General features: G+C 70.2%; 53 protein-coding genes, 1 pseudogene and 1 riboswitch (2 of these 55 running past the window's edge). Of the genes and pseudogenes, 22 read left to right on the top strand and 32 right to left on the bottom strand.

The features are described from left to right. On the bottom strand, positions 1-190 hold the 5' portion of the coding sequence (locus tag ACFC06_RS23080; RefSeq protein WP_375934724.1) for a fructosamine kinase family protein. It extends 821 nt beyond the left edge of the window; 190 of the gene's 1,011 nt are visible here — the first part of the coding sequence; the start codon lies at positions 188-190; the stop codon falls past the left edge of the window. A gap of 182 nt (positions 191-372) precedes the next feature. On the opposite strand from ACFC06_RS23080, the gene ACFC06_RS23075 reads away from it, so the two are divergent. The 3 genes from ACFC06_RS23075 to ACFC06_RS23065 all read left to right on the top strand — a co-directional run bounded on the left by ACFC06_RS23075 (position 373) and on the right by ACFC06_RS23065 (position 3,608). Then, positions 373-1,602: a cytochrome P450 gene (locus tag ACFC06_RS23075; RefSeq protein ID WP_375934721.1), complete on the top strand. Its 1,230-nt coding sequence runs from the start codon at positions 373-375 to the stop codon at positions 1,600-1,602. Between the two features lie 28 nt (positions 1,603-1,630). Continuing rightward, positions 1,631-2,365, top strand: coding sequence for a TetR/AcrR family transcriptional regulator (locus tag ACFC06_RS23070; RefSeq protein WP_375934718.1), 735 nt, complete (start codon positions 1,631-1,633; stop codon positions 2,363-2,365). Positions 2,366-2,438: 73 nt separating this feature from the next. Further along, positions 2,439-3,608 (top strand): hypothetical protein, encoded by a 1,170-nt coding sequence (locus ACFC06_RS23065; protein ID WP_375934715.1) that lies wholly within the window; start codon positions 2,439-2,441, stop codon positions 3,606-3,608. A gap of 8 nt (positions 3,609-3,616) precedes the next feature. On the opposite strand, the gene radC is transcribed toward ACFC06_RS23065, so the two are convergent. Continuing rightward, a complete protein-coding gene (radC, locus tag ACFC06_RS23060) occupies positions 3,617-4,288 on the bottom strand; it encodes a DNA repair protein RadC (RefSeq protein ID WP_375934712.1) in 672 nt (223 codons plus the stop codon). A 135-nt stretch (positions 4,289-4,423) separates the two neighbouring features. Continuing rightward, positions 4,424-4,609, bottom strand: a complete 186-nt coding sequence (locus ACFC06_RS23055) for a type II toxin-antitoxin system VapB family antitoxin (RefSeq protein ID WP_375934709.1) — start codon at positions 4,607-4,609, stop codon at positions 4,424-4,426. A 259-nt stretch (positions 4,610-4,868) separates the two neighbouring features. Here ACFC06_RS23055 and ACFC06_RS23050 point away from each other — a divergent pair, with 259 nt between their 5' ends. Both ACFC06_RS23050 and ACFC06_RS23045 read left to right on the top strand, forming a co-directional pair. Further along, a complete protein-coding gene (locus tag ACFC06_RS23050) occupies positions 4,869-5,765 on the top strand; it encodes a phenylalanine 4-monooxygenase (protein ID WP_375934706.1) in 897 nt (298 codons plus the stop codon). A gap of 154 nt (positions 5,766-5,919) precedes the next feature. Further along, positions 5,920-6,603, top strand: a complete 684-nt coding sequence (locus tag ACFC06_RS23045) for an ester cyclase (protein ID WP_375934703.1) — start codon at positions 5,920-5,922, stop codon at positions 6,601-6,603. On the opposite strand, the gene ACFC06_RS23040 is transcribed toward ACFC06_RS23045, so the two are convergent. Continuing rightward, complete coding sequence (locus ACFC06_RS23040) at positions 6,600-7,208, bottom strand: TetR family transcriptional regulator (RefSeq protein WP_375934700.1); 609 nt, start codon at positions 7,206-7,208, stop codon at positions 6,600-6,602. The genes ACFC06_RS23045 and ACFC06_RS23040 overlap by 4 nt on opposite strands. Continuing rightward, on the bottom strand, positions 7,198-8,706 hold the full coding sequence (locus ACFC06_RS23035) for an MFS transporter (RefSeq protein WP_375934697.1): 1,509 nt from the start codon (positions 8,704-8,706) through the stop codon (positions 7,198-7,200). The genes ACFC06_RS23040 and ACFC06_RS23035 overlap by 11 nt, the downstream gene beginning before the upstream one ends. Before the next feature lie 108 nt (positions 8,707-8,814). On the opposite strand from ACFC06_RS23035, the gene ACFC06_RS23030 reads away from it, so the two are divergent. Beyond that, on the top strand, positions 8,815-10,128 hold the full coding sequence (locus ACFC06_RS23030) for a D-alanyl-D-alanine carboxypeptidase family protein (protein ID WP_375934694.1): 1,314 nt from the start codon (positions 8,815-8,817) through the stop codon (positions 10,126-10,128). Here ACFC06_RS23030 and yhjD read toward each other — a convergent pair. Genes yhjD through ACFC06_RS23015 form a run of 3 tightly spaced genes read right to left on the bottom strand, consistent with a single transcriptional unit; the run spans position 10,125 to position 13,185 of the window. Then, the gene (gene yhjD / locus ACFC06_RS23025) at positions 10,125-11,147 is read right to left on the bottom strand and encodes an inner membrane protein YhjD (protein WP_375934692.1); all 1,023 of its coding nucleotides are present in this window, start codon (positions 11,145-11,147) and stop codon (positions 10,125-10,127) included. The genes ACFC06_RS23030 and yhjD overlap by 4 nt on opposite strands. A gap of 39 nt (positions 11,148-11,186) precedes the next feature. Beyond that, positions 11,187-12,218 (bottom strand): tryptophan--tRNA ligase, encoded by a 1,032-nt coding sequence (gene trpS, locus ACFC06_RS23020; RefSeq protein WP_375934689.1) that lies wholly within the window; start codon positions 12,216-12,218, stop codon positions 11,187-11,189. 22 nt (positions 12,219-12,240) lie between these two features. Then, positions 12,241-13,185 (bottom strand): oxygenase MpaB family protein, encoded by a 945-nt coding sequence (locus ACFC06_RS23015; RefSeq protein WP_375934686.1) that lies wholly within the window; start codon positions 13,183-13,185, stop codon positions 12,241-12,243. 103 nt (positions 13,186-13,288) lie between these two features. Between ACFC06_RS23015 and ACFC06_RS23010 the strand changes: the two genes are divergently transcribed. Continuing rightward, the gene (locus ACFC06_RS23010) at positions 13,289-13,924 is read left to right on the top strand and encodes a TetR/AcrR family transcriptional regulator (protein ID WP_375934683.1); all 636 of its coding nucleotides are present in this window, start codon (positions 13,289-13,291) and stop codon (positions 13,922-13,924) included. Between the two features lie 52 nt (positions 13,925-13,976). On the opposite strand, the gene ACFC06_RS23005 is transcribed toward ACFC06_RS23010, so the two are convergent. The 4 genes and pseudogenes from ACFC06_RS23005 to ACFC06_RS22990 form a co-directional block, all read right to left on the bottom strand. Then, a complete protein-coding gene (locus ACFC06_RS23005) occupies positions 13,977-14,459 on the bottom strand; it encodes a barstar family protein (RefSeq protein WP_375934680.1) in 483 nt (160 codons plus the stop codon). Continuing rightward, entirely contained in the window at positions 14,459-14,959 is a 501-nt protein-coding gene (locus ACFC06_RS23000; RefSeq protein ID WP_375934677.1) for a ribonuclease domain-containing protein, read from the bottom strand. The genes ACFC06_RS23005 and ACFC06_RS23000 overlap by 1 nt, the downstream gene beginning before the upstream one ends. Positions 14,960-15,162: 203 nt before the next feature. Then, positions 15,163-16,020, bottom strand: a pseudogene (locus ACFC06_RS22995) (Rpn family recombination-promoting nuclease/putative transposase); the annotation flags it as partial. A gap of 42 nt (positions 16,021-16,062) precedes the next feature. Then, a complete protein-coding gene (locus ACFC06_RS22990; RefSeq protein ID WP_375934674.1) occupies positions 16,063-16,821 on the bottom strand; it encodes an exodeoxyribonuclease III in 759 nt (252 codons plus the stop codon). Positions 16,822-16,912: 91 nt separating this feature from the next. Between ACFC06_RS22990 and ACFC06_RS22985 the strand changes: the two genes are divergently transcribed. Further along, a complete protein-coding gene (locus tag ACFC06_RS22985) occupies positions 16,913-17,767 on the top strand; it encodes an alpha/beta fold hydrolase (RefSeq protein ID WP_375934671.1) in 855 nt (284 codons plus the stop codon). Between the two features lie 39 nt (positions 17,768-17,806). On the opposite strand, the gene ACFC06_RS22980 is transcribed toward ACFC06_RS22985, so the two are convergent. The 4 genes from ACFC06_RS22980 to glpK (ACFC06_RS22965) all read right to left on the bottom strand — a co-directional run bounded on the left by ACFC06_RS22980 (position 17,807) and on the right by glpK (ACFC06_RS22965) (position 22,592). Continuing rightward, positions 17,807-18,328 (bottom strand): hypothetical protein, encoded by a 522-nt coding sequence (locus ACFC06_RS22980; protein ID WP_375934668.1) that lies wholly within the window; start codon positions 18,326-18,328, stop codon positions 17,807-17,809. A gap of 111 nt (positions 18,329-18,439) precedes the next feature. After that, positions 18,440-19,204 (bottom strand): SDR family oxidoreductase, encoded by a 765-nt coding sequence (locus tag ACFC06_RS22975; RefSeq protein WP_375934665.1) that lies wholly within the window; start codon positions 19,202-19,204, stop codon positions 18,440-18,442. A gap of 166 nt (positions 19,205-19,370) precedes the next feature. Then, a complete protein-coding gene (gene glpD / locus ACFC06_RS22970) occupies positions 19,371-21,050 on the bottom strand; it encodes a glycerol-3-phosphate dehydrogenase (protein WP_375934662.1) in 1,680 nt (559 codons plus the stop codon). Positions 21,051-21,083: 33 nt separating this feature from the next. After that, entirely contained in the window at positions 21,084-22,592 is a 1,509-nt protein-coding gene (gene glpK / locus ACFC06_RS22965; RefSeq protein ID WP_375934659.1) for a glycerol kinase GlpK, read from the bottom strand. A gap of 120 nt (positions 22,593-22,712) precedes the next feature. On the opposite strand from glpK (ACFC06_RS22965), the gene ACFC06_RS22960 reads away from it, so the two are divergent. Further along, positions 22,713-23,516 carry an IclR family transcriptional regulator gene (locus ACFC06_RS22960; RefSeq protein ID WP_375934656.1) on the top strand — a complete coding sequence of 268 codons (804 nt, stop codon included), beginning with the start codon at positions 22,713-22,715 and terminating at the stop codon, positions 23,514-23,516. Positions 23,517-23,712: 196 nt separating this feature from the next. Then, positions 23,713-25,218 (top strand): glycerol kinase GlpK, encoded by a 1,506-nt coding sequence (gene glpK / locus ACFC06_RS22955; RefSeq protein ID WP_375934653.1) that lies wholly within the window; start codon positions 23,713-23,715, stop codon positions 25,216-25,218. A 72-nt stretch (positions 25,219-25,290) separates the two neighbouring features. Here glpK (ACFC06_RS22955) and ACFC06_RS22950 read toward each other — a convergent pair whose 3' ends face one another. Next, the gene (locus ACFC06_RS22950; RefSeq protein WP_375934650.1) at positions 25,291-26,535 is read right to left on the bottom strand and encodes an MFS transporter; all 1,245 of its coding nucleotides are present in this window, start codon (positions 26,533-26,535) and stop codon (positions 25,291-25,293) included. Between the two features lie 194 nt (positions 26,536-26,729). Then, positions 26,730-27,947, bottom strand: a complete 1,218-nt coding sequence (locus ACFC06_RS22945; RefSeq protein ID WP_375934647.1) for an NADP-dependent isocitrate dehydrogenase — start codon at positions 27,945-27,947, stop codon at positions 26,730-26,732. Positions 27,948-28,216: 269 nt separating this feature from the next. Next, a riboswitch (SAM riboswitch) is annotated at positions 28,217-28,327 on the top strand. 80 nt (positions 28,328-28,407) lie between these two features. On the opposite strand from ACFC06_RS22945, the gene ACFC06_RS22940 reads away from it, so the two are divergent. Further along, positions 28,408-29,724 carry a bifunctional o-acetylhomoserine/o-acetylserine sulfhydrylase gene (locus tag ACFC06_RS22940; RefSeq protein ID WP_375934644.1) on the top strand — a complete coding sequence of 439 codons (1,317 nt, stop codon included), beginning with the start codon at positions 28,408-28,410 and terminating at the stop codon, positions 29,722-29,724. A gap of 41 nt (positions 29,725-29,765) precedes the next feature. Next, the gene (locus ACFC06_RS22935) at positions 29,766-30,866 is read left to right on the top strand and encodes a homoserine O-acetyltransferase (RefSeq protein ID WP_375935716.1); all 1,101 of its coding nucleotides are present in this window, start codon (positions 29,766-29,768) and stop codon (positions 30,864-30,866) included. 10 nt (positions 30,867-30,876) lie between these two features. On the opposite strand, the gene ACFC06_RS22930 is transcribed toward ACFC06_RS22935, so the two are convergent. Then, positions 30,877-31,521, bottom strand: coding sequence for a TetR/AcrR family transcriptional regulator (locus ACFC06_RS22930; RefSeq protein WP_375934642.1), 645 nt, complete (start codon positions 31,519-31,521; stop codon positions 30,877-30,879). Positions 31,522-31,664: 143 nt separating this feature from the next. Between ACFC06_RS22930 and ACFC06_RS22925 the strand changes: the two genes are divergently transcribed. Continuing rightward, complete coding sequence (locus ACFC06_RS22925; RefSeq protein ID WP_375934639.1) at positions 31,665-32,618, top strand: oxygenase MpaB family protein; 954 nt, start codon at positions 31,665-31,667, stop codon at positions 32,616-32,618. A gap of 39 nt (positions 32,619-32,657) precedes the next feature. Here ACFC06_RS22925 and ACFC06_RS22920 read toward each other — a convergent pair whose 3' ends face one another. Then, positions 32,658-32,903, bottom strand: coding sequence for a DUF3017 domain-containing protein (locus ACFC06_RS22920; RefSeq protein ID WP_375935713.1), 246 nt, complete (start codon positions 32,901-32,903; stop codon positions 32,658-32,660). Between the two features lie 123 nt (positions 32,904-33,026). On the opposite strand from ACFC06_RS22920, the gene ACFC06_RS22915 reads away from it, so the two are divergent. From ACFC06_RS22915 to ACFC06_RS22905, 3 genes are all read left to right on the top strand, one after another. Further along, a complete protein-coding gene (locus tag ACFC06_RS22915; protein ID WP_375934636.1) occupies positions 33,027-33,491 on the top strand; it encodes a tRNA (cytidine(34)-2'-O)-methyltransferase in 465 nt (154 codons plus the stop codon). Between the two features lie 99 nt (positions 33,492-33,590). After that, positions 33,591-33,818, top strand: a complete 228-nt coding sequence (locus ACFC06_RS22910; RefSeq protein ID WP_375934633.1) for an AbrB/MazE/SpoVT family DNA-binding domain-containing protein — start codon at positions 33,591-33,593, stop codon at positions 33,816-33,818. Beyond that, positions 33,808-34,272 (top strand): type II toxin-antitoxin system VapC family toxin, encoded by a 465-nt coding sequence (locus ACFC06_RS22905; RefSeq protein WP_375934630.1) that lies wholly within the window; start codon positions 33,808-33,810, stop codon positions 34,270-34,272. Before ACFC06_RS22910 ends, ACFC06_RS22905 begins: the two co-directional genes overlap by 11 nt. Here the strand turns inward: ACFC06_RS22905 and ACFC06_RS22900 are convergent, their stop codons facing one another. Genes ACFC06_RS22900 through ACFC06_RS22875 form a run of 6 tightly spaced genes read right to left on the bottom strand, consistent with a single transcriptional unit; the run spans position 34,273 to position 40,161 of the window. Continuing rightward, positions 34,273-34,500 (bottom strand): DUF167 domain-containing protein, encoded by a 228-nt coding sequence (locus tag ACFC06_RS22900; protein ID WP_375934627.1) that lies wholly within the window; start codon positions 34,498-34,500, stop codon positions 34,273-34,275. It abuts the gene before it with no gap. Then, positions 34,460-35,437 carry a DUF4349 domain-containing protein gene (locus ACFC06_RS22895; RefSeq protein WP_375934624.1) on the bottom strand — a complete coding sequence of 326 codons (978 nt, stop codon included), beginning with the start codon at positions 35,435-35,437 and terminating at the stop codon, positions 34,460-34,462. Before ACFC06_RS22895 ends, ACFC06_RS22900 begins: the two co-directional genes overlap by 41 nt. 43 nt (positions 35,438-35,480) lie before the next feature. Next, positions 35,481-35,915, bottom strand: coding sequence for a type II toxin-antitoxin system VapC family toxin (locus tag ACFC06_RS22890; protein ID WP_375934621.1), 435 nt, complete (start codon positions 35,913-35,915; stop codon positions 35,481-35,483). Next, entirely contained in the window at positions 35,912-36,154 is a 243-nt protein-coding gene (locus ACFC06_RS22885; RefSeq protein ID WP_375934618.1) for a ribbon-helix-helix protein, CopG family, read from the bottom strand. The genes ACFC06_RS22890 and ACFC06_RS22885 overlap by 4 nt, the downstream gene beginning before the upstream one ends. Before the next feature lie 29 nt (positions 36,155-36,183). Beyond that, positions 36,184-39,651, bottom strand: coding sequence for an error-prone DNA polymerase (locus tag ACFC06_RS22880; RefSeq protein WP_375934615.1), 3,468 nt, complete (start codon positions 39,649-39,651; stop codon positions 36,184-36,186). Positions 39,652-39,705: 54 nt separating this feature from the next. Beyond that, positions 39,706-40,161 carry a hypothetical protein gene (locus ACFC06_RS22875; protein WP_375934613.1) on the bottom strand — a complete coding sequence of 152 codons (456 nt, stop codon included), beginning with the start codon at positions 40,159-40,161 and terminating at the stop codon, positions 39,706-39,708. 121 nt (positions 40,162-40,282) lie between these two features. Here ACFC06_RS22875 and ACFC06_RS22870 point away from each other — a divergent pair, with 121 nt between their 5' ends. Then, positions 40,283-41,239 (top strand): SDR family NAD(P)-dependent oxidoreductase, encoded by a 957-nt coding sequence (locus ACFC06_RS22870; RefSeq protein ID WP_375934610.1) that lies wholly within the window; start codon positions 40,283-40,285, stop codon positions 41,237-41,239. 144 nt (positions 41,240-41,383) lie between these two features. On the opposite strand, the gene ACFC06_RS22865 is transcribed toward ACFC06_RS22870, so the two are convergent. The 3 genes from ACFC06_RS22865 to ACFC06_RS22855 form a co-directional block, all read right to left on the bottom strand. Beyond that, the gene (locus tag ACFC06_RS22865) at positions 41,384-42,319 is read right to left on the bottom strand and encodes a sucrase ferredoxin (RefSeq protein WP_375934607.1); all 936 of its coding nucleotides are present in this window, start codon (positions 42,317-42,319) and stop codon (positions 41,384-41,386) included. Between the two features lie 142 nt (positions 42,320-42,461). Continuing rightward, positions 42,462-43,964 carry a DNA polymerase Y family protein gene (locus tag ACFC06_RS22860; RefSeq protein ID WP_375935710.1) on the bottom strand — a complete coding sequence of 501 codons (1,503 nt, stop codon included), beginning with the start codon at positions 43,962-43,964 and terminating at the stop codon, positions 42,462-42,464. Positions 43,965-44,118: 154 nt separating this feature from the next. Then, on the bottom strand, positions 44,119-44,865 hold the full coding sequence (locus ACFC06_RS22855; RefSeq protein WP_375934604.1) for a hypothetical protein: 747 nt from the start codon (positions 44,863-44,865) through the stop codon (positions 44,119-44,121). Between the two features lie 245 nt (positions 44,866-45,110). On the opposite strand from ACFC06_RS22855, the gene ACFC06_RS22850 reads away from it, so the two are divergent. Beyond that, the gene (locus ACFC06_RS22850) at positions 45,111-46,247 is read left to right on the top strand and encodes a serine/threonine-protein kinase (RefSeq protein WP_375934601.1); all 1,137 of its coding nucleotides are present in this window, start codon (positions 45,111-45,113) and stop codon (positions 46,245-46,247) included. On the opposite strand, the gene ACFC06_RS22845 is transcribed toward ACFC06_RS22850, so the two are convergent. Next, a complete protein-coding gene (locus ACFC06_RS22845; RefSeq protein WP_375934598.1) occupies positions 46,248-46,925 on the bottom strand; it encodes a response regulator in 678 nt (225 codons plus the stop codon). Between the two features lie 54 nt (positions 46,926-46,979). Then, complete coding sequence (locus tag ACFC06_RS22840) at positions 46,980-48,281, bottom strand: PspC domain-containing protein (protein WP_375935707.1); 1,302 nt, start codon at positions 48,279-48,281, stop codon at positions 46,980-46,982. Between the two features lie 553 nt (positions 48,282-48,834). Between ACFC06_RS22840 and ACFC06_RS22835 the strand changes: the two genes are divergently transcribed. The 4 genes from ACFC06_RS22835 (at position 48,835) to ACFC06_RS22820 (ending at position 55,430) form a co-directional block, all read left to right on the top strand. Further along, complete coding sequence (locus ACFC06_RS22835; protein WP_375934595.1) at positions 48,835-49,461, top strand: MspA family porin; 627 nt, start codon at positions 48,835-48,837, stop codon at positions 49,459-49,461. Positions 49,462-49,545: 84 nt separating this feature from the next. Further along, positions 49,546-53,391 (top strand): hypothetical protein, encoded by a 3,846-nt coding sequence (locus ACFC06_RS22830; RefSeq protein ID WP_375934592.1) that lies wholly within the window; start codon positions 49,546-49,548, stop codon positions 53,389-53,391. 67 nt (positions 53,392-53,458) lie between these two features. Continuing rightward, positions 53,459-55,234 (top strand): PspC domain-containing protein, encoded by a 1,776-nt coding sequence (locus tag ACFC06_RS22825; protein WP_375934589.1) that lies wholly within the window; start codon positions 53,459-53,461, stop codon positions 55,232-55,234. Next, positions 55,227-55,430 (top strand): hypothetical protein, encoded by a 204-nt coding sequence (locus ACFC06_RS22820; RefSeq protein ID WP_375934586.1) that lies wholly within the window; start codon positions 55,227-55,229, stop codon positions 55,428-55,430. Before ACFC06_RS22825 ends, ACFC06_RS22820 begins: the two co-directional genes overlap by 8 nt. Positions 55,431-55,799: 369 nt before the next feature. Here ACFC06_RS22820 and guaA read toward each other — a convergent pair whose 3' ends face one another. Then, positions 55,800-56,711 carry the 3' portion of a glutamine-hydrolyzing GMP synthase gene (gene guaA / locus ACFC06_RS22815; RefSeq protein ID WP_375934583.1) on the bottom strand. 663 nt of this gene lie beyond the right edge of the window, so only the last 912 of its 1,575 coding nucleotides appear in the window; the start codon falls outside the window, past its right edge — the gene reads right to left on this strand; its stop codon occupies positions 55,800-55,802.

The raw sequence follows: 56,711 nt of genomic DNA, 5'->3' as shown, positions 1-56,711 counted from the left end.
CGGGCTCGCCGGTGGGTGCCGCCGAGACCCCACCGGGCCAGGTCTTGAGGAACAGGTGGGTGCCGTCGTCGAGGACGAGCCGCTCGGCGACGCTGATCGAGCCGCCGGCGACCGGCGTGGTGCGCAGTCGCTGATGGGCCAGGAAGGTCGGCAGCAGGTGCGGGTGCGCACGCAGGAACGGCAGGTCCACCCGGCCATCTTGCCCACAACACGGGAACACCGGCTGCGAACAGGCCGGATCACCTCGATGACCACATTGGTTAACAGGTATTACTAAACGCTGTTCACCACACGCTCGAGCGTGGTTTCATGGTCCCGGAACGTGTTCTACATCACCGGCGAGGGCCGCGTGACGGACCGGAGGAGACACCCGTGATCAGCCCGAACATCCCGGCAGGATTCGATTTCACCGATCCCGATCTGCTGGCCGCCCGACTGCCCGTCGAGGAGTTCGCCGAGCTGCGGCGCACCGCGCCGGTCTGGTGGTGCGCCCAGCCCGACCGGGCCAGCGGCTTCGACGACGGCGGCTACTGGGTCGTCTCGAAACTGGCCGACATCAAGGAGATCTCCAAGAACCCCGAGGACTTCTCCTCCCACGAGAACACCGCGATCATCCGGTTCAACGAGGAGACCACCCGCGAGCAGATCGACATGCTCGGCAACATGCTCATGCTGAATCTGGATCCGCCGCAGCACACCAAGATCCGGCGCATCGTGTCGAAGGGGTTCACTCCGCGCGCGGTGGAGAACCTGCGGGCCGCGCTCACCGAACGCGCCGAGCGGATCGTGTTCGAGGCCAAGCGGGAAGGTCGCGGGGACTTCGTCGAGCAGGTGGCCGTCGAACTGCCGTTGCAGGCGATCGCCGAACTGCTCGGGGTGCCGCAGGAGGACCGCCGCAAGATCTTCGACTGGACCAATCAGATGATCTCCTACGACGATCCGGAGTTCGAGGGCAATCACCACACCGCCACCGCCGAGGTGATGGGCTACGCCTGGAACATGGCCGAGCAGCGGCGCGGCTGCCCGGCGGCCGACATCGTCACCCAGCTGGTGAACGCCGACATCGACGGCGAGCACCTGGGCTCCGACGAGTTCGCCTTCTTCGTCATCCTGCTCGCTGTCGCGGGCAACGAGACCACCCGCAACTCGATCACCCACGGTATGAAGGCCTTCGTCGACAATCCCGAGCAGTGGGAGCTCTACAAGCAGCAGCGCCCGCGCACCGCGCCCGACGAGATCGTGCGCTGGGCCACCCCGGTGACCGCCTTCCAGCGCACCGCCACCCGCGATCTCGAGCTGGGTGGACAGCAGATCAGGAAGGGCCAGCGCGTCGGGCTGTTCTACAGCTCGGCCAATTTCGACGAAGACGCCTTCACCGACCCGTTCCGCTTCGACGTGCTGCGCAACCCCAACCCGCACGTCGGCTTCGGCGGCACCGGCACGCACTACTGTGTCGGCGCCAATCTGGCGCGCCTGGAGATCGATCTGATGTTCAATGCCATCGCCGACGCGATGCCGAACCTGCGTCAGGTCGCCGATCCGGTGCGGCTGCGCACCGGCTGGCTCAACGGCATCAAGCGCTGGGAAGTCGAATACGCTTGAGCCGCGGGTCTATCGAGGGAGGGGCGGGTTGACCGAGGAGCGAGGACGGACCAGGGGCCGGACACCGACGGTGTCCGACGCCGACATCCGGCGCGTCGCGCGGGCACTGCTGACCGCGCACGGCCCCCACGGGGTCACCCTGCGCGCCATCGCCCGCGAACTCGGCATCACCGCCCCCGCCCTCTACCGGCACTACGCCTCGCGCGACGAACTGGTCGAGCGGCTGCGCCTGGAATTCTGCGCCGAGCTGGCCGCGTTCCTGTCCGCCGAGATCGACCAGCTGCCCGACGACGGCGCGGTGCAATTCCTCGCCATCTGCCGGGGCTTCCGCCGCTGGGCGCTGGCCCATCCGCGCGAATTCACCCTTGTCTTCGCCACCCCGTCCGATCAGCGCACCATGATGCGCCGCTTCGACGAACCCTTCGGTCGCATCTTCCTCGCCGCCGCGGGCCGGCTGCTGGCAGGCTTCGAGATCGCCACCCCATCCGGCGACACCATCCCCGCCGAACTCCGCGACGACCTCATCGATTTCCAGACCGAACTGCTGGCCGTCCTCTCCGAGACCGGCCAGAAGTTCCCCGCCGAGAAACTCGACCTCGGCACCACCTACCTCATGGTCCAGACCTGGGCCCGCCTCTTCGGCCACGTCACCCTGGAAGTCTTCGGCAACTACCCCATCCCCCTGGCCTCCCCCGAGATCATGTTCGACGCCATGCTCGCCGACCTCGCCCGCACCACAGGCTTCGACCACCGCCCCGACTAGCGCGACCGGGCGAGTCTGTCGGTGGCCTGCGAGAGTATCGGACGACACCGATTCGGAATGGGGGAGCTGAGTGATGGAGCACGAGCAGTTCGGGCAGGAGGCGCTGGCCAGCGTGCGGGCGCACTGGGCCGGTGCGGCCGAGTATTCGGCGGAGGATTTCAGCGTCAGCATCGATGACGGCCGGGTCATCTATCTGGGCAACATCTTTCGCGAGTGCTCCGACCTCGGACCCAGCGAGCGCGCGGCGAGCCTCGCGGCGTTCGTCTCCGCGATGATCTTCGACGACGAGGTGCCCGTCGACTGGCGGTCGGTGCGTCCGATGCTGCGATCGGTCCTGCGGCCGGTCACACTCGGGACAGATCTGTCGAGCGCACTGTCGCGACCGGCGTTCCCGTTCGTCAACGAGTCGGTGGTCATCGATCGGCCACGGACCCGGGCCTTTGTCCACGAGAACCACGCACGCGACTGGGGAGTCGAGCCGGACGAGGTCTTCGCCGCGGCACGCGAGAACCTCGCGGCCCTCGCCCGGCCCGGTTCAGCGGAGAGATTGCAGGTCACCCGGTTCATCGACGACGGCAGTTCCTATGCCGCATCCTGGCTGCTGGTGCCCGGCTGGCTGGCCGGTCATGCCGACGGGACGCATCGGCCGGTGGTCTTCATCGCCGAGAACGATTCCCTGTTGCTCGTTCCCGATGAACCGGATCTGCTCGCGCAGACCTTCGAGATGATCGAGCAGCAGTACCGGGAGGCAGCGCGGCCGATCTCACCGCAGGGGTACACGATCGACGCAGAAGGCACTGTCGTCCCGTTCGACGAGGCGGGCGAGCACCCCTGCCGACGACTGGCGCTGCGTGCCCGCGCCGGCCTCGCCCTGACCGAGTACTCGATCCAGTCGAACCACCTCGACAAGACTTTCGAGGAGTTCCTCGAACTGCCCGACCTCGGCATCGAACCCGCCTACGTCAGCTCGGTGAACTACGAGGAATCCAACCGCGGCGCCTTCACCTCCGTGGTCTGGGGTGAGGACGTGGACTACCTGCTGCCGGAGGCCGACGTCGTCCACTTTCTGCGCCGCGACAAGAACGACGACGTGGAATCGGTCTGCACTGTCCCCTTCCCCACGGTGATCGAGATACTGGGTTTGGTGCCTGTTCCGGGCCTGTCCCCGACCCGATTCGAAGTGCGCGGCTGGCCCGATCCCGCCGCCATGACCCGTCTCCGCGCCGCCGCCATCGAGCCCTGACCACCCACCTATTCCAATGGTGGTGCGGTGGTCCAGGATTCGCCGGCGATGACGATGTGGTCGAGGTAGCGCAGGCCGACGGTGGTGGCGGCCTGGTGGAGCAGGGTGCTGGCGCGGCGGTCGTCGGGGCTGGGTTCGGGGTCGCCGGAGGGGTGGTTGTGGACGACGGCGAAGGCGCGGCCGTCGTGGCGCAGGACGGTGTTGAGTATTTCGCGGACGGGGACGGCGACGTGGTCGATGGCGCCCTCGGCGACGAAGGCGCGGTGGCGCAGCCGGTGCTGGGTGTCGCAGATCAGCACGAGCAGGCGTTCGACGCGGGCGCCGGCGAACAGCGGGATGGCCACACGGGCGACGTCCTCCGGCGTGCTCAGGCGGGGCACGGTGTCGGTGCTCGTACGCGAGCGGGTGCCCAGGTGGAAGGCGGCGATGACGGTGGCGGCCTTGGCGGGGCCGATGCCCGCCCTGCGCGCGAGTTCCTCCGGCCTGGCCGCGGACAGCTCGGCGAGGCCCCCGTATTCACCGAGCAGTTGCGCGGCGAGTTCGAGCGCGGACAGTCCGCGCGTGCCCTGACCGAGCAGCAGCGCGAGCAGTTCGCTGTCGCTGAGCGCGTGCGGGCCGAGCATGAGCAGCCGCTCGCGTGGACGCTGGGCGACGGGCAGATCGGCGATCGGTACCGACATCGGTTCCCCCCTGCGGATCGGTGACGCCACCGATACTCCCAGCACCCACCGACAGATTCGAGCTATCCCCCAGCCACCGGGCTAGGCGGTGGGCTCCGAGGTGAAGATGGAATCGGGATCAAGGGGACTGCATCGTCAGGTAGACGGCTCCGAGGTGAAGATGGAATCTGCCATCAACCGCTCCAGATTGCGTAGCTGGCGTTCGTGCACCACGATCCGGCGCAACGCCTCGTTGACAGTCGCGTTGCTGTCACCTGTGCCCATGATGTCGGCAGCAGCGGCCAGCAGACGCTGGTCCAGATCTATCCGCAGAGTTCGCACACATCCTCCTCGCCTACGAACGCAATCTTGCGTGATGGACCGCCCGTGCGTGCGGAGATTCACCGCGTCGTTACCGAATCCGGTATTCGCAACGGCACACAGCAAACCGGCCGCACCCACCGTGACCGCTGCGGAAAGACGACCCGAATTCGCTGGTGATCGCCGGAATCGGGGCAGCCAGCGCGTCGGAACTGTGCAGTTTGCGCAGTTGTGCGCGTCGCTGTTGTCGCCGACCGAGCAGCGGTGCTTGCCTTGAGTCATGTTCACCGAGGCACAGCTGTACTCGCCGGTGACGCGCGAGCGTGACGGCGATGTGACGGTGCACCTGAGCGCCGACCATCCCGGGGTCGGCGACCAGGACTACCGCGCGCGCCGCAATGCCATCGCCGCGCTCGCCCTCGACTACCACCAGGACGGGCCCACCCCGCATATCGACTACACCGACGACGAGCAGCGGGTGTGGCGCATCGCCTCGGCCGAACTGTCCGCCAAGCACGCCGTCTACGCGTGCGCGGAGGTGCGCGAGGCGGCCGCGCGGCTCGCCCTGCCGCGCGATCACATCCCGCAGCTCGACGAGGTCTCCCGGCTGCTCGCCCCGCTGACCGGCTTCCGCTACGTGCCCGCCGCCGGACTGGTGCCGCTGCGCGAGTTCTTCGGCTCCTTCGCCGAGCGCACCTTCCATTCCACCCAGTACATCCGCCACCATTCGGCGCCGCTGTACACCCCCGAGCCCGACGCGATCCACGAGATCATCGGCCACGCCAGCCAGATCGCCAGCCCGCGCTTCGCGGCGCTCTACGAAACCGTCGGCGCCGCGGTGGCGCGCCTGCGCACCGACACCGCGCTGAAATTCCTGGCCGATGTGTTCTGGTTCTCGCTGGAATTCGGTGTGGTGCGCGAGGCCGGGGAAATTCGCTGCTACGGCGCGGGACTGCTGTCCTCCTACGGCGAGATCGACGAATTCCGGCACGCGCAGCTACGCCCGCTCGACGTCGCCGCGATGGGCACCATCAGCTACGACATCACCCATTACCAGCCGGTGCTGTTCTGCGCGGATTCGGTGGATCAGCTGGTCGACGTGCTGGGCGAATTCTTCGCGACAATGGACGACGACACTCCGGCCCGGCTCGGCCACCATCCGCACCCGGTGTCATAGCAAACTCCGAATACCTTGGTACAGAACACAGTTCATCATTTTTCGTTTCTCACATGATGAGACCCGACAGGCAGAACGGGCCGCTCGGCTGTTACTTTCGACCGGTTCTTCAAGCTTTGCGAAAGGGTCGGGTAGACCGAAAATGACTGTGGACGTGACCGATACGCATGCCTCCGAGCCTGCCCCGGAGCCCGAGGCTCCGCTGTGGCTGCAGGGCCGGGAAGCGGTGATCGCCGCGGCGACACCGGACCAGTGGCGCGGCAACGTTCCCGACTACGAACTCAGCCACGAGGTGATTCCGCGCGAGCGCGTCGCCCAGCACGCGCCCGGGTCGCTCGAGGCCATCGTCGAGGATCTGGTGAAGGTCTTCGAGATGGAGGTCTCGCACAAGGCCGACCCGGCCACCTGGCTCTCGGTGGTGGCCGAGCAGTACCGCGGCCGGGTCAACGGCGGGGTGTGGCAGGACGCCGAGGAGTTCGCCCGGATCGGCAGCTACAACATCCTCATCGGCGACAACCCCTACTACGAGTCGGCCAACGAGACCTTCGAGTCCTCGCACAAGATCTTCCACACCGCCTTCCCCGGCGGGTTCTTCTGGGAGGTGCTCGAGGTGCTGTCGGGCCCGCCGACGGTGAGCTTCCGGTGGCGGCACTGGGGCAAGTACGACGGCGAGTACAAGGGCCACCAGCCCACCGGCGAGCAGATCGAGATGTTCGGCGTGACGATCGCGCGCGTCAGCGAGGACCTGCGCATCGTCGAGCTCGAGCACTTCTACGACAACAACCAGCTGCTCGGCCCGCTGGCCCACGGCTGCCCCGTGCAGCACGGCAAGAACTAGCCGCCCGCGCCGTTCGGTGCCTCTCCGGAGGTGCCGAACGGCAGGCCCGCGTGCAGCAGCTCGAGCGCCCGGGCGACATTGTCGGCATTGACCGGCGTGGTGGTGGCGATCGACAGCATGGCCCCGATCATCGCCCCCGCCGCGACCCGCACCTCGAACTCGTCGGCCGGACGGCCGGTGTAGTCGGCCAGCAGCCCGGCCGCCAGTTCGATACTGCGCTGGAACTCCCGGCCGATCGCCGAGCGCAGCTCCGGCACGTGATAGAGCAGGGCCTGACGTTCCTGTTCGAAGGCCATCTCCTCCGGCGACAGCCCGGTGAAGACCTGCTCGGCCGCCTTGCGGAAGGCGGTGAGCGGATGCTGACCGCGCGGCTGCGCCGCCAGCGCCTCGATCATCAGCGGGTCCTGATCGTCGGCGAGGACCAGCTGTTCCTTGGTCGGGAAATACCGGAAGAAGGTGCTCGGCGACACCTCGGCGGCCGCGGCGATCTGTTCCACGGTGGTCTCGGTGTAGCCCTGTTCACGGAAGAGCCGGAACGCCTCGAGCCGGAGCGTACGGCGGGTGCGTTCCTTCTTCCGCGCGCGAAGTGACATGTCAACCGGCATGCATCGATTCTGCCGCATCCTCGGCGATCGCCGGTGCGCTCGTGCCGCGCCCGATCACGAACACCGCGCCCAGCGCCGCGGCCACACACAGCACCGCGCACACCCCCAGCATGGTGTCCATCCCCGCGACGAACGCGTGCTGCACCTGGGCGAGCCGCACCGGGTCGCCCTGGGTGGCCGCCACCCCGGCATTGACCCCGTCGGCGATCGGCGCGTGCTCGAGCGGACCGAGCTCGGCGCGGTACCGGGTGGCCAGCACGGTGCCGAGCACCGCGACGCCGATGGTGCCGCCCGCCTGCCGAAGCGCTTGCAGCAGAGCAGAACCCGCGCCCGCCCGGTTCGCCGCCAGCTCCCCCATCGCCAGACCCATGGCGGCGGGCATGACCAGGCCCATCCCCGTGCCGAGCACGGTGGTCCACAGGGCGGTGAGTCCGTAGCCGGAGTCGACGGAGGTCAGTGCACCCAGGCCCAGTCCGGCGGCCAGGACCAGGAACCCGCCCACCAGCACCGCGCGCACACCGATCCGGGGCAGCAGCAGGTCGACGAGCCTGCTGCCGAGCACCACGCCGCCGATCATCGGCAGCAGCCGCAGCCCGCTGCCCAGCGCGTCGACACCGAGCACGGCCTGGAAGTACTGCGGCACGGTGAAGAACATGCCGAACATCGCGAAGTTCACCAGAATGGAAAAAACTGTCCCCCAGCGGAATCCGGGCGCGGCGAACAGCCCGACGTCGATCAGCGGATGCGTGACCCGTCGCTGCCAGGCCAGGAACGCCGCCAGCAAGGCCACTCCCGCGCCCACACACAGCCACGCGAGCGGTTCGCCCCAGCCCTGCTCACCGATCCGGATGAAGCCGTAGGTGAGGCCGAGCATGCCCGCGGCCGAGAGCGCCGCGCCGGCGACATCGATGCGGAACCCGGTGTCGCCGTGGGATTCCGGGACCAGGGTGGCGACGGCGAGCGCGCCGACGACCACCAGCGGCACATTGATCAGGAACACCGAGCCCCACCAGTAGTGCTCGAGCAGCCAGCCGCCCACGATCGGCCCCAGCGGCAGGCCGATGGCGGTCGAGGTGACCCAGATCGTCAGCGCGCGTTGCCGTTGCACGGGATCGGTGAACAGCACCGGCAGCACCGCCATCGACAGCGGCATCATCGCGGCGGCCGCGACGCCGAGCACCACCCGGCCCGCGATGAGCTGACCCGACGACCCCGCGAACGCGCAGGCCACCGAGGCCACACCGAACAGCACCAGCGCGCCGAGCAGCACCTTCTTGCGCCCGTACCGGTCACCGAGCGCGCCCGCGGGCAGCATGAGCGCGGCCAGAGCGAGCGTGTACGCGCCGGTGAACCATTGCAGCGCAGCGGTATTCGCGTGCAGGTCGACCGCCAGCGTCGGCAGGGCCACGGTCAGCACGGTGACGTCGAGCCCGATGGTGAGCATCGCCAAGGCGAGCGCGCCGAGCGCGAGCCAGCGACGGGTGTCCTCGGTCCGCATTTCTCCTCCAAAATAAGAGCTACTACTTTTTGATAGTAGCTCTCATTTGCGATGATGTGTCAATACCCCGCGTTGCCGCGACGCGCGGGCTCGCTAGGCTGCGAGGTGATGAAGATCCGTGAACTCGGCGTGCGCGCCGCCAGCACGCTCGGCGCGTTCGCCTCGGTCGCCGCCCTCGCCGCGGCTCCCGCCCTCGCCATCCCGCCCGTCGAGCCCTACGACCCACCCACCACCGGGTCGAGCACGACCACCACACCCCCGTTCACCACCCCGAACACCGACAGCTGCCCGCAGCGCACGCTGCCGCCCGCGCCGATCGACACCTCCGAGGTGCCCGCGCCGGGCGAGTCGGCGCCGAGCCCGCTGCCGGTGCCCTCCCCCACCATCGGTGGCGAACGGCTCGGCGAATGCGGCGTGGTGCTGCCGCAGGGCGCGCCCGCGCTGCCCGCCGACATCTCCGCGACCTCGTGGATGGTCTCCGACCTCGATACCGGGCGCGTGCTCGCGGCCAAGGACCCGCACGGCCGCTACCGCCCCGCCTCCACCATCAAGGTGGCCCTGGCCATCGTCGCGCTGCGCACCCTCGACCTGGACAAGGTGGTCGTCGGCACCCAGGCCGACGCCGATGTCGACGGCACCCGCGTCGGCATCGGACCGGGCGGGCGCTACACCAACCGCCAGCTCATGCAGGCCCTGATCATGTGCTCGGGCAACGACGCCGCGCACGCCATCGCCGCCCAGCTCGGCGGCGACGAGGCCACCGTGGCGAAGATGAACGCGGTGGCGAAGTCGTTGCGCGCCATGGACACTCGCGCCGCCACCCCGTCGGGCCTGGACGGCCCCGGTATGAGCACCTCGGCCTACGACCTGTCGGTGCTGTTCCGCGAGGCGATGAACATCCCACTGTTCGCCGAGCTCATCCACACCGAACAGGTCGATTTCCCCGGCTATCCGGCCGACCCGAAGATCCCCGACGACAAGGACCACCCCGGGTTCCCGATCGCCAACGACAACCAGCTGCTCTACAACTACGCGGGCGCGATCGGCGGCAAGACCGGCTTCACCGACGACGCCCGCCAGACCTTCGTCGCCGCAGCCGAACGCGACGGCCACCGCCTCGTCGTCACCCTGCTCAAGGCCGACGTGCTCCCGGTGCGCCCGTGGGTGCAGGCCGCGCGGCTGCTGGACTACGGCTTCGCCCTCGACACCGACGCCCGCATCGGCAAGCTCCCCGAAACCGGTAGCGAGGCAGTGCAACCCAGCGTGCCGCTCGCCTCACCCCCGCCGCGCGCCGACGGTACGCAGGCCGCGCCCGAGCAGCCCGCGCACCAGGGCGCCCGGGTGGCCACGCTGATCGGTATTCCGCTGGTGGTGGTCGGGCTGCTGCTGTGGGGCAGGCGGGTGGTGCGGCGCGGGCGCTAGCGCTTGCGGCCCACCAGCACCAGGGCCAGCGCGGCCACCGCGCCCGCGCCGAAGTAGGCCGCGCCCGCCCCGGTGGTGACGCCGTGCTCGACCACGCGCGGCTTGATCACCACCGGGTCCGGCGGCTGGACGGTCGCGGCGCGTTCGTTGTCGGACGAGGTGGCCGCCCACGCGGTGGCGAACAGCAGAATCCGGTAGGTGGTGTAACTGAACACCATCAGACCGATGATCGAACCGAAGGTCGCGCCCGCCGGGCTCGACATCACCATCCGCAGGTAGATCGCCGCGACCACCTTGAACACCTCGAACGCCACGGCAGCCAGCGCCGCCGCGCGCGCCGCGCTGCGCAGCGAGACCGGTTCCCGCGGCAACCGGGCGATCATCCAGGCGAACACCGCCCAGGACGCCAGCCAGCCCAGCGCGATCGAGATCAGCGACAGCACCACCGTCGCACCGGGCACATGGTCGAGCCCGAGACCCTCCAGCAGCCGCCTGCCCAGTCCGCTCGCCCCCACCGCCGACAGGCCCAGCGACACCACGAACGCCAGCCCCAGACCGATCAGCGCGCCCAGATCCGACAGCTTGGCCAGCCACCACGGCTTCTCGGGACTCTTGCTCGCCCACTGCTCGGTGAGCGCGGCCCGCACATTCGACATCCACCCCAGGCCGGTGTAGAGACCGACCAGCAGACCCAGCACACCGACGGTGCCGCGTGACTTGATGGCCTGATCGATCAGGTCGTTGATCTGGTCGCCGAAGGAACCCGGCACGAGCTCGACGACCTTCTCCTGCAACTCCGCCAGCCACTCCGGGTGCCCGGCCAGCACGAAACCGGCCGCCGAGAACGCCACCATGAGCAGCGGAAACAGCGACAGCACAGTGAAATACGTGATACCGGCGGCGAAGAAGTCGCCGCGGCTGTCCTGGAAGCGGCCGCCCGCCCTGACCAGATGATCCAGCCAGGGCCTGCGCCCGATCTGCTTCTCGACAGCGGCCGAGATGTTGTCGACGATCTGCATGCCACGCGCCCCTTCAGCCGAAACCCCAGGGGCGCCGGGTCAGCGGGCCAGGAAGCCCACCCGGTCGTACACCTGAGCCAGTGTGTTGCCAGCGATCTCGCGTGCCCGCTCGGCACCCGCGGCGAGAATGCGGTCCAGTTCGGCCTGATCGGCCAGATACTCCTGCACCTTCTTCTGCACGGGTGTCACGAATTCGACCAGCGCGTCGGCCACCTCGGCCTTGAGATCACCGTAACCCTTACCCGCGAGATTCTCCTCGAGGTTCACGATCGGGGTGGCGGTCAGCGAACTCAGGATCACCAGCAGGTTGCTCACGCCGGCTTTGTGCTCCGGGTCGTAGCGGATCTCGCGCTCGGTGTCGGTGACCGCCGAGCGCACCTTCTTCGCGGTGACCTTCGGGTCGTCGAGCAGATTGATCAGGCCCGCGTCGGTGGAGGCCGACTTGCTCATCTTGGCGGTGGGGTCCTGCAGGTCGAAGATCTTGGCCGTGCCCTTGACGATGTGCGGCTCGGGCACGACGAAGGTCTTCTTGAAGCGGGTGTTGAAGCGCTGGGCCAGGTTCCGGGTCAGCTCCAGATGCTGGCGCTGATCCTCGCCGACCGGCACCTGGTGCGGGCGGTAGAGCAGGATGTCGGCCGCCATCAGCACCGGGTAGGTGAACAGGCCGACGGTCGCGTTCTCGGCGCCCTGCTTGACCGACTTGTCCTTGAACTGGGTCATCCGGCCCGCCTCACCGAACCCGGTGATACAGCTCAGGACCCACGCCAGCTCCGCGTGCTCGGGCACCTGGCTCTGCACGAACAGGGTCGATTTGGCCGGGTCGATACCGAGCGCGAGCAGCTGGGCGGCGGCGGACTTGGTGCGCGCGCGCAGCGCCTTGGGGTCCTGGCTGACGGTGATCGCGTGCATGTCGGGGATGAAATACAGCGCGTCGAAGTCGTCCTGCATGGTCACCCAGTACTGCAGCGCACCCAGGTAGTTGCCGAGGTGGAAGGAGTCGCTGGTGGGCTGGATGCCCGACAGCACCCGCTGCTTGCGTTCGGCCGTCGCGGCCGGGGCAGGACTGGACATGGACCAGATCTTTCCATGCCGCTCAAGCGGAATTTCGCTGCACCCAGTTGCGTGGATCGACACCGGGCATGCTCGCCTTGCCCGCCCGGACATTGCGCTGTTCGCGCCGGGCCAGCAGCTGATAGGACGGCGTGCTCGGCCCCGCCAGCGCACCGGCGAGCACCCGCGGTGCCAGCGGTGGCGTGCGATGGGCGGTGCGCAGGCTGCGGCACAGCGCGCGGTGGGCGAGCTCGTCGGTGAACCCCCACTCGATGCCGTACATCCGCCGGATCCGCGGCGGAAGACTGCCCTGGACCAGGGAATACAGCGCGGTGCCGACCTGCTCGGCGGGTGGGGCCAGCCGGTAGGCCTTGCGGCTGCCCGCCAGGTAGGAGCCGACCAGCCGGGCCTCGTCGGTGAGGAACAGCTCGTCGGAGTCCAGGTAGGCGTCGAAGTACGCGCGGAAGGCCGGGTAGTCGCCGGGAGCGGCCTCGCGCGGCATACCGAACAGCTCGCCCCAGCGGACATAGTCCTGGTAGAGGTCCTCGCGCTCGGTGGCGGTGAGATCGCGAACCAGCCGGTCGTACATGGCCTCGGCCGAATCGAAGGTGAAGGCCATGGTCATGAACATCAGGTGCGGGTCGTGGGCGGCGTAGGCACTGCCCGCCGGGTGGTGGGCGCCCGCGTCCTCGGGCAGCGTGCCGACCACCGGCTGATGCTTGCGGCGGGTGAAGGCCAGCGCCCGGTCGGCCTCGGACTTGCTGCCGAGGAACACCGCCTCGAACATCGCGCCGGTGATCGCCAGGCGCGTGTACGGGGTGGCCCGGTGCGCGGTGTTCTCGCTGGTACCGACGAACAGCAGCGGATGGACCGCCCCGATCACCAGCGCGCGCACCCCGTAGGTGAGTCCCACCGCCCGCTTGCTCATCACCCTGCGGATCATCGAATCGTCGGCGAAATATCCGGGTTCGCCCTGCCGTGCGGCCATGCTGCGCCTCCTCGTCGAGTGCATCTGGCAATAGAATCCTCCAGATTTGATAATCTGGCAAGAGTCTCTACCAGAAAAGCCCCGGGAGCCGACAGGACGCAGAATGGATGCCGTGACCGCACAACGGACCTACGGCGGCGTCTCGGCGGCCGAGCGCAAGGCGCAGCGCCGCACCGCACTGCTGGACGCGGCCCTCGAGATCGTCGGCGAGGACGGGCAGGCCAAGCTGACCGTGGCCGGGCTGTGCGCCCGCGCCGGGCTCAACGAGCGCTACTACTACGAGAACTTCGAGCATCGCGACGCGGTCCTCGAGGCGGTCCTGGACCGGATCGCCGAGGAACTCACCGCCGCGATCGTCACGGCGCTGGCGGGAGCGGCCCCCGACAGCCGCGCCCAGGCGCACGCCGCCATCCACGCGGGCACCTCGGTGCTCATCGACGACCCACGCAAGGCCCGCGCCGCGCTGATCGCGGGCATGGCCACACCCGAACTCCGGGCACGCACCGCGCGCACGGTGCGCGCGTTCGCCCGGCTGGTAGCCGCGCAGGGCAGCGGGTTCTATCAGGTGGAGATCGCGCAGAACATCGTCGACTTCCGCGCGCTGTACCTGGTCGGCGGGCTCACCCAGACCCTGACCACCTGGCTCGCGGGCGACCTCGATCTCACCCGCGAGCAACTCGTCGACCAGATCACCGACGTGTTCGTCCTGCTCGGCGACGACCTGGCCGGTCGCCGCTGAGTCCGTCGGCTACGGCCGGTCGAGTGGCATCGGGCAGACGCGAATACCGGCGCTAGGAGCCGGGGCGGTCGGTCAACGTGACGGCACCGAAAGCCGCCGGCTCGCCCTGCAGCACGACGCGGAAGGCCACCTCGCGACGCGCCCAGTAGGCCGCGCAGTCGCGCACCGCGCCGGCGAACCAGTCGCGTTCGGTGGGCTGCTCGGCCAGCAGTTCGGCGGCGGTGCGGACCACCGCCACATAGCCGGGGGCGTCACCGACGAAATCATCGAGGTCACGCAGGCACTCGTCGAAGGCGTCCTTGTTGGCGCCGAAGTAGTACGGGAACTGGAAGGCGGCGGCGAACTCGTCGAACAGCGCCGCGACCGTGCGCATCTTGGGTCCGCGCAGTTCGCGCACCCGGTAGTCGGCCGGTGCGTCGTAGCGTACCCCGCTGAACTGCGCGGGGTCGACGGCCAGCGCGCCGAACACCGGGCCCGCCGGGGCTCCGGCGGTGGGTCGGGCAAGGAACTGCGACAGCGGCATTCGCGACGTCATCAGCGCATCCTCGTGAAGGTGTCGTAGTGGTCACCGGTGTACCAGGCCGAACCATCGCTACCGGTCACGATGCGCTCCGCATCACGAGACCGATTGCGCTGCTTGGGATTGACATCCCACTCCTGATACTTCACCGGATTCCCCGCCGAATCCTTCGGCGGCAGTTTCGTCCCCCGGTTCATCCACTGCTCCCCACCCTTGGTCCCGGGCGAGCCCGCCGAATCCGGCCACCGCCCCGCATCGATCTCGACCAACGTCGCGTACGCCCGATCCGGAACCCCCGCCACCTTGCTGACCGGCGCGGCCGAACTCCCCCCGGGTTTCGCCGCAGGCGCACCCGGCTTGGGCGCGGTGGTGGTACCACCGGCAACCGCAGCGGTACTGGTCACGGAGGTGGTGGTGTTGTTGTCACCGGACCCGCCGAACACCGACAGCCCGAGCGCGGCCAGAACGAGAACGAGCCCGGCAAGCAATCCGAGCGTCTTACGCGAGAGGTTCACCGGTACTGGACCTCGACATACTTCACGGGGACGTGCCTTCCGCTGGGCGGCTGGACTCACCGTCCCTCCGCAGGCGTTCATCGACTATCCGGCGACCGAGATGGCGCACAGATAGTCGCACGCTATCGCGAGCGGATTACTACGACAAACCTCGCAGGCGTACAGGCACGACGCCGGTGAGTTGGCGTCGAACCGGCGAACCGTCAGGCGATGCCGAGATCGTCGAGGGTGTCGGCGGACAACAGACGCCCGGTCCACGTGTCGAGCTGATCTTGACTGGCTGTGCGCACAGCGTCCACGATCCGGCCGGGGACCGGCCCGAACTTCTCAGCCATCAATTGCATGAGAACCTTGGCCTGCCCTTCGACACGCCCTTCGGCGCGGCCCTCGGCGCGGAGCCGACTCGCGGTGGTCATGTATGTCTCCTTCGCCTCGGGGCCGATCTCGTCGACCAACGTTTGCACATCATCGTCGGCGGTGTCGCCTTCACTGAGAATGTACGTCAGAACAGCGGCGAGTTCATCCTGGTCGAGCAACCTCAAGTCAGGTTCCAGTACGCGTAACTCCAGGTGGAGGCGGGTATTGCCGGGCACGAGTTTGAGCACGACCTGCAGGATGCGAGTCGAGGGAGTGCCGGGGCGGGCGAGCAGGTCCTCGAGCGGGGTGGCGGTCAGGTCGTTGAGCAGATAGCTCAGGCGGGGAAGGTAGGGGTCGAGTTCGGCGCGGGTGTCGTCATCGATGTCGATCAGGTCGGCGAGCTGCGCGCAGGCCGCCCACGGGCTGCCCTTGGGATTGGCGTGGGTGACGATCGGCAGAACGAACGGCAGGGTGTCAGCGGTGTCGGGGTTGACCTTGCGGTGGTGCTTCCAGATCGAGAGCACATACTCGAGCAGGCGCATCGGCATGAGTTTGTCGGTGCTGGACTGGTGTTCGTGCAGGACGTACAGGTAGGCGCGACGCCCTTGGACGGTCGTGCTGTAGAGGACGTCGCTTTCGGTGTGTGCCAGGTGTTTGGAGACGAAGGTGACGGACTCGCGGGTGAGGTTGCGCCAGTCGATGCGGGTCGCGAGAGTCGGGTTCCCACTCGACCGTGAGCCTTGTCGTCACCGGAACTGGACGGTGACCGGGGCGTGGTCGGACCAGCGCTGGTCGTAGGCGGGGGCGCGTTCGACGACGGCTTGTTTGGCCCGGGTGGGGAGGTCGCCGAGGGCGAGGTGGTAGTCGATGCGCCAGCCGGAGTCGTTGTCGAAGGCTCGGCCCCGGTAGGACCACCAGCTGTAGGGGCCCGCGGTGTCGGGGTGGAGGGCGCGGACGACGTCGACGTAGCCCGCGGCGAGGAGTTCGGCGATCCAGGCGCGTTCCTCGGGCAGGAAGCCGGCGGATTTCTGGTTGGCTTTCCAGTTCTTGAGGTCCGCCTCGGCGGGGGCGATGTTCCAGTCGCCGCTGACGACGAAATCGCCGGTGCGGGTCTTCAGGTAGGCGCCCAGTTCGGCCATGAAGCGGTACTTCTCGTCCTGCTTGGGGGTGTTCGCCTCGCCGGAGTGCACATACACGCTGGCCACGGTGACCTCGCCGAAATCGGCCTCGATGTAGCGGCCGGACGCGGCGAACTCGGTGCTGCCGAAGCCGACGCGCACCGCGTCAGGGGCGCGGCGAGACAGGATGCCGACCCCGGCCCGGCCCTTGGACTCGGGTTCGGCGTGCGAGAGCACCCACCCGGCGTCGAGCGCGGGCGCCAGCGCCGCCGCGACCTGCGCGTCGGTCGCGCGGGTCTCCTGCAGGCACACGATGTCGGCTTCGGTGGCGGTCAGCCAGGCCAGCATGCCCTTGGTCGCGGCGGCGCGAACACCGTTCACATTCACTGTCGAGAGGATTTGAGCCACCCGACGACCGTACAATGACAAGTCAGGAATGCTCCCCGGGACACCGCTGTCCAGGAAGGGGTGGATGACGATGACGTCACGCACCGCCAAGTCCACTGCCCGTCCCGCGCCCGTCGCGGCGCTGCATCTCGGGTCGGGTGACCCGGTGCTGCTGTTGCACGGATTCATGCTCTCGCCACACTGCTGGGAACAGGTGGCGCGGCGGATGTCGGCGAACTGCGAGGTGTACGCGCCCGCCTTCGCGGGGCACTGGGGTGGCCCGGAGGTCGAGGGCTGGTCGCTGGATGTGTACGCGCTGGCCGATCAGATCGAGAACCAGCTCGACGAATTGGGTTGGCGTGACTGCCATATCGCGGGCAATTCGCTCGGCGGCTGGGTGGGGCTGGAGCTGGCGCGGCGCGGCCGGGCGCGCACCCTCACCGCCATCGCGCCCGCGGGCGGCTGGACCCAGCCCTCGATCACCCAGTTACGCATCGGCGCCAAGTTCGCCTCGCTGATCCCGTTCGTCGAGATCGGCAAGCGCCTTGGCACCTTCGTGGTGGACAACGCGCTGGTCCAGCAGGTGGCGGGGTTCCTGGTCGCCAAGCACGTGAGCGCGATCTCGAGCCGCGATCTGGCGACGCTGGTGACCGCGGTGCTGCACTGCGAGGTGATCGTCCCGATGCTGCTGGGCAGCCTGCGCGCCCCGTCGATGACCGATCTCGACACGATCGCGACCCCGGTGCGGATGCTGCTGGCCGAGTACGACCGGATCATCCCCAACAGCGTCTACGCCACCCGCTACCTGCGCGAACTGCCCGAATCGGCCGACCGCATCGTGGTGCACGGGGTGGGTCATGTGCCGATGCTGGAGGCGCCGGACCGGATCGCGACGCTCATCGCCGAGCACATCTACGCCAGCCGCGGGCACCTGCGCGCGGTCTGAGGCCGGGTGGGCGGACGATGTCCGCCCACCGTCAGCGGGTCAGCGCTTGTAGTTGCTGAAGTCGCCCCGCCAGATCAGCTCCTCGGAGGTGATGACCGCGGGCTTCAGCTTGTCGACCGGCACCGCGTAGGCGATCTTGATGGTCTGCTTGGAGCCGGGCGGCAGCTTGCCCTCGAGGCCGTACTTGTAGTTCTTGTCCAGCGAGAGCACCGACTCGGCGGCGGTCCCGTCCTCGCCGTAGACCAGCGACGGGGACGACCAGCGGTCCAGCGCCTTGGACGAGGTGTTGTTGAGCTGGAAGGTGAACACCGAGACGGCACCCTCGCGCTCGACCTGGTCGCCCTCCACCTTCAGGATCGACAGCTCGACGCCGGATTCGAGCTTGCCGGTGTCACCCGGGTTCAGCACGCCGTCGGCGTTCGGGGTGGCCGGGGCCGCCGAGGACGTGGTGGCCGACGACGGCGTCACCGGCTGACCACCGGGCGGCAGTTCTTCCTGGCATCCGGCCAGCAGCAAGGCGGCGGCAGCCACCGTGGCGGACAGCGCGAAACGGGTCTTCACGGATTCCCCTCCTCATGGGACGCGCGGGGTCTCCATGCGAGATCTTCCCCCCGAGCACAGCGCAAGCATCATATACATGCCTGTGCCGCTGCGTTTTCCCGCGCGCGAGGGTCAGAGGAGCTTGCGCGCCAGCGGTGCGGGGAGGACGCGCAGGGCGTAGCCGAACGGCACCCACGGCCAGGCGGGCACATACGCTTTGGCGCGGCGCTTCTCGATGGCGGCGACCATGGCGCGCACGCCGGTGGCGGTGTCCACCATGAATTTCGGTTCATGTTTGATCCGGTCGTTCATCTCCGAGCGGATGTAGCCGGGGTAGATCACCGAGACATCCACGCCGGGAATGTTTTCCGTGCGCACGCCCTCGGCGAGCGCGGCCACCCCCGCTTTGGTGGCGGCGTAGGTGGTGAGGGTCTTGGGCATGCCGCGCAGGGCCGAGATCGAGGAGATCATGACCAGGTGGCCGTGGCCCTGGGCGCGGAACAGGGTGAGCGCGGCCTCGCTCTGGGTGAGGGCGGCCAGGAAATTCACCGTCGCGGTCGCACGGTTGGCGTCGTGGCGGCCGGTGCCCAGCGGGGCGCCCTTGCCCAGGCCCGCGTTCACCACGACGCGATCGATCGTGCCGAACTCGGCGGCGAACTCGTCGAAGACTCCGAAGACGGCCGCGTCGTCGACGACATCGAGCGCCTTCACCGACACCACGCGATCCGGCTGTTCGGCCAGGATCTGCGTGCGCAGCTCGTCGAGGCGCTCGGTGCGGCGCGCGCACAGGGCGAGGTCGTAGCCGAGGGCGGCGAACTGGCGGGCCATCTCGGCGCCGAGGCCCGAGCTGGCGCCGGTGATGAGCACGACGCCCCGGCGGTCACTGCGCGAATTCATGGGTCCACGGTAGTCACCGTCCGCACCCCCGGTGCCGCTTCGGTAGCAGCTGCCCGCGAATCCGCGACCGCGTCGGCAACCACCACCGGCGTGCGCCAGGCACCGAAGCGGAACAGCGGCACGTGCTTCGATGCCTGGCCCGGCGGCGTCGGGCTGGGGTGTGCGGTCAGTGCACCGCGACCAGGCGGGCGGTATTGGCGGCCTCGTCGTCGGCGGCCTCGTTGGCGGCGAGTTCGGCGTGCACCCGGTCGTAGTAGCGGTTGATCTCGGCGTCGGTGGTCTCCTCGTCCCAGCCGAGCAGCGGGGCGATCAGCCGGGCGATCTGCGGGGCGGCGGCCAGGCCGCGATCGGGGACCTCGATGGAGATGCGGGTGCGGCGGGTGAGCACGTCGTCGAGATGCAGGGCGCCCTCGTGGGTGACGGCGTAGACGATCTCCGCGGCGATGTACTCGGGCGCGCCCGAAATCGGCTGTCGCAGGGTGTGATCGGTGCGGACCAGATCGAGCAGCTCACTGGTCAGCGAGCCGTAGCGGCCCAGCAGGTGCTCGACGGTCTCGGCGGGCAGCCCGGCGGCCGCCGCCAGCGACTGGGCCGCGGCGAGCATCTCGGCATAGCCCGTCGCGCCGATGATCGGCAGCGTGTCGGTGGACGAGGCGGGGATCTCGCCGCCGAGGCGGGCGGCGACGGCGTCGACCACGTCGGCGGCCATCACCCGGTAGGTGGTGTACTTGCCGCCCGCGATCACGAACAGGCCCGGCGCGGGCTCGGCCACGGCGTGCTCGCGCGAGAGTTTGGCGGTCTCCTTGGACGCGCCGGTCATCAGCGGCCGCAGGCCCGCGTAGGTGCCGACGATGTCAGCCCTGGTCAGCGGCTCGCGCAGCAGTGCGTTGACGTGGTCGAGGATGTACTGCACGTCGGCTGCGGTGGCGGTGGGGTGGTTCTTGTCCAGCGCCCAGTCGGTGTCGGTGGTGCCGATGATCCAGTGCTCGGCCCACGGGATGACGAACAGCACCGACTTCTCGGTGCGCATGATCAGGCCGGTGTGCAGGTCGAGCCGGTCACGCGGGACCAGGATGTGCACACCCTTGGACATGCGCACATGGAACGGGAAGTCGACGCCGGTCAGCTTGATCATGTCGTCGGTCCACACGCCGGTCGCGCTGATCACGCTGCGGGCCCGGATGGTGTGTTCGCGGCCGGTTTCCAGGTCGAGCACGCGGGCGCCGACGACCCGCTCGCCGTCGCGTTCCAGCCCGGTCACCGTGGTGCGGGTGAGCACGGTCGCGCCCTGTTCGGCGGCGGTGCGGGCGATCATCATGGTGTGCCGGGCGTCGTCGACCTGGGCGTCGTAGTAGCGGATGGCGCCGGTCATGGCGTCCTCGCGCAGCGCGGGCGCGAGTTCCAGTGCGCCGGTGCGGGTCAGGTGCTTGTGCATGGGGACGGTGCGCGCGCCGCCGAGGGTGTCGTAGAGGGCGATGCCCGCGCCGATGTAGGCGCGTTCCCACACCCGGTGCTGGAGCGGGAACAGGAACGGCACCGGCCGCACCAGGTGCGGCGCGAGCGTGTTCAGCAGCAGCCCACGCTCTTTCAGCGCCTCGCGCACCAGCGCGAAGTCCATCTGCTCGAGGTAGCGCAGGCCGCCGTGGATGAGTTTGGACGAGCGGCTCGAGGTACCCGCGGCGAAATCGCGGGTCTCGACCAGAGTCACCGACAGGCCGCGCGACGCCGCGTCGAGCGCGGCACCCGCGCCGGTCACCCCGCCGCCGATGACCAGCACGTCGATCTCCTCGGTGCCGAGCCCGGCGATCGCCTGCTCACGGTAGCTGCGGTCCAGTTGTACAGACATGCGGTTCTCCTTGGACAAAGGGGTTGTCGGAGTTCAGATCTCGGCCCAGTCGAGGGTCCGGGAGACGGCCTTGCGCCAGCGGGTGTAGCCGTGTTCGCGCTGCTCGTCGGACCAGGTGGGATACCAGCGGACGTCTTCGGCCCAGTTGTCGAGCAGGTCGTCGGTGGAGGCCCAGAAGCCCACGGCCAGCCCTGCGGCGTAGGCGGCGCCGAGTGCGGTGGTCTCGGCGACGACCGGCCGCGAGACCGGCACGCCGAGCAGATCGGCCTGGATCTGCATGGCCAGCTGGTTCACGGTGACACCGCCGTCGACCCGCAGCGTCTCTAGCCGCACGCCCGCGTCGCGCTGCATGGCCTCGACCACGTCACGGGTCTGGTAGGCGATGGATTCCAGGGTGGCCCTGGCCAGATGCGCGTTGTTGCTGTAGCGCGAGAGGCCGACCACCGCGCCGCGCGCGTCGGGCCGCCAGTACGGGGCGAACAGCCCGGAGAAGGCGGGCACGAAGTAGACCCCGCCGGAGTCGGTGACCTGGCCGGCCAGGTCCTCGATCTGCGCGGCACCCGCGATGATGCCGAGCTGATCACGCAGCCACTGCACCGCCGAACCGGTGACGGCGATCGAGCCCTCCAGCGCGTAGGCGGGTTCGTCGTCGCCGAAGCGGTAGGCGACCGTGGTGAGCAGGCCGTGCCGGGAACGCACGATCTCGGTGCCGGTGTTGAGCATGAGGAAATTGCCGGTGCCGTAGGTGTTCTTGGCCTCGCCGGGCCGGAAGCACACCTGGCCGACGGCGGCGGCCTGCTGGTCACCGAGCACGCCCGCGATGGGGACGACACCCTTGAACGGGCCGTCGGGGTTGGTGCTGCCGAAACCGGCCGGGTTCGCCGAGGCGGCGATGGCGGGGAGCATCGCGCGCGGGATGTCGAAGATGGCGAGGAGTTCGTCGTCCCAGTCCAGGGTCTCGAGGTCCATGAGCATGGTGCGCGAGGCATTGGTGGGATCGGTGACGTGCACGCCGCCGCGGATGCCGCCGGTCAGGTTCCAGATGAGCCAGGTGTCCATAGTGCCGAACAGGGCGTCGCCGCGTTCGGCGTCGGCGCGCACGCCCGGGACGGTGTCCAGGATCCAGCGCAGTTTGCCGCCGGAGAAGTAGGGGGCGGGTGGCAGGCCGGTGCGGGCGCGGATGAGTTCGCTGTGCCCGGCGGCGTCGAGGTCGGCGATGACGCGGTCGGTGCGGGTGTCCTGCCAGACGATGGCATTGCCGTAGGGGCGGCCGGTGCGGCGATTCCAGACCACCGTGGTCTCGCGCTGATTGGTGACGCCGATGGCGGCGAGCTCGGCGGCGGTCAGATCCGCTTGCGCCAGTGCGGTTTTGACGACAGTGCGGGTGCGCTCCCAGATCTCGTCCGGATTGTGTTCGACCCAGCCCGCGCGCGGCATGATCTGCTCGTGTTCGAGCTGATGGCGCGCGACGACGGCACCGTGCCGGTCGAAAACCATGAAGCGTGTCGATGTGGTGCCCTGGTCGATCGCACCCACATACATCGTTGTCCTTTCACCGGACTCCGCGGTGAGTCCGCCCTGCGCGATCCACGCTAGGAACCGGGTTCGGGGGCCGCCATCACTACCGTTCGACAATGCCGAACGGGCTGGTAGGTTCGGGGTGTGCCTGGCCCGATCCAGTCGATCGAACGCGCCGCCGCGGTGCTGCGTCTGCTCGCGCGTGCCCCCGGCCCGCTCGCCGTCGGGGAGATCGCCGGTGCCCTCGACCTGGCCAAACCCACCGCGCACGGCATCCTGCGGACACTGCTGGGCGTCGGGTTCGTCGACCAGGACGCCACGACCGGCCGCTATCTGCTTGGACCCGCGCTCGGCGAACTCGGCACCGACCGGCTCGATGTGAACGAGCTGCGCTCGCGGGCGATCCACCGGGCCGACGCGCTCGCGGCGCGCACCGGGGAGTCGGTGCGGATCGCGGTGGGGCGCGAGGTCGGCGTCACGGTGATCCACCACGTCTTCCGGCCGGACAACAGCGCCCAGGCGCTCGCGGTCGGCGAGGTGCTGCCCGCGCACGCCACCGCGCTGGGCAAGGTGCTGCTGGCCTATGACGCCGTGCCGGCGCGGACACGGTCTGCGGCCGGCGCTGCCGGTTCGGGGGCCCCGTCCGGCGCTGCCCCGGAGCTGACCGCCTTCACCCGGCGCACCATCGTCGATCGCGACGAATTCGCGCGCGCGGTCACCGAGGTCCGGCGGGCGGGATGGGCCGGTGAGGTCGGCGAGTTCCGTGGCGGGGAGGCGGGTGTGGCCGCGCCGATCCGCGACCGGGGTGGGCTGGTGGTGGCGGCGCTCGGGATCACCGGGCCGGTGGATCGGCTGTGTGACAACCGATTACAGCTGCGTGCCACGGCGATCGAGCACGTGCGCGCCGCGGCGCGGGCCGTGCACCGCGACCTGAGCGTGTCGCCGTGAGAAGGCGCCCGGCGGCGATCGGCTCGCCGACGCACGACCACGCGGCAGGCGCCGGGCTTGCGCGCCCCCTGGGTCACTTCCGGCGTTGCGGCGAGATAGCCTGCCGCGCAAGCAATTACCGCCCGTCCATCCCGACCGACCGGGTCGAGGTGGGCTGGCAGCCCGCGAATGACCTCGATGACGGGAGCCGGACCCGATGACCCGACGCTTCGTCCTGTCCATCGACCAGGGCACCACATCGAGCCGGTGCATCGTGTTCGACCGGCACGCGCGGCTGGCCGGGATGGCGCAGCGGGCGCATCGTCAGCATTACCCCAGGTCGGGGTGGGTGGAGCAGGACGCACTGGAGATCTGGCGGACGGTCGAGAAGGTGGTGCCCGCCGCGCTGCGCGACGCCGGGATCGAGGCCGGGGACGTGGCGGCCATCGGGATCGCCAATCAGCGCGAGACCACCGTGGTGTGGGATCGGGCGACCGGGGTGCCGGTGCGGCGGGCGATCGTGTGGCAGGACGTGCGGACCGAGGCGCTGGTCGAACGGTTGCGGGAAATGCCCGGCGCCGAACGGATCACGGCACTGAGCGGGCTGCCGCTGGCGACCTACTTCGCCGCGCCCCGCTTGCGCTGGCTGCTCGACGAAGTCGACGGGTTGCGCGAGCGAGCCGAACGCGGTGACGTGCTGTTCGGGACCATGGAGTCCTGGCTGATCTGGAACCTCACCGGCGGCGAGCACGTCACCGATGTCACCAATGCGGGCCGCACCCTGCTGATGAACCTGGCGACCCGGCAGTGGGACGAGGAACTGTTGCGGTTCTTCGACATTCCGCGCGCCATGCTCCCCCGCATCGAACCCTCGACCGGTGACTTCGGGACCGCCCGGGTCGCCGCGCCGGGCGTGCGGATCGGCGCGGCGCTCGGCGACCAGCACGCCGCCTTGTTCGGGCAGACCTGCTTCGCGCCCGGCGAGACCGAATGCACTTACGGCACCGGCGGATTCCTGATGATGAACACCGGGCCCGAGATCGTGCGCTCCCGGCACGGGCTGCTCACCACCATCGGCTACCAGGTGGGCCCGGAGCCGGTGTACGCGCTGGAGGGGCCGATCGCGGTCACCGGGTCGCTGGTGCAGTGGCTGCGCGACATCGTCGGCCTGATCGCCACCGCGCCCGAAATCGAAACCCTCGCAAGCACTGTCGACGACAACGGCGGCTGCTATCTGGTCCCCGCCTTCTCCGGCCTCTACGCCCCGCACTGGCGCAGCGACGCCCGCGGCCTGCTCATCGGCCTCACCTCGTACGTCACCAAAGGCCACCTCGCCCGCACCGTCCTCGAGGCCACCGCCTGGCAGACCCGCGACGTGGTCGAGGCCATGAACGCCGACGCGGGCCTGCGCGCGCGATCCCTGCGCGTAGCAGGCGGAATGGCCGCCAACAACCTGCTCATGCAGATCATCGCCGACGTCCTCGACATCCCCGTCACCCGCCCGCTGGTCACCGAGACCGTCTCCCTCGGCGCCGCCTACGCCGCGGGCCTGGCCGTCGGCTACTGGCCCGACCTCCAGGGCCTACGCCGCAACTGGCGAGCCGCCGCCCAATGGCTCCCCCACCCCGACCGCACCCGCCGCGACGAGGAATACGCCCACTGGCAACGCGCCGTCCACCTCAGCATCGGCTGGGCCCGCCCGGCAGACGGCACACGCCACTGATCCGGACGCGCTCACCCGCGCACGGCGATCAGCCGAACAGCTCGTCGGTCGAGGTCGCCGTGCCTGCCTGTTTCAGCCACGTGGCGAGGTGGTCGAGATCGGCGCACTCCGCGAGCTGGGAGACACGCGGCGGGCCAGCCAGACGGTGGTGGTGAACAGGAGGACGCCTGCGATGGCCAGAACAGCGCCGACGGCGGCGGGGGCGGTGTAGCCGAGGCCTGCGGCGATGACGAGGCCGCCGAGCCAGGCGCCTGCGGCGTTGGCGATGTTGAGGGCGGCGTGGTTGAGGGCGGCGGCGAGGGTTTGGGCGTCGGCGGCGACGTCCATGAGGCGGGTTTGCAGGCCGGGTGCCAGGGCCGCGCCGGAGGCGCCGACGAGGAAGGCGCCCAGGGCGGCGGTGACCGGGTTGTGGGCGGCCAGGACGAAGCCGGCCAGGATGACGACCATGGCGAGCAGGGCCGCGAAGATCGAGCGGTCGACGCCGCGGTCGGCCAGGATGCCACCGAGGACATTGCCCGCGATCATGCCGAGGCCGAACAGGGCGAGCACGATCGGGACGGCGCCGACGGACAGCCCGGCGACATCGGTCATGGTGGTGGCGATGTAGGTGTAGACGGCGAACATGCCGCCGAAGCCGATCGCGCCGACGGCCAGGGTGAGCAGCACCTGGGGGCGGCGCAGCGCGCCGAGTTCGGTGCGCGGATCGGTGATGGTCATGGTGGTCAGCGGTGGCACGAACCGCCACAGCGCGGCCACGGTCGCCACGCCGATGATCGCGACCACCACGTAGGCGTCCCGCCAGCCCAGATGCTGGCCGAGCCAGGTCGCCCCGGGCACACCGACCACATTGGCCACGCTCAATCCGAGCATCACCGCGGCCACCGCCTTGGCCCGCTGCCCGGCGGGCGCGAGCGTGGCGGCCGCCAGCGAGGCGACACCGAAGTAGGCGCCGTGCGGCAATCCGGATACGAACCGGGCCGCGACGAGCGAACCGAAGGTGGGGGCGAGCACGGTCGCGGCATTGCCGACGGTGAACGCGGCCATCAGGGCGATGAGCAGCTTCTTCCTGGGCACCCGGGCACACAGCGCGGCGATCAACGGCGCCCCGACGACCACGCCGAGCGCGTACGCCGACACCGCGTGACCGGCCGTGGGCTCGGTGATCCGGAAGTCGGCGGCGATATCGGGCAGCAGTCCCATGGTCACGAACTCGGTGGTGCCGATCCCGAATCCACCCAGCGCCAGCGCCAGCATCGCGGGAATGTGCCAGCTGGTGCGTGGCGCCACGCGGTCGGCGGCGGAGAGGGAAGAAGTCACGCCTCCATGCAACGGCGAGTCCCGGCCCCGCGCATCCCGGGACGACCGTGAGTTACCCCACCCGGAAACGACACAGCCCGGCGAGCAACCCACTGTTCTCGCGAGAACACGGGTAACTCACCGGGCTGAGCGAACGCTCCCACCTCACCGTGGGGCTGCCGACGCAGCCCCCTATCGGCCAGAGGCGGAAAGGCTCACTTCAGGGTGCGGGCCAAATTTGCGTCCAAGGCACCCAGGAACTCCTCGGTGCTCAGGTAGCCCTGATCGCCGCCGACGAGCAGCGCCAGGTCCTTGGTCATCTGCCCACCCTCGACGGTCTTGATGACCACGTCTTCGAGCGTCTGCGCGAAGCCGATCACCTCGGGGGTGTTGTCCAGCTTGCCGCGGTGTTCGAGGCCGCGGGTCCAGGCGAAGATCGACGCGATCGGGTTGGTCGAGGTCGGCTTGCCCTGCTGGTGCTGACGGTAGTGCCGGGTGACGGTGCCGTGTGCGGCCTCCGCTTCACAGGTCTTGCCGTCCGGGGTGAGCAGCACCGAGGTCATCAGGCCGAGCGAGCCGAAGCCCTGGGCCACGGTGTCGGACTGCACGTCGCCGTCGTAGTTCTTGCAGGCCCAGACGTAGCCGCCCTCCCACTTCATGGAGGAGGCGACCATGTCGTCGATCAGGCGGTGCTCGTAGGTCAGGCCCGCCGCGTCGAACTCGGCCTTGAACTCGGCGTCGAAGACTTCCTGGAAGGTGTCCTTGAACATGCCGTCGTAGGCCTTGAGGATGGTGTTCTTCGTGGAGAGGTACACCGGGTAGTTCTGCTGCAGGCCGTAGTTGAACGAGGCGCGCGCGAAGTCCTCGATGGACTTCTTGAAGTTGTACATGCCCATGACGACGCCGCCGTCCTCCGGCATCTTCACGACCTCGTGCACGATCGGCTCGCCGCCGTCCTCCGGGGTGAAGGTCAGCGTGACGGTGCCCGCCTCGAAGACCTTGAAGTCGGTGGCGCGGTACTGGTCGCCGAAGGCGTGGCGGCCGATGATGATCGGCTTGGTCCAGCCGGGCACCAGGCGGGGCACGTTGGAGATGATGATCGGCGCGCGGAAGATGGTGCCACCCAGGATGTTACGGATGGTGCCGTTGGGCGAGCGCCACATCTTCTTGAGGCCGAACTCCTTCACCCGCGCTTCGTCGGGGGTGATGGTGGCGCATTTGACGCCGACGCCGTGCTTCTTGATGGCGTTCGCGGCGTCGACGGTGACCTGGTCGTCTGTCTTGTCGCGATACTCGATGCCGAGGTCGTAATACTCGAGGTTCACGTCGAGATACGGGTGGATCAGCTTGTCCTTGATGAACTGCCAGATGATCCGGGTCATCTCGTCGCCGTCGAGTTCTACGACGGTACCTTCAACCTTGATCTTGGACATGGATCTTCGTGTCCTCCTAGGATGGTGCCCTCATTGCACGGCCAGGCGAACACGCTTGTGAGCGGACCCCAGCTGTTCCAACAGACAACGTATATGCCCCGCGTTGTCGGCGGGACGTGTGGTGCAAACAAGACAAGCGTACTGCTGCCCGGGACCTCACCGCGATGGGAGGGCCCGCTGTGCGGGACTGTGCCGATCGCGACGTGATCCAGGCTACGTTCAGCCGGGAAGTTTCCGTGTGGGGGCTTGTCCGGTTAACATGACGGCAAGGTCATGAGTACCAGCGTCAAGCCCCGGCTCGCTGGTCGGCAACCCTCCAGTTGCGGTGGGGTGCTCCGGGTGATGACCGGGCTCTCGAAGGTCGAGGGCAAGCGCGCATCCCAGGAGGCCCCCATGTGTTGTTGTCCGTCGATCCGACCCAGTTGACGAATTCCCCGGCGCACAACCCTGGAGCACTTTCATGACCGACTCTGCCCTGCCCGAGAACTGGACCTTCGAGACCAAGCAGATCCACGCCGGCCAGGCCCCCGACGCGAGCACCAACGCGCGGGCCCTGCCGATCTACCAGACCACCTCCTACACCTTCCGCGACACCGATCACGCCGCCGCGCTGTTCGGGCTCGCCGAACCGGGCAACATCTACACCCGGATCATGAACCCCACCCAGGACGCGGTGGAGCAGCGCATCGCCGCGCTCGAGGGTGGTGTCGCCGCGCTGTTGCTGGCCTCGGGCCAGGCCGCCGAGACCTACGCGATCCTGAACCTGGCGGGCGCCGGTGACCACATCGTGTCCAGCCCGCACCTCTACGGCGGCACCTACAACCTGTTCCACTACTCGCTGCCCAAGCTGGGCATCGAGGTCTCCTTCGTCGAGGACCCCGACGACCTGGCCCAGTGGCAGGCCGCCATCCGGCCCAACACCAAGGCCTTCTACGGCGAGACCATCGCCAACCCGAGCAGCGCGGTGTTCGACATCCCCGGTATCGCCGCCGTCGCGCACGCCGCGGGTCTGCCGCTGATCGTCGACAACACCGTCGCCACCCCGTACCTGATCCAGCCGCTGGCCCACGGCGCCGACATCGTCGTGCACTCGGCCACCAAGTACCTGGGCGGGCACGGCGCGGCCGTCGCGGGCGTGATCGTCGACGGTGGCACCTTCGACTGGACCGTGCGCGACGCCGAGGGCAACGCCCGTTTCCCCGGCTTCACCGAGCCGGACCCGAGCTACCACGGCGCGGTCTTCGCCGACCTGGGCGCGCCCGCCTACGCGCTCAAGGCCCGCGTGCAGCTGCTGCGCGATCTGGGTGCGGCGGTCTCGCCGTTCAACGCCTTCCTCATCGCCCAGGGCATCGAGACGCTGAGCCTGCGGGTGGAACGGCACGTGGCCAACGCCGAGGCCGTGGCGAAGTTCGTCGCCGAGCAGCCGGGCGTGGAGAAGGTGTACTACGCGGGCCTCGAGTCCTCGCCCTGGCACGAGCGGATCACGCAGCTGGCCCCCAAGGGCGCGGGCGCGATCGTGGCCTTCGACCTGGCCGGTGGCGTCGACGCGGGCAAGAAGTTCGTGGACGCTCTGAGCCTGCACAGCCATGTCGCTAACATCGGTGATGTGCGTTCTCTCGTGATTCACCCGGCCTCGACCACGCACTCGCAGTTGACGCCGGAGGAGCAGCTGGCCGCAGGCGTGTCTCCGGGGCTGGTGCGGCTCGCGGTGGGTATCGAGGGCATCGACGACATCCTGGCCGATCTGCGGGCCGGTTTCGCGGCGGCGACGACGTGACTGTGAGCACCGAATCGCCGATCGCCCGACCCGGCTCCGGGGTGGCTCTGCCGCCCCCGGACGGGCGACTCGGCGTGGTCGCCATCGGGGACGTGACGCTGGAGAACGGCGCCGTGGTCCCCGATGTGCGGCTCGCGGTGCAACGCTGGGGCGAGCTCTCGCCCACCCTGGACAATGTGGTGCTGGTCGAGCACGCGCTCACCGGCGACTCCGCCGTCATCGCCAGCCCGGACAATCCCGCGCCGGGCTGGTGGGAGGGCATGGTCGGCCCCGGTGCGCCGATCGACACCGACGAATGGTGTGTGATCGCCACCAACGTGCTCGGCGGCTGCAAGGGCAGCACCGGCCCGTCCAGCATCGCCCCCGACGGAAAGCCGTGGGGCGCGCGTTTTCCCGGCCTGACCATCCGTGACCAGGTGACCGCCGAGGCGCAGCTGCTCGACCTGCTCGGCATCGAGCGGCTCGGCGCGGTGGTCGGCGGGTCGATGGGCGGCATGCGGGTGCTGGAGTGGATCATCGGCAGCCCGGAGCGGGTCTCGGCCGCGCTGGTGCTGGCCGTGGGCGCCAGGGCCACCGCCGATCAGATCGGTACCCAGACCACGCAGATGGCCGTCATCCGGTCCGACCCGGACTGGCAGGGCGGTGACTACCACGGCACCGGCCGCGCGCCGATGACCGGCATGGGCCTGGCCCGGCGCATCGCGCACCTGACCTACCGCACCGAGGGCGAACTCGACCACCGCTTCGCCAATCAGGCCCAGGGCGACGAGGACCCGTGGACCGGCGGCCGCTACGCGGTGCAGAGCTATCTCGAGCACCAGGCCGAGAAGCTGTGTCAGCGGTTCGATCCGGCCACCTACGTGCTGCTCAGCGAGGCGATGAACCGCCACGACATCGGGCGCGGACGCGGCGGGGTCGCCGCCGCGCTGGCCTCAACGCCGGTGCCGTGCGTGGTGGGCGGGGTCGACTCGGATCGCCTGTACCCCTTGCACACTCAGGCCGAGCTGGCCGAAGGTCTGCCCGGCTGCGCGGGTCTGGAGATCGTGCACTCCCGGGACGGGCACGACGGATTTCTCACCGAGGCCGCCGCCGTCGCCAAGCTGCTCACCGAGACGATCCGGATGGCGCGCGAGAACCGCTGAGCCGCAGTCGTTACCGGCCCGGCAGCCCCGGCAGCAGGGCCACCACCGAGCGGACGAAATCCTGAAGTCGTTCGCGCGGGTACTCGTGGGGATCGCTCACGGCCAGGCGGCCGAGCATCTCGGCCACGGTGAGCGTGGCGTTCGCCAGCAGCGCCGCGTCCATGCCCGACCAGCGCGGTGAGAGCGCGATACCGACCTCGACCAGCGCCTGCGCGCGAGCGAGGATATCGGCGCGCGAGGCACGCAGGGCGGCCCGGTATTCGTCGGGGGCGCTGGCCGGGGTGGCCAGGATGAGCCGCCAGCGCGTCGGGTTCTCCAGCGCCAGACCCACGAACGCCTCCACCGTCGCCGAGGCGGCGACGACCGGTTCGGTGCCGTCCAGGTCGGCGGGCAGGGTGTCGGCGATCTGCGCCAGGCCGCGTTCGCGCTCCCGTTCCAGCAGCGCTTCGACCAGTTCGGCCCTGGTCTTGAAAACGGTATAGAGCACCGGCTTGCCGACCCCGGCTTCCTGGGCGACGGCCTCCATGCTCAGCTCGTGCAGTTCGGCACGGCCCAGGACCGCGAACGCGGCGTCGAGCAGCTGGGCCCGGCGTTCGTGCGGCGGCAGTCGCGGGGCGTAGCGGCGCCGGGGCCGCTGTTCCTGCGTGGCGGTCACGGGACCTCCCTTCACCCTCCGAACGTTACCGGTCACCCATCCGGACAAATCCTACACAACCGTTGTATTCGATCCGCACAATTGCTACGGTTGCGTTGTATTCACCTGTGAGGTTCGCCTCGGCACTGCAAAGGAGCACGTGCATGGCCTTCGATCCGACTTCCCTGCGCCGCGACGACTACGGCTTCTTCGGCCCGGACTCCCCCACCTGGAAGGTGTGGGCGGCGCCGACCGCGCTGATCGGATTCCAGCGCGCGGTCACCCTCGAGCACTTCGACCCGTTCCTCACCGCCGCGGTGGCCGACTCGCACGGGATCTACGACAATCCCGCGACCCGTCTCGACCACACGCTGTCCTACTTCCTGCTGGTCGCCCTCGGTGACGGCCGCACCGCCATCCAGGCCGCCGAGCACCTGATGAAGGTGCACGCGCCGATGACGGGCATCGAACCCATCAGCGGCAAGCGCTACAGCGCCAACAATCCCGAATCCCAGCTGTGGATCCACGTCACCGGCTGGCATTCGGTGCTCAAGGCCTACGAGATGTTCGGCCCCGGCCCGCTGAGCCCGGCCGAGGAGGACCGGTACTGGGCCGACTGCGTGATCGCCGCCGAGTTGCAGACCTGCAAGCCCGCCGATGTGCCGCGCAATCGCGAGGAGGTGCGCGCCTATTTCGCGCGGATGCGGCCGCAGCTGTGCGTCAGCGAGCGGGCCGTGCGGGCGATGCACTACCTGCTGTGGCCGTCGGTGGACAAGGGCCTGACGTTCGCGGCGGGCGGGCGGGTGCTGTCGCTGGCGACGATCGCGACGCTGCCCACCTGGATGCGCGAGCTCGGCCGGTTCGACCTGCCGCGCGTCGTCGACGTCTCGGCGCGGCTGCCGTGGAAGGCGCTGGTGTGGGCCACGGCGCTGCGCGGTAACCGGGGGCTGATCCTGGCCAGTCCGTACGTCGCGAAGCTGACCGGGCAGATCCTGGCCGCGCACGCCACCGCCGCGCCGCCGCGGGACCGGGCCACGATCACTCCCGCCGAGGCCCGCGAACGCTACGGCAGCAAGGGCACGCGCAGTCTGTGGGAAGGGTCCATCGCCTCCGCCTGATCCCGACGACCGCGTCCACGCCCGGGCGCGGTCGTTTCGTCAGCTGACGCCGAGGGTGTTGATAGTGGCCGCCAGGAAGACGATGGAACTGCCCAGCGCGGTCAGCGCGGCCACGTCGAACGGCTTGCTGCGCACCGCGAGCAGCCCCACCTGCACCGTCGGCAGGCACAGCCGGAAGGCCGCCGCCACCAGCGCGGCACTACCGAAGATGAGCGCCCCACGACGCCAGCGATCCCACGCGACGAACCCCACGGCGACGATGATCAGCGCGGTCACCACGGTCATCGGCAGATGACTGCGCAGATACTGCTGCCAGGCACTCAACCGCACCACGCGATGCTTGCCGGTCGTCTCCGCCTTGTTCACGCCCCGATTGTTCCAGACGCACCGGCCACGTACCCTGCTGCGGTGTTCAATGTGATGTTCCATCAGCCGGTCATTCCGCCGAACACCGGTAACGCGATCCGGCTCGTGGCGGGCACGGGCTGCACGCTGCACCTGATCGAACCGCTGGGCTTCGATCTGTCGGAGTCCAAGCTGCGCCGGGCCGGGCTGGACTACCACGACATGGCCTCGGTCACCGTGCACCCGGATCTCGAGACGGCGTGGGCGGCCATCGGCCCGCAGCGCGTCTTCGCCTTCACCACGCAGGCGAGCACGCGCTACACCGACATCACCTACCGCGCCGGCGACATCCTGCTCTTCGGCACCGAACCCACCGGCCTGCCCGCCGAGGTCCTCGCCGACCCGCACATCACCGATCAGGTCCGGGTCCCCATGCTGCCCGGACGCCGGTCGATGAACCTGTCGAACACCGCGGCGGTCGCTGTTTACGAGGCATGGCGCCAACAGGGCTTCCCCGACGCGGTCTGACCCCCGATCTCGAAGCGCCCGGACCAGCCACGCGATAGAATAGACACGTATCGCATGTATTACGTATCTCCCCCATTCCTGAGAGCAAGGTGGTGCGCGGTGCGCTTGAACAGCAAGGGGCAGGTCACGATTCCGGCCGAACTCCGACGAAAGTTCGCGTTCGAAGAGGGCGATGAGGTCGAGGTCATCGAGGTCGGTAACACATTGCAGATCGTGCGGCGCGAGGGTGCGGCACGTCGCGGGAAACGGCTCACCGGGCATATGCGTGGCCGGGCGACGACGTCGATGAGCACAGACGAACTCATGGAGCTCTTCCGTGGCGACTAGCGGCCGCGCTGCGGGGCGGCCGCTGAGACTCGCTCACGACCCGCCCATCACCCTGGTGGACTCCTGTGTGCTGCTCGATGTACTCACCGACGACCCGAAGTGGGCGGATTGGTCCGACGACGCGCTGGCCGCAGCACGAGATGCCGGGGCGACGGTGATCAATCCGATCATCTATGCCGAGGTGGCCGGCGGTTTCGACGCCATCGAAGACCTCGACGACGCCCTGCCGGAAGCCGACCTCGAGCGGCTCCCACTGCCGTTCCAGGCCGGGTTCGTGGCGAGCAAAGCGTTTGTCGCCTATCGGCGGCGAGGCGGGGAGAAGCGCAGCCCACTCCCGGACTTCTACATCGGAGCACACGCGGCGTATTCGGGCTACCGGCTGCTTACCAGGGACGCTGCCCGATTCCGGACCTACTTCCCTCGGGTGGAGCTGATCACGCCGGACGACGCCTGATCAGCCGTCGACCTCGAAGCGTTTGAAGCGGGAGGTGGCGCCTGCGGTGAGGCGGATCGCTGATCTGGGGACGCCGAAGTGGGTGGCGAGGAGGTCGATGGCGGCCTTGTTGGCCTTGCCCTCTACGGCGGGGGCGCGGACGTAGAGGGTGAGGGTGCCGTCTTCGGCGGTTTCGACGAGAGGGCCTTTACGGCTGTTGGGTTTGATCGTCGCCCGGACCGTCGGCACCGCTCGCCCCCTTCGGGTCGGTCGAATGCTGTTCGGGGGCGGGGTGGTTCGGTTCCGGCTCGGGTGTCGTGCTCGCGGCGGGCGCGGTCTTGGGCCGACGGTGCAGCAGCCGGCGCAGGGCCGCCCAGAGGATCGCGCCGATGACCGCGAGGAAGCCGAGCCAGGGCAGGGCCTTGCCGAGGAAGACGATCGCGTCGTGCAGCCAGTCGAGCAGCGAGTGCCAGCCTGCGACGACACCGTCCCAGAAGTTGTCGGCTTCGCCGGGGGTGCGCTCGTCGTCGGCGGTGAGGGTGATGGTCAGGGTGGACAGGGCCACCTGGTCGTCGAGCGAGCGTTTCTGCGCGGTGAGGCTGTCGAGTTCGCCCTGCCTGCTCGACAGGGCCTCCTCGGCGGCGATCAGGTCGGCGGTGTTGGTGGCGCCCGCCATCAGCGCGCGCAGGCGGTCGACGGAGGCTTGCAGGGCGCGGATGCGGGCGTCGAGGTCCTGCCACTGCATGGTGACGTCGTCGCGGTTGGTGGTGACCCGGGTGACGGTGCCGATGCCGTCGAGCCCGCTGATGAAGGCATCGGTCTTGTCGGCGGGCACCCGCACGCTGAGCACCGCGCGCGCGTTGCGCTTGTCGGTGCCGGGCTGTTCGGTGCGGCTGTCGATGCGCCCGTCCACGGCCCGCACCTGGTCGGTGACCGTCGCCGCGCCCGCGATCGGATCACCGGTCGAGATATCGACCGAGCCGGTGATCACCTCCTTGCGCGTCGAATCCGCCGGTGCCGGACTGTCTTTCGCCGGTGCGCCCTCGCGGAATCCGGGCGCGACCGCCGCGGCGGGCCCCGAGACAGTCGGAGTGGCCCCGCCGGAGGACTCGTCGTTCCCGCCGCCGCACCCCACCAGGAACAGCAGCCCGAGCATCCCGATCAACGTCACCGCAAGCTTGCGCATGGTCGCAGCGTAATGCGCCGAGGCCGCCGACGGGCGTAGCCGACTACAGATCGGCGGGCAGGATGCGGAACGCCGCGACGCCGGGCGTGAGCGGTTCGATCGCCCGGAAGTCCCGCTGATCAAGCGTGAATATGCAGTCGGTGCGGTACTTGTCGGCCAAGGCGACACCGACGGCGTCGGCGAGGTCAAGCCGCAGACCCTCGTATTTGGCCCGAATGGTCTGTGCCGCAGCGAGATCGACGTGCTTGAGTTCAGCGAGCCGATACCGGCCGTCCAGCATGCGCGTCATCAGGGCCTCGGTGACCTGCATTGCCGCGTCGAAACCGAGATCGCGGTGCACGAGATGATCCAGCTCGGTCAAAACCAGCGGCGAGATCACCAGAGTCTCGGTCGCCATGACGGCTGCCGCCCGGTCGTGTTCGGGCTGGTCGGCGTCGAACGCGGCGAACAGGGCCGAGGTGTCGGCGACGATGATCATCGGCGCTCGGACCGGGACTTGATGTGGTCATAGATCGACTGATCCATCTCCGCGACGGTGCGGGCCCGACCGCTACGGAACACCGGCAGTGGCGCTTCGTTCCTCGGTACCTCGGAAGCGTCGAGCAGCATTGCGATCCCCCGTCGGATGAGTTCCGCCTTGCTGACGCCGGTCGCGGCAGCTTCGGCATCGAGCCGGACCTCCAACTCCTCGGGGAGGTACACGGTCGTCTTGATCATGCCATATATGGTACCACCCACTGGGCGTGTCAGCGGAAGTCGCGGGAGCGGGCGACGATGCGCAGGTCGAGGTGTTCGAGGTGGTCGGCGACGAGGCTGGCCGCGCCCTCGGCGTTCTGGATGCGGCCGCGTACGAGCAGGGCGGTGGCGCTCTGGGCGAGGCGGCGGTGGCGCTGCCACAGGCCGACCGAGCAGACCACGTTCACCATGCCGGTCTCGTCCTCGAGATTGAGGAAGGTGACGCCCGCGGCGGTGGCCGGGCGCTGGCGGTGGGTGACCGCGCCCGCGACCAGGATGCGGGTGCCGTCCTCGACGAGCAGCAGGTCCGCGGCCGGGACGACGCCGAGGGAGCGGAGGTGTTCGCGCAGGAATTCGGTGGGATAGCTGCCGGGTGAGATGCCGGTGGCCCATACGTCGGCGGCGGCGATCTCGAGCGCGCTCATGCCGGGCAGGGACGGGGCCGCGGTCACCGGTCCGGTGCCGGGTAGCAGGTCCGCGCGTTCCCGCGCCGCCGCGCCCGCTGCCCACAACGCCGCCCGCCGCGCACCGTCGTTCTGGACGAGGCTGTCCAAAGCGCCTGCGGTGGCCAGGGATTCGACCTGGGCGACGGACAGTTCGATGCGGCCGGTGAGGTCGAGCATCGAGGTGAAGGGGCCGTGGGCGGTGCGGTCGGTGACGATGCGCTCGGCGAGGTCGGCGCCCAGGTGGCGGATGCCGGACAGGCCGAGGCGGACCTCGGTGCCCGCGTTCTCCAGGGTGGGTTCGGCGCGGCTGACGTTGATGTCGGGGCCGTGCACGCGCACCCCGTGACGGCGGGCATCGGCGACCAGCGACTGCGGCGAGTAGAAACCCATCGGCTGGGCGCGCAGCAGCCCGGCGCAGAACGCGGCCGGGTGGTGCAGCTTGAACCACGAGGAATAGAACACGATCGAGGCGAAGCTCTGCGAATGACTCTCCGGGAAGCCGAAATTGGCGAAGGCGTAGAGCTTCTCGTAGATGCGGTCGGCGACCGCGCCGGTGATGCCGTGCAGCTCGCGCATGCCCTGATAGAGACGCTCCCTGAGCTGTTCCATCTTCTCCGGTGAGCGTTTGGAGCCCATGGCGCGGCGCAGCTGGTCGGCTTCGGCGGCGCTGAAACCGGCCACGTCGATGGCCATCTGCATGAGCTGTTCCTGGAACAGCGGCACCCCGAGCGTGCGGGCCAGCGAGTTCTCCAGTGCGGGATGGTCGCAGACGGGGTCCTCCAGGCCGTTGCGCCTGCGGATGTACGGGTGCACCGAACCGCCCTGGATGGGGCCGGGCCGGATCAGCGCGACCTCGACCACCAGGTCGTAGAACTCGCGCGGCTTCAGCCGGGGCAGCGTGGCCATCTGCGCGCGCGACTCCACCTGGAACACCCCGATCGAGTCGGCCCGTTGCAGCATCTCGTAGACGGCGGGTTCGGCGAGGTCGAGCGCGTGCAGTTCGACCTTCTCGCCCTTGTGCTCGTGGACCAGGTCGATCATGTAGTGCAGGGCCGAGAGCATGCCGAGGCCGAGCAGGTCGAACTTCACCAGACCCACAGCGGCGCAATCGTCCTTGTCCCACTGGAGCACGCTGCGTCCGGCCATGCGCGCCCACTCCACCGGGCACACGTCGGCGATCGGCCGGTCGCAGATCACCATGCCGCCGGAGTGGATGCCCAGATGCCGTGGCAGACCGTCGAGTTCACCGGCCAGTTCGAGGACGGGCGCGGGGATGTCGGTGCCGGTCTCGGCGGCGACCCCCGACCAGCGGCTCACCTGCTTGCTCCACGCGTCCTGCTGGCCGGGCGAAAACCCCAGTGCGCGTGCGGCATCGCGCACCGCCGACTTGCCGCGATAGGTGATCACATTCGCCACCTGGGCGGCGTAGTCGCGGCCGTACTTGGTGTAGACGTGCTGGATGGCCTCCTCGCGCCGGTCGGACTCGATGTCGACATCGATATCGGGTGGGCCGTCGCGCTCGGTGGACAGGAACCGTTCGAACAGCAGGTTGTTGGCCACCGGGTCGACATTGGTGATGCCGATGGCGTAGCAGACCGCGGAGTTGGCGGCCGAGCCACGGCCCTGGCACAGGATGTCGTTGTCCTTGCAGAACTCGACGATGTCGTGCACCACCAGGAAGTACCCGGGGAAGGTCATCCGCGCGATCACCGCGAGCTCGTGCTCGATCTGCCGGTACGCCTCGGGATTCCGTTCCGGCGGGCCGTACCGCTCGGCGGCGCCCTTCAGCGCGAGATGACGCAGCCACGAGTCCTCGTCGTGGCCGGGCGGCACATCGAACGGCGGCAGCTTCGGGGCGATCAGCCGCAGGTCGAACGCGCACTCGCGGGCCAGCTCCACCGCGTGCGACACCGCCCGCGGGTACTCGGCGAACAGCCGCGCCATCTCCGCGCCCGAACGCAGATGCGCGCCGCCGGTGGACGGCAGCCAGCCCGCCATCTCGTCGAGGCTGCTGCGCGCGCGGATCGCGGCCAGGGCCATGGCGCGCTTGCGCTGGGCGGGCGCGGCGAAATGCGCGCCGGTGGTGGCCAGGACCGGCAGGCCGAGCCGGTCGGCCAGCGCGACCAGGTGGGCATTGCGTTCGTCGTCGGTGGCGATGCCGTGGTGGGCGAGTTCGACACTCACCCGGTCGTGGCCGAAGCGTTCGACCAGATCACGCAGGGCCGCTTCGGCTTTCGGCAGGCGTGTGTCGCCCGCGGCCAGGTCCTGCCCCAGCGCGAGGCGCAGGTGGCCTTTGCGGCAGCCGGTGAGGATGTGCCAGTGCCCGTCCGCCGCGGCGGTGAGGGTGTCGAGGTCGTAGCGCAGGATGCCCTTCGTGCCTGCCGCCATGTGCGCGTCGGCCATCTCCCGCGAGAGCCGCCGATACCCCTCCTGCCCGCGCGCCAGGATCAGCAGATGCGGTCCGCCGGGATCGGGAAACCCTGTGCGCGGCAGGGAGTCCGGTGCGTCCCGGTGGCCGGTGTGTCGCGCGGGATCGAGTTCACACCCGTACTCGGCGCGCCACTCGGGTGCGCCCCGCGCTCCCCCGCGTGGAACAGAACGGCGCCGGACCGCGTCCCCTCGGCCCGGCGCCGCCTCCGCATCGGTTCCCAGTGACAGTTCGGCACCGAAAACCGTTGGCATTCCCCATTCCCTGGCCGCCTCGGCGAACCGGACGGTCCCGTAGAAACCGTTGTGGTCGGTGAGCGCCAGCGCGTCCAGGCCCAGCCGCACCGCCTCCTCGACCAGTTCCTCGGGTTGGCTCGCGCCGTCGAGGAAGCTGTAGGCGGAGTGGGCGTGCAGCTCGGCGTAGGGCACCGTCGGGCCGCTGGGCCGGTCGAGCGCGGCGGCGCGGTACTCGCCGCGTTTGCGCGACCAGGCGGGGCTGTCGCCGCCGTCGCCGGGATGCATGTCCTCGGCGGGGCGGGCGCTCGGCCTGCCCGAGAGCACCCGTTCCAGCTCCGACCAGGTCGGCGGACCATTGCTCCAGCCCACGCGCCCACTCCTCTCACGACCCCCGCCGCATCCCCGCACCAGGCGTGGCCGCCGTCAGCTCGCGGGCAAACGCTCCATCGAGCACGTCTCGAGCGCCGCCTCCACATGCTCGAGACCCGAGCGGATCACCGCGCCGTAGGCATCGTTGGCGAGCACGTCGAGGTGCCCGCGCGCGATGGCCAGCTGCATCCGCGCCATGTCGAAGTCACCGACGCGGCGGTGGCTGTCGGCCAGGTTCAGATACAGCGAGGGCAGGAAGCCGCGCAGGCCCTCGTCGAGCGGGATGCCCGGCCCGAACACCGCGGCCAGCGCCCGCTGATCCCACAGCAGCGCACCCTCCGGCAACTCCTGCACATCGGCCAGGTGATGCGCGATCACGCAGCGATGCAACGGGTCACCGCCTTCCCCTATCTCCTCCCAGAGCCTGGTCAGCGCCGCGCGCGCCGCCGCCTGATCGAAACCGCCGAGCCGCACCGCGGCATAGATATCCGCCATCCGATCGTCCGCCATGTGCACCAGTATCGCACATACGTTCGAATATTGGCGAGAGGCTTTCGAACATATTTTCGAGTCTGGTCAGGGAACTTACTTTGGAGTAAGTTAGGAGGCAACGAGCTGCAAAGGAGCAGTGATGTCCCAGGTTTCTCCAGGTCCACAGGGCCGTAAGCGGCAGCGTGAGCTGACCGGCAGGCATGTCGTCATCACCGGCGCGTCGTCCGGGATCGGGCGGGCCGCCGCGCTCGCGGTCGCGGACAAGGGCGCCGTGGTCTTCCTCCTGGCCCGGCGCGGCGACGAGCTCGCCGAGGTGGTCACCGAGATCACCGACGCGGGCGGGCGCGCCTACGGCTATCAGTGCGATGTCACCGACGCCGCATCGGTGGAGGCCGCCGTGAAGGCCGTGCTGGACCAGCACGGACACGTCGACATGCTGGTCAACAACGCGGGCCGGTCCATCCGCCGCGCCATCCACCGGTCCACCGACCGCATGCACGACTTCGAGCGCACCATGGCGGTCAACTACTTCGGCGCCGTCCGGATGACCCTCGCCCTGCTGCCGCAGATGCGCGAGCGCGGCTTCGGCCACATCGTCAACATCTCCAGCGCCGGCGTGCAGGTGGCCACGCCCCGCTTCGCCGCGTACCTGGCCAGCAAGGCCGCGCTGGACAAGTTCGCCGAGGTGGCCGCGGTCGAAACCCTCGCCGACGGAGTCGGTTTCACCACCATCCACATGCCGCTGGTGCGCACCCCGATGATCGCCCCCAGCGGCGACCAGGGCCCCTCCGAGTCCCCCGAGTGGGCTGCGGGCACCATCGTGCGCGCCCTCACCGAACGCCCCAAGCGCATCGACGTGCCGCTCGGCACGCTGGCCGAATACGGCGGCATCATCACCCCGCGCCTGCGCGACCGCGTTCTGCACCGCTACTACCGCGCGCTGCCGGATTCGCCTGCGGCCAAGGGTGAATCGGTCGAGGACGTGCCGGTGGAGGTTCCGCCGGCGCCCGCGCCCAAGCCGCGCTCGGCCGCCCGCAAGGCCACCGGGACCGCGCTGCGCCGGGCGGCGCGGTGGGTGCCGGGGACACACTGGTGAATCAGGCTGTGTCAGAGACGAATCGAGCCGGGTGATCGACAGCCGGGGACCGCACACCGCGAGCGGTTCCCGGACACCCGGCTCACCGTGGCCGATCGCTCGCGGCGCAGGGGGCCGCGAGCGGTGTCGTCCCGGCGGAGCGCCCTACCGCGACGGTGGTTGATCGCCCTGGGCCGCGACGAGTTCCTGGACCGAGACCGCTTCCAGGTAGGTGGCCGGTTTGGGGGCGGCGTGGCAGCTGGCCTGGCGGGGATCGGCGGCGGCGGTGCGGGCGGTGACGTGCCAGCGGCGGCCGTCGCGGTGCGTGACGATGGCGGCGCCCGCGAGGGTGGGGTCGTCGGTGGGGGCCGGGTCGAGATGGACGGTGAGGTCGTCGAGGGCGGCCGGGATCTGTTCGCGGACAGCGACTTCGGCGAGCTGGGCGATCGGCGGGTAGCAGCTGCGGCCGCGCAGACCGGTGAGCGAGACCTCGCCCGCGTCGGCCGCGGTGAGCAGCGCCTCGGCGGCGGGGACATCGACGCGGCCGTAGGTGAGGCCGGTGGGGAGCACCACGACGGCGGGGGCGAAGCGGTGGCCGCCGGTGTGCGAGGCCTCCCAGATCCGGCCGGGATGCCCGGCCGACAGCGCCGCCGCGATCGGCCTGCCCAGCAGCGCGCAGCACTGGTCGCGTTTGCCGTGGGCGCAGACCAGCACGATCGGATCGTCCACGGGCACACCGATTCCCGGGGCCGGGCCCGCGGTGAGATGCAGGTCGAGGTCGAAGAGCTCGCGCAGGTCGGTGATCTCGAATCGCTCGCACCACGAGCCCTCCGGGCGCGAGGCGGCCAGCAGGACGGTGCGCTTGCCGGTGAATTCGTGGCGGCCGGGTCGGCGGATCAGCGTCGGGCGGACCTTCGCGGCCGAGGTGCGCGCGGCCAGTTCGGCGGTGATCTCGGGGCCGAGCACCTGGTCGCCGATCACGTCGCGCCCCCAGGCCCCGGGATGCTCGATACACAGCCAGCCGGTGACGTGCACGGCGGTGCCGGGCAGCGGGAGGTCCGCGGCGGCCGCCGAGCACAGCATCCCCTCGAACGGGTTCATGGCGCTCCTTCCGCGACCGGCCGTCCAGCCGGTCGGGACGGGCACCACAACTCTAGAGCCGGCGCGGGACGGCGCCGATCGCCCGGCCCACACGACGGAGCACGTCTCGTCGACACCGTCGCCCGCGGGCCCGGTCGGCGCGCTACTCGTAGACGCCTTCCGCATGCCAGTCGGTGGCGTCGTAGACCAGCAGGACCGCGCGGATCTCGGTGGCGGCGGCGTCGAGCTGGACCTGGACGCGCACGGCGGGCGCGGCGGGGTCGGCCGACCACCAGCGTTCGACGACCGCCCAGGGCCCGGCCCAGCCGAGCAGTGCCCATTCCTTGCGGCCCCAGCGCAGGCGGGCGGGGTCGGCGGTGAGCAGGCCGCGGTCGGTGATCAGCACGGCGAGGCCGTCGGCGTCGGTGAGCCGCACGACCGGGCGGTGCAGCAGGAGCAGGGTGGGGGCGGGTTCGGGGAGCTTGCCCGGCCAGGGGTGGGTGGGGTCGGCGGCGGGGGTGAGTTCGTCGCCGAGGGCGATCGTGGTGATGCGCTCGGCGGGGCCGCGACCACCGCTGAGGACGCCGATGCGCACCGCCTCGCCGCCGAGCAGCCCCTGCACCCGGACCAGCGCGCGGCGGGCCCGTTCGGTCTCCTCGCCCTCGCCGCCCCACAGGCCCAGTTGCAGCGCACCCGCGGCGACCACCTCGACCGGTTCCAGGGTGAGCGCCACGATGGGCGCGGTGGGGCGGGCGCGATGAGTGAGCCAGCCGTCGAGCTGCCAGCGGACGCGGTCGGCGGTGTCGGCGGGGGTGAGCGGGCGCGCGCAGCGCCAGATGCGGGTGAGTTCCTCGCCCGCCTCGGTGCGCGCGGTCACCGCGAGGCGGGTGCAGGCCACCCCGGCCGCGGTGAGCGCCGCGTGCAGGCCGGTGGCGAGCTGGCGGCCCGCGAAGGCGGCGGCGTCGACCCGGTCGATCGGTGGGTCGCAGGCCAGGTCGACGGTCAGTTCCGGGGCGGGTGGACGCGCCGAGGGCGGGCGTTCCGGCAGGGCCCGCGCGGTGCGGTGCGCGAGGACGGCATCGGCGCCGAAGCGCGAGGCCACCTCGGCGGGCGAGAGCCGCGCGAAATCGCCGATGCGGCGTAAACCCAAGCGGCGCAACAGGTCGACCAGTTCGGCGCGTTCCGGCGCGGCCAGACTCGGCTCGCTCGCGAGCTCGGCCACCGGCAGCGCGGCCAGATACCGGGCGCCCTCCCCCGGTGTCACGATGGCGCCGCGCCGCGCCGCGATCACCGCCGTGGACACCGCGTCGGCGATGCCGATCTGTGCCTCGGCGCCCACCGCCGCGACGGCGTCGATCAGCTGCTCCGCCGCCGCCTCCTCGGACCCGAAATACCGTGCGGCACCGCGTGCTCCGAGCACGACGAGCCCCGGCCGCAGCACCTCCACGCCCGGCACGGTCGCGTCGACGACCTCGACCACCGGCTCGAACAGGCGCGCGTCCCGGTCCGGATCATCGGCCACGACAACGAGTTCCGGGCAGCAGCCCTGGGCGTCGCGCCGCCGCATCCCGCGCCGCACACCGTCGGCGCGCGCGATGGCCGAACACGCCACCACCCGGTTCCCCCGCAGTACCGCCACCGGCCGATCCGCCGCCACCCCGGCCATCGCCGCGGCCGCCACGGCGGGCCAGTCCGGACACCACACCGCGAGCACCCGATCACGCCCGGTCACGGTGCGGCCTTCGAACGACCCACCAGCTGTCCGCCGAGCCAAGGCGGGCGAGCCGGATGGCGGACGGGCTCACGGTCGCACACCGTGCTCATGACACCGCTTCGTGTAGAGCGGTGAATTCGGTGGCGCCGGTGACGGTTTCGCGGGTCTGCCATTCGGTGTGGCCCGCGCGGGCGCACAGGTCCATGCGGCCGTGGCGGGGTGGGCCCGCCTTGGCGCTGACGCGGACGTCGAGGCAGACCGAGCGCAGGCGGCCGCGGCCCGCGCCGAGGCCGCGGTAGCCGGTGACGCGGGAGTCCAGGCGCAGGGCCGGATCGGTCCAGGTGCCGCCCGCGGCGATCAGGGTGGCGCCGCGGTTGCGGGCGCGGGCGGCCAGCACCCGGCAGCGGGCAGGCGGCACGGCGAAGCCGTCGAGGCCGAGGACCACCAGGTCGAGTCCGTCGAGCAGCACGGCGGCGACCTCGGCGGGGTCGGGGCCGGGATCGGGGATGACGGCCAGGCGCGACAGCTGGGCACCCATCTCGGCGGCGGCCAGCAAACCCAGCCGGGGCAGCCCGACGACCGCCGCGTGCCCGCCCGCACCGGTCACCGCGGCGAGCAGACCGGTCAGCAGCGAATGCGCGCCGGAGTAGGCGACGACCGCGCCCTTCGGCAGTCCACCGTCGGGCAACAGCTCGGCCAGCGGTGGCGGCACGGGCAGCATTTCCCGACTCAACGGCTGGTCACGAGGGGTGCGGGCGGCCGCGGACTCCCCGCGCCCCGGCACCGCGGCCATCCGTCTGCGCAGCTCGTCGAGCGTGCGCTCCCGCGCGGCCCGATCCGGCGACGAACCCATCAACACCACCTACTTCCACGATGGACCCGCACCCGGGAACCACCCGGTACCGGAACTCCAGCACTGTTCCAGCTATCGATCATATTCGAATATACGTTCGATAGCGACCAGGGTGACACGCACCCCGGACCGGCTCCGCGGCGGGGGTCCACGATCGGATCGGGTGTCGGGACGGGTGCGCGCGCGTGATACCCGGCAGTAGAGATAGCGGCCAGTCAGCGGCATATTCGGCTACCCTCGCACCCGTGACCGAACGTGCTCGCCCCCATATCGGCCCCGACTATCTGGTCGCGGGCCGTTACCGCCTGCAGTCGAAGCTGGGCGGGGGTGGCATGGGCGCGGTGTGGCTCGCGACCGATCGGTTGCTGAACCGGGATGTCGCGATCAAGCAGGTGCTGTCCACGGCGGGGCTCAGCGAAGCCGAGGCCGAGCGGTTGCGCGCCGCCATGGTGCACGAGGGCCGGGTGGCGGCCAAGCTCTCGCACGAGCACGCCATCGCCGTCTACGACGTGGTGCTAGAGGCGGGCGAGCCGTGGCTGGTCATGGAGCACTTACCCTCGCGCAGCGTGGCCAAGGCCCTGGCCATGGTCGACACGCTGCCCGCGGTCGAGGTCGCCCAGATCGGTGCGCAGGTGGCCGACGCGCTCGCCGCCGCGCACGCCGCGGGCATCGTGCACCGCGACATCAAGCCGGGCAACATCCTGGTCGCCGACCGCGGCGCGAGCGTCGGCCTGGCCAAGCTCAGCGACTTCGGTATCTCCCGGGGCGCCGGTGACACCGGCGACGAACCCGACGGCGTGATCACCGGCACCCCCGCCTACCTCCCGCCCGAGGTCGCGCGCGGCGCCACGCCCACCCCCGCCAGCGATGTGTTCTCCCTCGGCGCCACCCTCTACACCGCGCTGGAGGGCCAGCCGCCGTTCGGTTTCGACGACGACGAGAACGACGTCGTCACCCGGGCCGCCATGGGCCAGATCATCCCGCCCACCCGCAGCGGCATCCTCACCCAGCCGCTGCTGCACATGCTCGAGCCCGCCCCCCAGCGTCGCCCGACCATGGCCGAGGCCCGCGACGAGATCCTCACCGCCGCCTTCGGCCCCGGCACCGGCGCCTACATCCTCGGCGTGCCGCTGCGCACCGAAGACGGCACCATCCCGTCCTGGGCGGCCCGCAACTCCGCCGCGGGACTGCGCGGCCCCCACGCCGCCCCCCTGCCCCGCCCCCAGCGCACCCCCACGGCAGCACCCGCCCCCGCTGCCCAGCGCCGCCAGAACACCGGCAGCTTCATCGACAACCTCCCCAACGGCGCCCCCCTCGCCATCGGCGCGGGCGTCCTCATCGGCCTGGTCCTGCTCATCGCGATCATCATCGCGGTGATGTGACTACTCGATTCGCCTGCGGTGGGCCCAGCGGGTCAGGGCGTTGCGGTTGGACTGCTGGGTTTTGCGGAGCACGTTCGAGGCGTGGGTTTCCACCGTCTTCACCGAGATGAACAGGGTCTCGGCGATCTCGCGGTAGGTGTAGCCGCGGGCCAGCAGGCGCAGGACTTCCAGTTCGCGCGGGGTGAGCGAGTCCAGTTCCGGGTCCAGCGGCGGCTCGGGGACCGGAGAGCGGCCGGTGAAGGAATCGAGGACGAAACCGGCCAGGCGCGGGCTGAACACCGCGTCGCCGCCCGCCACCCGGCGGATGCCGTCGGCGAGTTCGGCACCGGAGATGGTCTTGGTGACATACCCGCGCGCACCGGCCCGGATCACCGCGATCACGTCCTCGGCGGCATCGGAGACGCTCAGCGCCAGACACACCGGCCCGGCCGCGATCCCGGTCAGCACCGCCACCCCGCCGCCGTCGGGCATGTGCACGTCCAGCAGCACCACATCGGGACGGGCGGCGTCGATCCCGGCCACCGCCTCGGCCACCCCGCCGGCCTCGCCGACGATCTCCATATCGGTCTCCCGGCTCAGCTCCGCGCGCACCCCCGACCGGAACACCGCGTGATCGTCGACCAGAAACACCCGCACACTCACTGACAGCTCTCCCTCATCCCGGCGACTTGCCCTCATCGGTACCACACCGGCCCCGATCCGGCTGGGCGCCACCGGGTCCCGGACCGCTGGTCACCCGTCGGCGGGTGGTTGCGCGGCGACCGGGTCGGCGGGCTCGTCGAGGCCGGTGGTGCCCGAGTCCGAGCGCGGCAGCACGATGCGGACCTCGGTGCCGCGCCCGACGGTCGAGTCGATCTCGGCGGTGCCGCCGCGGCGCTCGATCCTGGCGCGAATGGATTTGGCAAGGCCGCGCCGGTCCTCGGCGACGGCGGCGACATCGAAGCCGCTGCCGCGGTCGCGCACGAAGATGCTCACCTGATGGGGTTCGGCCTCGGCGAACAGGTCGATCTCGGGGACCCCCGCGTGCTTGGCGGCGTTGACCAGCGCTTCGCGGCTGGCGCCGAGCAGGGCGGTGAAGTGTTCCTTGGGCAGCCCGGCGCCGGTGTCGCCGGGGTCCATCGCCACATCACCGACGGTGACCGGGGTGACCTTCACACCGTGCTGGTCCTCCACCTCCCCGGCGATGGTGCGCAGCGCGGCGGCCAGGCTGGACTGGGCGGGGGCGGTGTCGTCGAAGAGCCATTTGCGCAGTTCGCGTTCCTGGCTGCGGGCCAGGCGCAGCACTTCCTGCGGGTCCTCGGCCTGGCGCTGGATCAGCGCGAGGGTCTGCAGCACCGAATCGTGCAGGTGCGAGGCGATCTCCTCGCGTTCCTCGTTGCGGATGCGGGCGCCGCGTTCGGCGTCCAGGGCGCGCACCATGCGCAGCCACAGCGGCACCGTCAGCAGGCCCGCGCCGATCAGGGTGACCGCCACCGCGATCAGCGCCGAACCGAGCGAGCTCAGGTCGATCCGGGCCAGCACCACCACACCCAGCCCGACCACGATCAGCGTCGCCCCGGCCACGATGCGCGACCAGGTGACCACCGAGGGCCGCGCGGGCAGCCCGAACAGGGCGCGCGGGCCGGGCGCGGCGGCGTCGTATTCGCGCCACACCAGCGCCGCACCGACCGCGACCACCACGATCGGCACGATCACCCGCGCCGCGGTGCCCTGGAACAGCCACGACACCGTGGCGGTGAGGCCGAGGCCCAGCAGGGCCAGGCCGATCGCCTGCCTGCGTTCGTCACCGGTCGGCTTGGTCGCGTCGGCGCCGCCGGGGGTGAAGATCCACAGCAGGCCGTAGGCCACCAGGCCCGCGCCGACCAGCGCGGACAGCAGCACGAACGCCATCCGCACCTTGAACACGTCGACGCCGAGATGGTCGGCCAGCCCGCCCGCGACCCCGCCGACCACCCGGCCGCCGCTGCGCCGGACCAGCCGCGGCAGCTCGGGAACCGGACGGTTCACCGGCGGCGGCCCCGGCACCGGCAGCATCCCGGGCCGATAACCGCGCGGCACGCCGTAGCCGGGGGGTGGATAGCCCGGCGCGGGGCGGTAGGGGTACTGCTGCGTGACGGCTCGCCCGATCAGCGCCGACGGCCAGTTCGCCCGCTGGTTCCCGCCGAATCGCGCGGCCCCCGGACCCTCCGGCGGGACCGGCGCGGTATTCCCCGGGGCGCCACGGAACCCGAGCTGTCCTTGGGCGGCCGCACGGGCGGGAACAGACGGATCCATGCTCTCGATACTGGCACGCGCGAGGGGGTGCCGACATCAGGAAAGTCCCTGATCTGCTCCCCGAGACCGGCGATCCGGCGCTGAACTGGGACATCGCTGTCCGGTCCGGCCAGAAATCCCTGCTGAGCTGGACATTCACCGAGCGCGTCCGGTGCCGTCACCGGCGCACCGGCGGCCGGACCGGAAAACCGGTCACAGCCTTCTCACCTGCGATTCTCAGCCGATCCGGAGCTCGGCTGCCGACCGGAGCTCAGCCCGGATTCCTACCTTGATGTCGGGCCGGAAATCACGGCCATCACTTCGGGGAGGAACAGTGAACATCACCACCACCGTGCTGGGGACCGCCGCGATCGCGCTGAGCACTCTGGGCATGACACCGATCGCCTCGGCCACGCCGATGGCACCGCACGAGACGACCTACCACGGGCCCGACGGCTTCGCGCTGACCATCGGGCACACCGACGAGTCCTACCGGCAGGTGCCCGCGCTCAACGCCATGCCGACCAATCGGGAAGTGTTCCTCGACAACACCGTCTACGTCACCGCGCCGGGCGCGACCGGCGATCTCACCTCCGGCTACTTCGTCGCCTGCGCGGTGGACCTGACCCTGACCGTCGGCCTGGACGGCGGCGTCTCGGTCGGTGCCGGTGGCTCGATCGGCTTCGGTTCCTCGGGTCCGGACGCCTCGGTCGACATCGGCCCGTCGATCTCGGCGGGCATGGACCTGAGCCTGTCGCTGGCGCCGGGCGAGATCAAGAAGATCGACGTCGGCGAGCGGGCGCTGGATCCCGGCACCACCTACCTGGTGAACCGCGACTTCCATCTGATGGTGGGCAACTGCGCGGGACCGCTCAACATCTACTCGTGGGCGACCGTCACCGCCACCTCGGGTTCGGTGACCGCGACCACCTCGGTCTTCGGCGACACCATGTTCCTGTGAGCCGCAACGGGACCCGGCCGTGTGCCGGGTCCCGCTCGACCAAATATCATTCCTCCCGGTCGTTTTCATCGAACGGGGGGTTCCTTGACCAACATCGATCCGGAGAGTTCTTCGCCGCGCGCGCTTTTCGCCCAGCGGTTCACCGAACTCTATGCCGCGGCGGGCAATCCGACGCTGCGGCGCGTCGCCGCGGCCACCGAGCGGCGCATGCGCGGCACCCAGGCGAGCACACCGTCGGCCCAGCGGATCAGCGACTGGAAAGCAGGCCGCAACGTGCCCGCTCGCTTCGAATCCCTGCTGCCGGTGGTGCTCACCCTGGCCGAGCTGGCCAAGAAGGCCCAGCGTGAGCTGCCGCGCCGGCTGGCCGACCCGCACGAATGGCAGCGCTTGTGGCAGGAATCGGTGACCTGGACCGCGGCCGCCGGGGCGGGCGACACCTGCCCGTTCCCCGGCCTGCGCGCCTTCAGCGCCGAGGAACGCGCGCTGTTCTTCGGCCGCGAGCAGGCCACCGCCGAGTTCGTCGACCTGGTCCGCGACAGCACCGGCATCGTGGTGCTGATCGGCGCGTCCGGGGCGGGCAAGTCCTCGCTGCTGGCGGCGGGCCTGCGCCCCGCCCTGGACGTGCCGACGGCTGCGATGACACCCGGCACCACACCGTCGGCCGGGCTCACCGCCGCCCTCGCCGACGATCCGCGGGTGCTGATCGTCGACCAGTTCGAGGAACTGTTCACCCTCTGCCGCGACGACACCGAACGCGCCGATTTCCTGGCCGAACTCGCGACGCTGACCACCCGGGCCGAGCGCCCGATCACCGTCGTGGCCGCCCTGCGCGCCGACTTCTACGAACGCTGCCTGCACCATCCCGTGCTCCGGGAGAGCCTGCGGCGCAACAACTATCTGCTCGGTCCGATGTCGATGGACGAGATCTCGCGCGCCATCACCGGCCCGGCCGCCGCCGCGGGCCTGACCCTCGAACAGGGCCTCGAGGAACTGGTCCGCACCGAACTGCGCGGGCTCGGCGGGCACACCAGCACCGACGGCTACGACCCCGGCGCGCTGCCACTGCTCTCACACGTCATGGCCGCGACCTGGCAGCAGCGCGAAGGGCGCAAACTCACCGTCGCCGGGTATCGCAAGGCCGGTGGGGTGGCCGGGTCGGTCGCCGAGACCGCCGAACTGGCCTGGAGCGAACTCACCCCGGCCCAGCAGGACGCCGCCCACGAACTGCTCGGCTCGCTGGTCACCGTCGGCGAGGACTCCCGCGACACCCGCCGCACCGTCGACCGGGCCGACCTGCTCGCCCGCAGCGCCGATCCGGCCGCCACCGCCGAAGTGCTCGAGATCCTCGCCGCCGCCCGCCTGCTGGCCCTGGACACGGAGTCGGTGCAGTTCGCGCACGAGATCGTCCTGACCGCCTGGCCCCGCCTGCGCGGCTGGATCGAGACCGACCGGGTGGGGCACCTGGTCCGGCAGCGGCTGGAACGCGACGCGGCGGAATGGGATGCGGCCGCGCGTGATTCGGCGCTGCTGTATCGCGGGACAAGGCTCGACAGCGCGCGTGAGCACACGCGCGGTGCGGCACTGAGCGTGCGGGTGGACGCGTTCCTGCACGCGTCGCAGCGGGCCGCGCGGATCGGTGGACGATGGCGGGTCGGGGTGGCGGCGGTGGTGCTGGCCCTGCTGGGGACCGGGGTGGTGGCCGTCGACCGGAGCCGGCTGGCCGATCAGCGCACGGCGGACCGGGACTACATCGAGCTGGTGGCGGCGGCTCAGCGCAACCGGACGACCGATCCGTCGCTGGCGGCGCAGTTGCTGTTGGCGGCTTATCGGATGCGGCCCGACGAGGCGACCCGGACCCAGTTGTTGAACAGTCAGGACATGCCGCTGGCCGGTACGGTGGCGGCGCACAGCTGGAGCGTCGAGCGGCTCGCGTTGCGCACTACCGACAAGCTGCTCGCCTCGATCGATCAGAGTGGCGAGACCGCCTTCTGGACCATCGAGGACCCTGCCCGGCCCCAGCGGATCCCCGCTGTCGACCGGTTCCCCGCCGATCAGCTGGTGTTTGTCCCCGGCAGCTCGGACGCGGTCACCGAAGGGGAGGGTGGAGTCCAGATCTGGGATCTCGCCCACCCACGGGCGCCCCGGTTGTTGCACACGCTCGACCTCGTACGCGGATCATCCATCGCCGTCGATCCGACCGGAAAGCTGCTGGCCGCGACCGACGACTTCGGCCTCACGCTCTGGGACATCGGCGACCGGTCCAGGCCGACGCGGATGTTCACCACCGCGCTGACCGGCGACATCCACACCGTCCAGTTCGCGCCGCGCGCTGCGATGGTGGCGGTCGGGACCATCGACCTGCGCAGCCCCGACCAACCCGACACCGTGCAGCTGTGGAACGTCGGGAACCGTGCGGGCGCGACCCCGGCCGGACCGCCGATGTCCACCGGGCCGAACGACATCCTCCAGGAGTTCGCGTTCAGCCCGGACGGCACCCGGCTGGCGGCGGCGAGCACCGGCGTGATGAAGTCAGCCACCGTCCCGTCGAGCCGGGTGCACCTCTGGCAGATCACCGACCCGGCACGCCCGCGAGCGCACGACGCTCCGATCCGGGTCGATGACGAGGTGGTGACCGCGCTCGCCTTCGAGGACGACGGCAACCTGCTCGCCATCGGTTCCGACCAGGCCGCACAGGTGTGGAGCATCACCGACCCGACCCGGCCGGTCCAGGCCGGACCGAGATTGTCGGTGAGCCCGGCCCTGTGCCCGATCGCTCAGATCTCACCCTGCCGAGGCGGCGCCAAATCACTGCTCTTCGTCCCCGGGGAACCGATCCTGTTCGGTGGCGGCACCGACGGACTGCTGCGCGGCTGGTCGCTGCCACGCACGGCGGTCGACACCGTGCCGGGTGCACGGGAGACGCCGGTCTTCGATCGGGCCGGCGACCGCATGGCGATGCTGACGGTCACCGGTGATGTGGTGGTCTGGGATACCAGCGGCCCCAGCCCGCTGCGGCTGACGACCATCCCCGGGGACCAGGCCTGGTCGGCACCCGCGCTCAGCGCCGACGGCCGCACCCTGTCGGTACACGATCGGACCGGAGCCAAGCGCCTGGTCTTCGACCTGACCGATCCCCGCGCACCCCGGACGTTGCCGTCCTGGCCGACCACCGATGCCAGGTACTCGACGGTCCACGGCAACCGGATGCTGGTCACCTCCGACGAATCGGTGCGGCTGTGGGACGTCACCGACCGTGCCGGGCCCCTCCCTGCCGGTGCCCCGATCACCGCGCCCATCGGCCAGGTCTACTCCGGCACGCTCAGTCCCGACGGCACCCGGGCCGCACTGACGTATTTCGAGAACGGCGACAACTGGGCGCCGCGCTATGTCCGCCAGATCTGGGCGCTGGACGACCCGCGCAACCCTCGCTTGGTCATCCAGTCCGATCTCGCGGGCAACGACATCTTCCAGCCCGCACAGTTCCTCCCCGACAACCGCACCCTCGCCAGCGTCCGGACCGACGACTTCGTCCTGTGGGACACCGACACACCCGACTCCTTCACCCCGCTCATCGATTCCGCGCGCTCGGAGATCGCACCGCTGTCCTCGGCCTCGACGACGACCGACGGCCGCACGATCGCCGTCTCGGGTTTCGCGGGCATCACCGGCCTGTGGGACCTCACCGACCTGCATTCACCCCGCCGGATCGGTGGCGCGATCGGACCCTCCGACGGGCGCAATCGCCAGGTGATCCTGCACCCGCGCGGCGACCGGCTGATCATGGTCACCGACGACGGGCAGGTCGGGGTCTGGGATCTCGAGGCCGAGCGGGTGGCGGAGCGGATCTGTGCGCGGACGGCCGGGGTGCTCACGCAGGCGGTCTGGCGGGGGCAGGTGCCCAATGTCGGGTATCGGCCGCCGTGTGTGTGAGACCCGGGGCAATTCTCAGGGTTCACCCCGATGTGCGAAAGGGCTGGTCGGGCCCACCATGGAGAACATGACCAGAGCGAGCTTCGGCGACCAGATCCAGCAGATGTGGCACACGCGGCCCGTCCGGCTGCCGCGGCAGGGACCGATCGCGGGTGTGGCGGCGGGGTTCGGGCTGCGCTACGGCGTGGATCCGGTGCTGCTGCGGGTGGCGTTCGTGGTGTCGACCATTTTCGGCGGGGCGGGCATCGTGCTCTACCTGCTGGCCTGGCTGGTGCTCAGCTCGGCGGGCAACGAGGCCTCGGCGGCGGAGGCGCTCTCGGAGCACCACCACGCGCACGGCTCGCACTCGCAGACCAAGACGATCGTGCTGATCGTGGCGCTGGCCATCGCGGTGTCGACCATGGGGCCGATCGGGTTCGGCATGGGCGGGTCCGGGGTGCTCAGCATGGGCCTGATGCTCGCGGGCTGGTGGATGCTCTATCTGCGTCATCCGGAACTGCCCGCCGGATTCGACGCCTACCGGACCGTGCGGCCGGCCCCCTATCCGGCGGCGGGCTATCCGACCGGCGCGCCCCTCGGCGGCTACCCCTACCGCCCGGATGTGGCGACCGGGATGTACACGCCGTACACCAAGCTCCCCGACTCCTACGTCCCCGATCCGGCGACCGCGGTCATCCCCCGCGAGGAAACCCGCACGGACACCGCGGAATCCACACCGATCCTGCGGGTCGAACACACGGAAACCGTCGCCCTGCACAAGGACGCGGCAGCGACGCCGACTCCGGCCGCCGCTGCCGCCCCGGAGTCCGGCGAAACATCCAGCGCCGCAGCCGATTCCGACCAGTCCGTCACCCCGGACACGGTGCGAGACGAAGCAGTCGTCACGGCCCCGGCGGCTCAGGACCTCACAGAGACCGAATCACCTGGCACCGCAACCGATTCAGCTGCTGATCCGGAGGCGGATGCGCGGATCACGGACACGTCCGTCACCGATCGGGACCAGCTTCACGACATATCCACCACCTCGCCGAGCGCTGACACCCCCGTGAACCTCGGTAAGCACGAGCAGGATTCGCCGCGAGCCGACACCCCGGAGGAATCCGGTGGCCCCACCACGGTCCTGCGCAAGGAACCCTCCTCCCCTCGGCTCGCCGCACAGGTCCCCCAGGGCTGGGACCCCCTGGCCATCGCCCCGCTGGCCTGGGAGCTACCCGAACCCGCGCCCCTCGGGTACACCCCGGTGGTGCCCGCACCGCCGGTGCCGAAACGGCCGCGTTCCCGGCTCACCCCGATCACCATCGGTCTGGCCATCCTGGCCGCCGCCGTCGCCGGGGCCGCCGCGGCGTCGGGGGTGGAGTGGATGACCCCGGCGCGGATCGCCGCCGTCGCACTGGCGGTGGTGGGGCTCGGGCTCGTCGTCGGCGCGTTCCTGCGGCGCGGGTACGGGCTGCTGGTGCTCACCGCGCCGCTGGCCGGGTTCGTGCTGCTGGCCTCGCTGATCGGGCCGATCGAGTTCGACGGTGCCACCATGGGGGAACGCACCTGGGCGCCCACCTCGGTCACCGAGCTCGAACCGAGCTACGCGGTGAACATGGGTTCGGGCACACTGGATCTGCGTGGCATGACGCTCACCGAGAACCGGGCCGTGGAGGTCTCGGTGAACATGGGTGAGGCGATCGTGCTGCTGCCCGAGGCGATGACGGTGCGGACGACCTGTGACGTCCGGGCCGGTGACGCCTCGAGTTGCGTCGACGGGCTGTCCGGGCCCCAGACCCCGAACGCACCGGTCCTCGACCTGCGGGTCGATGTGCGGATGGGTAGTGCGGAGGTGCATCGTGGCTGAACCGACCGAAACCCGGCGCCGCCCGGCCTTCTCGCTGCTGTGCACGGGCCTGCTGGCCCTGGCCCTGAGCGTATGGGCCCTGCTCGGCGCACCGACCCCCGACAACGGCGTCCTGCCGATCGGCTGGGGCGTGGTGATCGCCGCCAGCGTCATCGGCCTGCTACTGGTGCTCTCGCCCCGGCGCAGACAGCACTGACCGAGGAAACCACCGACCCATGAATCAGGAATGGCCCGTCACCACGACGGGCCATTCCTGTTGGAGGACAACGGTAATGACCGAGCCCACCCCACTCGCACACCTGCTGACCCGCCGCACACCAGCTGCCTACGGTCTGCCGTTGGGCCGCCTGCTGTTCGGGAGCTCCCCACTGGGAACCCCACACTCGGCACTCACCGAGCCCCCGCATCCCGACCTCGAGGAGGGATCGCCGCGCAGCGGCGGTTCGCGCCCGTCCCGTCGCTCAGGTGCCGTTTCGTAGGCGACGAAGGAGCAAGAAACGGTGCCTGAGCGACGGGACCGCCGGGGGCGCGAACTCGAGCGCGCCAGCGCTCCGACCAACACCGCTCACTCCCACTCGATGGTGCCCGGCGGCTTGCTCGTCACATCGAGGACCACGCGGTTGACCTCGGCCACCTCGTTGGTGATGCGCGTGGAGATGCGCTCGAGCACGTCGTAGGGCAGGCGGGTCCAGTCGGCGGTCATCGCGTCCTCGCTGGAGACCGGGCGCAGCACGATCGGGTGACCGTAGGTGCGGCCGTCGCCCTGCACACCGACCGAGCGGACATCGGCCAGCAGCACGACGGGGCACTGCCAGATCTGCTTGTCCAGGTCGGCGGCGGTGAGCTCCTCGCGGGCGATGGCGTCGGCCTGGCGCAGCAGGTCAAGGCGGTCGGCGGTCACCTCGCCGACGATGCGGATCGCGAGGCCGGGGCCCGGGAAGGGCTGGCGGGCGACGATCTCCTCGGGCAGGCCCAGTTCGCGGCCCACGGCGCGGACCTCGTCCTTGAACAGCAGCCGCAGCGGCTCGACCAGGTCGAACTCGAGGTCGTCGGGCAGGCCGCCGACATTGTGGTGGCTCTTGATGTTGGCGGTGCCGGTGCCGCCGCCGGACTCGACGACGTCCGGGTAGAGGGTGCCCTGCACCAGGAACTCGACCTTCGGCGCGGTGCCGTCGCCCTGCTCGAGCACGATGCCCGAGACCGCGTCCTCGAAGGAGCGGATGAACTCGCGGCCGATGATCTTGCGCTTCTCCTCCGGATCGGAGACGCCCTTCAGTTCGCCGAGGAACTTGTCGACCGCGTCGACGGTGACCAGCTTGGCACCGGTCGCGGCGACGAAGTCCTGCTGCACCTGCTCGCGCTCACCGGCGCGCAGCAGACCGTGGTCGACGAACACACAGGTGAGCCGGTCACCGATCGCGCGCTGCACCAGCGCCGCGGCGACCGCGGAATCGACACCGCCGGACAGGCCGCAGAT

Source organism: Nocardia sp. NPDC056064 (genome assembly GCF_042266925.1).
Lineage (GTDB): Bacteria > Actinomycetota > Actinomycetes > Mycobacteriales > Mycobacteriaceae > Nocardia.
This window is presented reverse-complemented; position numbering and strand designations above follow the sequence as displayed.

Bases quoted from the DNA above. Each gene is read 5' to 3' on its own strand.
- ACFC06_RS23065 (WP_375934715.1), top strand. From the start codon at position 2,439: ATGGAGCACGAGCAGTTCGGGCAGGAGGCGCTGGCCAGCGTGCGGGCG.
- radC (WP_375934712.1), bottom strand. From the start codon at position 4,288: ATGTCGGTACCGATCGCCGATCTGCCCGTCGCCCAGCGTCCACGCGAG.
- ACFC06_RS23050 (WP_375934706.1), top strand. From the start codon at position 4,869: ATGTTCACCGAGGCACAGCTGTACTCGCCGGTGACGCGCGAGCGTGAC.
- ACFC06_RS23040 (WP_375934700.1), bottom strand. From the start codon at position 7,208: ATGCCGGTTGACATGTCACTTCGCGCGCGGAAGAAGGAACGCACCCGC.
- ACFC06_RS23035 (WP_375934697.1), bottom strand. From the start codon at position 8,706: ATGCGGACCGAGGACACCCGTCGCTGGCTCGCGCTCGGCGCGCTCGCC.
- ACFC06_RS23030 (WP_375934694.1), top strand. From the start codon at position 8,815: ATGAAGATCCGTGAACTCGGCGTGCGCGCCGCCAGCACGCTCGGCGCG.
- yhjD (WP_375934692.1), bottom strand. From the start codon at position 11,147: ATGCAGATCGTCGACAACATCTCGGCCGCTGTCGAGAAGCAGATCGGG.
- trpS (WP_375934689.1), bottom strand. From the start codon at position 12,218: ATGTCCAGTCCTGCCCCGGCCGCGACGGCCGAACGCAAGCAGCGGGTG.
- ACFC06_RS23015 (WP_375934686.1), bottom strand. From the start codon at position 13,185: ATGGCCGCACGGCAGGGCGAACCCGGATATTTCGCCGACGATTCGATG.
- ACFC06_RS23010 (WP_375934683.1), top strand. From the start codon at position 13,289: ATGGATGCCGTGACCGCACAACGGACCTACGGCGGCGTCTCGGCGGCC.
- ACFC06_RS23005 (WP_375934680.1), bottom strand. From the start codon at position 14,459: ATGACGTCGCGAATGCCGCTGTCGCAGTTCCTTGCCCGACCCACCGCC.
- ACFC06_RS22985 (WP_375934671.1), top strand. From the start codon at position 16,913: ATGACGTCACGCACCGCCAAGTCCACTGCCCGTCCCGCGCCCGTCGCG.
- ACFC06_RS22975 (WP_375934665.1), bottom strand. From the start codon at position 19,204: ATGAATTCGCGCAGTGACCGCCGGGGCGTCGTGCTCATCACCGGCGCC.
- glpD (WP_375934662.1), bottom strand. From the start codon at position 21,050: ATGTCTGTACAACTGGACCGCAGCTACCGTGAGCAGGCGATCGCCGGG.
- glpK (WP_375934659.1), bottom strand. From the start codon at position 22,592: ATGTATGTGGGTGCGATCGACCAGGGCACCACATCGACACGCTTCATG.
- glpK (WP_375934653.1), top strand. From the start codon at position 23,713: ATGACCCGACGCTTCGTCCTGTCCATCGACCAGGGCACCACATCGAGC.
- ACFC06_RS22945 (WP_375934647.1), bottom strand. From the start codon at position 27,947: ATGTCCAAGATCAAGGTTGAAGGTACCGTCGTAGAACTCGACGGCGAC.
- ACFC06_RS22940 (WP_375934644.1), top strand. From the start codon at position 28,408: ATGACCGACTCTGCCCTGCCCGAGAACTGGACCTTCGAGACCAAGCAG.
- ACFC06_RS22925 (WP_375934639.1), top strand. From the start codon at position 31,665: ATGGCCTTCGATCCGACTTCCCTGCGCCGCGACGACTACGGCTTCTTC.
- ACFC06_RS22920 (WP_375935713.1), bottom strand. From the start codon at position 32,903: ATGACCGTGGTGACCGCGCTGATCATCGTCGCCGTGGGGTTCGTCGCG.
- ACFC06_RS22895 (WP_375934624.1), bottom strand. From the start codon at position 35,437: ATGCGCAAGCTTGCGGTGACGTTGATCGGGATGCTCGGGCTGCTGTTC.
- ACFC06_RS22890 (WP_375934621.1), bottom strand. From the start codon at position 35,915: ATGATCATCGTCGCCGACACCTCGGCCCTGTTCGCCGCGTTCGACGCC.
- ACFC06_RS22885 (WP_375934618.1), bottom strand. From the start codon at position 36,154: ATGATCAAGACGACCGTGTACCTCCCCGAGGAGTTGGAGGTCCGGCTC.
- ACFC06_RS22875 (WP_375934613.1), bottom strand. From the start codon at position 40,161: ATGGCGGACGATCGGATGGCGGATATCTATGCCGCGGTGCGGCTCGGC.
- ACFC06_RS22870 (WP_375934610.1), top strand. From the start codon at position 40,283: ATGTCCCAGGTTTCTCCAGGTCCACAGGGCCGTAAGCGGCAGCGTGAG.
- ACFC06_RS22865 (WP_375934607.1), bottom strand. From the start codon at position 42,319: ATGAACCCGTTCGAGGGGATGCTGTGCTCGGCGGCCGCCGCGGACCTC.
- ACFC06_RS22860 (WP_375935710.1), bottom strand. From the start codon at position 43,964: ATGGCCGGGGTGGCGGCGGATCGGCCGGTGGCGGTACTGCGGGGGAAC.
- ACFC06_RS22855 (WP_375934604.1), bottom strand. From the start codon at position 44,865: ATGGGTTCGTCGCCGGATCGGGCCGCGCGGGAGCGCACGCTCGACGAG.
- ACFC06_RS22845 (WP_375934598.1), bottom strand. From the start codon at position 46,925: ATGAGGGCAAGTCGCCGGGATGAGGGAGAGCTGTCAGTGAGTGTGCGG.
- ACFC06_RS22840 (WP_375935707.1), bottom strand. From the start codon at position 48,281: ATGCTGCCGGTGCCGGGGCCGCCGCCGGTGAACCGTCCGGTTCCCGAG.
- ACFC06_RS22825 (WP_375934589.1), top strand. From the start codon at position 53,459: ATGACCAGAGCGAGCTTCGGCGACCAGATCCAGCAGATGTGGCACACG.